Origin of the sequence: Allobosea sp. TND4EK4 (genome assembly GCF_900156025.1) — a bacterium.
GTDB lineage: Bacteria > Pseudomonadota > Alphaproteobacteria > Rhizobiales > Beijerinckiaceae > Allobosea.
Genome location: NZ_FTMO01000007.1, coordinates 113110 through 168502, shown reverse-complemented (window position 1 = coordinate 168502; position 55393 = coordinate 113110). Strand labels below are relative to the sequence as shown.

The window sequence follows — 55393 nt, the reverse complement described above, 5'->3', positions numbered from 1 at the left end:
GCTGCTGGGGCTGGGCCGGGAGGCGGACATCATCCTGAGCCGCGTGCTGACCGACTACGCCAAGGGCGATCTCGACGTCGCGGCGCTCGCAGCCTACCGGCTGGCGATCGACCAGGTCGGCCGCGCCGTGGCCGAAAGGCAGCGGGTGCTGGCCGAGGACTGAGGGGGCGTTCACCTTTCGGCACGGGCTGCGGTTGCCGAAACGCCCTCCAGCGTTTATGTGCAGCGCAACGAATTCCAGATTCACGTGAAACAGGCTGCGCCGGCGGGGCTTCGCCCCTGACCGGCCCGTGGCCTTGAAGACAAGGCCCTACCTGCATGTCCATGCGCAACATCGCGATCATCGCGCACGTCGACCACGGCAAGACGACGCTCGTCGACAAGCTCCTGCAGCAGTCCGGCACCTACCGCGACAACCAGCGCGTGATCGAGCGGGTGATGGACTCCAACGACCTGGAAAAGGAGCGTGGCATCACCATCCTGGCCAAGGCGACCTCGGTCGTCTGGAAGGACACGCGCATCAACATCGTCGATACGCCCGGCCACGCCGATTTCGGCGGCGAGGTCGAGCGCATCCTGAACATGGTCGACTCGGCCATCGTGCTGGTCGATGCGGCCGAGGGCCCGATGCCGCAGACCAAGTTCGTGGTCTCCAAGGCGCTGAAGCTGGGCTTGAAGCCCATCGTCGCGATCAACAAGGTCGACAAGCCTGACGCCCGCACCACCGAAGTCATCAACGAGGTCTTCGACCTCTTTGCCGCCCTCGACGCCACCGACGAGCAGCTCGATTTTCCGATCCTCTATGGTTCGGGCAAGCAGGGCTGGATGGCGCATGATCCTGCCGGCCCGCAGGACCAGGGCCTGGCGCCGATGTACGACCTCATCCTCTCCCATGTGCCCGAGCCGCGCATCGAGGAAGGCCCGTTCCGCATGATCGGCACGCTGCTGGAGGCCAACCCCTATCTCGGCCGCATCATCACCGGCCGCGTCGTTTCCGGTTCCGCCAAGCCGAACCAGCAGATCAAGGTGCTCTCGGGCGACGGCTCCACCGTCGAGACCGGCCGTATCACCAAGATCCTCGCCTTCCGCGGCCTCGAGCGCACACCGATCGAGGAAGCGATCCCCGGCGACATCGTCTCGATCGCCGGCCTGGTGAAGGGCTCGGTCGCCGACACCTTCTGCGACCCCTCCGTCACCGAGCCGATCGAGGCCCAGCCGATCGATCCGCCGACCGTCTCGATGACCTTCATGGTCAACGACTCGCCGTTGGCCGGCACCGAGGGCGACAAGGTCACCACCCGCGTCATCCGCGACCGCCTGCTGAAGGAAGCCGAGGGCAATGTCGCGCTCAAGATCGAGGAGGCTACCGACAAGGACAGCTACATCGTCTCGGGCCGCGGCGAACTCCAGCTCGCCATCCTGATCGAGACCATGCGCCGCGAGGGCTTCGAGCTCGGCGTCTCGCGTCCGCGCGTGGTGCTGAAGCGCGACGAGAGCGGCCAGCTGCTCGAGCCGATCGAGGAGGTCATCATCGACGTCGACGAGGAGCATTCCGGCGTCGTCGTGCAGAAGATGTCGGAGCGAAAGGCCGACATGCTGGAGATGCGCCCCTCCGGCGGCAACCGTCTGCGCCTGGCCTTCCATGCCCCGACGCGCGGCCTGATCGGCTACCAGGGCGAGCTCCTGACCGACACCCGCGGCACCGCGATCATGAACCGCCTGTTCCATGACTACATGCCCTATAAGGGCGAGATCGGCGGCCGCCGCAACGGCGTGCTGATCGCCATGGAGACCGGCGAGGCCGTGGCCTATGCGCTGTGGAACCTCGAGGATCGCGGCCCGATGATGATCGAGCCGGGCTGGAAGGTCTATCAGGGCATGATCGTCGGCGAGCACACCCGCGAGAACGATCTCGAGGTGAACGTGCTCAAGGGCAAGAAGCTCACCAACATCCGCACCACCTCGAAGGACGAGGCCGTGCGCCTGACCCCGCCGATCCGCATGACGCTGGAGCGTTCGCTGGCCTGGATCGACGACGACGAGCTGGTCGAGGTGACGCCGAAGTCGATCCGCCTGCGCAAGGCGGTCCTCGACCCCAACGAGCGCAAGCGCTCGCAGAAGCAGAAGGCCGAAGTGGCCTGATACCGATGCCCGGGCGCGACGCCCGGGCATTTTTGTTTCGGGTCTGCCGCGGGCCTGCGCTGGGTGCAGCCCTTGACTGACGGCTGCGGCGATTGCCCTGCCGCTCCCGCTCTGGTCCTGTGCGCGCCTGTTCAGGGAAGGACCATCGCCATGCAGTTCCGCAATCTCGGCCGCTCGGGCCTGCGCGTCTCGCTCGTCGGCCTCGGCTGCAACAATTTCGGCGGGCGCATCGACCTGGACGCGACGCGCAAGGTCGTCGATGCCGCGATCGAGCACGGCATCACCCTGTTCGATACCGCCGACATCTATGGCGAGAAGGGCGGCTCGGAGACGGCGCTGGGCCAGGTCCTGGGTGCGCGGCGCAAGGACATCGTGCTGGCCTCGAAGTTCGGCATGAAGATGTTCCATGGCGGGCAGGGCGGCTCGCGCCGCTACATCATGAGCGCCGTCGAGGAATCGCTGACGCGCCTGAAGACCGATTGGCTCGACCTCTACCAGTTCCACACGCCCGATCCGCTGACGCCGATCGACGAGACGCTGCGAGCGCTGGAAGACCTCGTGACTCAGGGCAAGGTCCGCTATGTCGGCTGCTCCAACATGGTCGCCTGGCAGGTTGCCGACGCGCAGTGGACGGCGCGCGAGCTCGGGCTCCCGGGGTTTGCCTCGGCGCAGGACGAGTACAGCCTGCTGAAGCGCGCCGCCGAGAAGGACCTGATCCCGGCGATCTCCCATTACGGCATGGGCCTGCTGCCCTATTTCCCGCTCGCCAACGGCGCGCTCACCGGCAAGTACAAGCGCGGCGCGGCGATGCCGGAGGGGGCGCGCCTGACCAAGCTGCCCGAACGGGCCGGCCAGATCTTCAGCGAGGACAACTGGCGCAGGATCGAGGGGCTCGCTGCCTTCGCCGAGCAGCGCGGTCATAGCCTCGTCGAACTGGCCTTCTCATGGCTCGCGGCCCAGCCCGTGGTCTCCAGCGTCATCGCTGGCGCGACGAAGCCGGAGCAGATCGCCGCCAATGTCAAGGCCGCCGACTGGGCGCTGACGGTGGAGGACCTGGCCGAGATCGACAGGATCACGCAGTAACGAAGGGCATCGTTCTCGGGCCGCGCTTTGCGCGGACCCGGGAATCTCTTGCCATCTGAGGCGCTGGAGGGTGCTTGTCCCCGGATGCACGGGGCGAGCCCGAGCAGGACGGGCCAATCCTGACAGCTTCGGGCCTCGGCACGCGCAGAGCCCATGGACCGCGCCCTTGGCCCCGCCTATGGTCCGCGCCATGAGCGAGAAAGCCTCCCCCGCGCCTGCGCTGAAGCCCGGTGACCATCTTTTCCTGGTCGACGGCTCGAACTTCATCTTCCGCGCCTATTTCCAGTCGATCAATCAGGACCGGAAATACAATGCCCGCTCGGACGGGCTGCCCTCCGGCGCGGTGCGGCTCTTCGCGACCAAGCTCTTCCAGTTCGTGCGCGAGGGCGTGTTGGGTGTCCGGCCGACGCATTTGGCCATCGTCTTCGACAAGTCCGAGAACTCGTTCCGCAAGGCGATCTACCCGGCCTACAAGGGCAACCGTTCGGAGCCGCCGGCCGATCTCATCCCGCAATTTCCGCTCATGCGCGAGGCGGTGCGCGCCTTTGGCCTCATCCCCGTCGAGCAGGACGTCTATGAGGCGGACGACCTGATCGCGACCTATGCGAAACAGGCCAGAGCGGCCGGCGCCGATGTGCTGATCGTCTCCGCCGACAAGGACCTGATGCAGCTCGTGCGGCCGGGCGTCGCCATGTACGACCCCGCCTCCGGCGACCAGAAGAAGGGTGCCGGCTTCCGGGCCGAACGCCGCATCGGCGAGCCCGAAGTCGTCGAGTATTTCGGCGTGACGCCCGACAAGGTGACCGCCGTGCAGGCGCTGGCCGGCGACGCCACGGATAACGTTCCCGGCGCGCCGGGTATCGGCATCAAGACGGCCGCCCAGCTCATCGGCGAATATGGCGATCTCGAGACGCTGCTGGCCCGCGCCGGCGAGATCAAGCAGCCCAAGCGCCGCGAGACCCTGACCAATCCCGAGGTGATCGAGAAGGTCCGAATCTCGCACAAGCTCGTCACGCTCGTCGACGATGTCGAGGTCGAAACGCCGCTGGAAACCCTGACGCTCGACCAGCCGGACCCCGCCAAACTCATCGCCTTCCTCAAGGCGATGGAATTCACCACCATCACCAAGCGCGTCGCCGAGGCCTATGAGGCCGATGTCGGCGCGATCGATGCCGATCCCGCACTGGCGCCGGGCGGCACGCGCGCGGCGGAACTCAAGGCGCTCCATGCCGGCGCCGACGCGATCGAGGATGCCGTCTCCGGCATCACGCCGGCGGCGCCGACGGCCGGTGCGACGCTGGCGGAAGCCTCCGGGGGCGAAGCGGGCTGGCTGAAGCCGGCTGATCTCGCCGCTGCCCGCAAGAACGAGGCGCTCGCGATCATGGTCGACCGCTCGCGCTATGAATGCCTGCGCACGCTGGCCGATCTCGAACGCTGGGTCGGTTGGGCCTACGAGACCGGCCATGTCGCGCTCGACACGGAGACCAATTCGCTGGACGCGATGCAGGCGGACCTCGTCGGCCTGTCGCTGGCGGTTGCGCCCAACCGCGCCTGCTACGTTCCGCTGCAGCATCGCGCGGGGGATGGCGGGCTCTTCGATGAGGGCCTGCTGCCGGACCAGATCCCGCTCGCCCAGGCCGTCGCGGCGCTGAAGGCCCTCTTCGCCGATCCGGGCGTGCTCAAGATCGGCCAGAACCTGAAGTTCGACCTGCTCGTGCTGGAGCGGCACGGCCTGACCGTCCGCGGCATCGAGGACACGATGCTGATCTCCTATGCGCTCGATGCCGGCGCCACCAGCCATGGGATGGACCGGCTCTCGCAGCTTCATCTCGGCCACGAGACGATTCCCTATGCGCAGGTTGCCGGCACCGGAAAATCGCAGATCACCTTCGACAGGGTGCCGCTCGACAAGGCGACCGAGTATGCGGCGGAGGATGCGGACGTCACGCTGAGGCTCTGGCTCGCCCTGAAGCCGCGCCTCGTCGCCGAGAAGAAGACGTCGGTCTACGAGTTGCTGGAACGGCCGATGGTCGCCGTGCTCGCCGACATGGAAAAGCGCGGCATCGCCATCGACCGGCAGATCCTCTCGCGCCTCTCTGGCGAGTTCGCCCAGAGCCTGGCGCGGCTGGAGGACGAGATCTACGAACTCGCCGGTGAGAAATTCACCATCGGCAGCCCGAAACAGCTCGGCGACATCCTGTTCGGCAAGATGGGTCTGGCCGGCGCCAAGAAGACCGCGACGGGCCAATGGGCGACGGGGGCCGGCGTGCTGGAGGAGCTGGCCGAGCAGGGCCATCCGCTGCCGTCGAAGATCCTCGAATGGCGCCAGCTCGCCAAGCTCAAATCGACCTATACCGACTCGCTGCCGGCCTATGTGAACCCGCAGACCCACCGCGTGCACACTTCCTTCGCGCTGGCTGCGACCACCACCGGCCGGCTCTCCTCCTCCGAGCCCAACCTTCAGAACATCCCGATCCGCACCGAGGCCGGCCGCAAGATCCGCACGGCCTTCGTGCCGGAGAAGGGCTTCAAGCTGGTCTCCGCCGACTATAGCCAGATCGAACTGCGCCTGCTTGCCCATATCGCCGAGATCCCGCAGCTCCGGCAGGCCTTCGCCGACGGCATCGACATCCACGCGATGACGGCGTCGGAAATGTTCGGCGTACCCGTGCAGGGCATGCCGAGCGAGGTGAGGCGCCGCGCCAAGGCGATCAATTTCGGCATCATCTATGGCATCTCCGCCTTCGGCCTCGCCAACCAGCTCGGCATCGGCCGGGAGGAGGCCGGCGCCTATATCCGGAAATATTTCGAGCGCTTCCCCGGCATCCGCGACTACATGGACCAGACCAAGACCTATGTGCGGACGCATGCGAAGGTCACCACGCTCTTCGGCCGCGTCTGCCATTTCCCGGCCGTCGCGTCCAAGAACCCGTCCGAGCGCGCCTTCGTCGAGCGCCAGGCGATCAACGCGCCGATCCAGGGCTCGGCGGCCGACATCATCCGCCGCGCCATGATCCGGATGGATGCGGCTCTCGAGGCCGAGCGGCTGAACGCCCGCATGCTGCTGCAGGTCCATGACGAGCTGGTCTTCGAGGTGCCCGAGGACGAGGTCGAGAAGACCTTGCCGGTGATCGAGCGTGTGATGATCGAGGCCCCGCACCCCGCCGTGCAGCTGCGCGTGCCGCTGGCCGTCGAGGCGCGCGCGGCCGGCAATTGGGACGAGGCGCACTGAGGGGGCCGCCGGAACCGGCGCATCCGGCCGCGCGTTCACTGTCGGACGCGCCGAGTGCGCGGGGTGCGCGTCAGGACCACGAAACATGCTCAACTCCTCGGCCTGGAGGCCGTTTCCTCGCTACATGGTGGAGCAGGGCAGCTCCGAGGAGCCGGACGCCGACGTCACGCCCTATGAGCACGACCTCATCCTCCGCTATGCGATCGTCGGCATCTTCGTCATCCTCTTCACCGGCACGCTCTATCTGATGAGGGTGATCGCTGTTCCCGTGACGGCGGGCGTGATCTTCGGCCTCGTGTTGGGCCCTCTCGTCGACTGGATGGTGAGGCACCGCGTTCCGCAGCATCTCGCGGCGGCGCTCGTCGTCCTGCTGTTCGTGGCGTTGCTGGCGATGGCGATCGGCGTACTCGCCGTGCCGATGGCGGCCTGGAGCGATCAGGGCCCCGCGATGATGGCGGCGCTTAAAACCAAGCTCAACGGAATGTTTACCGTCATGGACGACTTCAAGCGCGGCCTGACGGGGCTGACCGGCCATGGCGGCGATATCAGCGTCTCCCAGGGCAATCCGCTGATGGACATCGCCATGTCGTCCTCCGCGGCAGCAGGCGGGTTGCTGCTCTTCGTCGCGACGATCTATTTCTGGCTGGCGACGCGCCGCCACCTCAAGGCGCGCATCCTGCGGCTGTGCCTTGGCCGAAGCGCCCGCAAATCCGCCGGCTCCTTTTTCGAGGAGATCGAGGAGCGGGTGGCGCGCTATTTCGCGCTGGTCACCGTGATCAATCTTGGCATGGGCCTGCTGACGATGGCGATCGCCTGGCTCGCGGGCCTGCCCTTCCCGATTTTCTGGGGCGCGCTCGCCTTCCTGCTCAACTACCTTGCCTTCATCGGCCCGGTCATCGTGGCCGTGGCGCTGTTCGCGGGCGCTCTGATCGATGCGCCTTCAGTGCTGGCCGCGGCTTGGCCGGCCGCTGCCTATTACGGGCTGCATCTTGTCGAGGGCAATGCGGTGACGCCGGTATTCGTCGGCTCGCGGCTGACGATCTCGCCCTTCCTCGTCTTCATCGGCTTCATCTTCTGGCTCTGGCTCTGGGGTCCGGTCGGTGCGGTGCTGGCGACGCCGATCATCATCGTCGCCATGGTCGCGCAGGAGGAGTTTGCGCGCTACCGTCTGGAGAAGGTGAAGGAGGACGAGGCACAGGCCGAGCCCGCCGCCGGCTGACGAGGGAACAGAACCGCATGTCCGGCGTTGGCTGAAAGTCGCGCAGTGCCCTTGCGGTGTGGGCATTGTCTCGACACGATCACCTTTATCGAAACCACAAGGAAGCGATCCTCATGGCCACCACTGAATCCGCGAAGCGTCAGGCAGGCGCCGCTGCCAAGCGCGTCAAGGCGCAGATCGAGGCCGGAGCGGAAGACGTCGCGGCCGAGGCCCGCCGCACCGGAGAGCGGGCCAAGCGCCAGGCCGGCGCTCTCGAGGACACGCTCGCCCGTGGCGCCGAGGATATCGCGGCCACCGTCAGCGAGCGGCTGCGCGCGGTGGGCGTCGATGCCGACCGCATGGTCGATGTTGCGAAGGAACAGGCTTCCGAGCTGCAGCAGCTGATCGAGGACGAGATCCGCGAGCGGCCGTTGCGCGCCCTCGGCGTTGCGGCGATGGTCGGCCTGTTCGTCGGCTACCTTTCGGCGCGCTAGGCCATGTTCGGGGGGCTCGGATCCTACATCGCCTCGGAAGTGTCGGGGTCGGTCAGGCGCAACGTCGCAATTTACGGCCTGTTCGGCTTGACCGGGCTGCTGTTGGTCTGCGCGGCGGGCTACGCCCTCAGCGCGCTCCACACGGTGTTGAGCCTGAGCTACGGCCCTGTGGCCGCCAGCTTGTGGATCGCTGGCGGCCTCGCTCTGGCGGCAGTGCTCGCGCTCTGTACGGCTCTGTACATCAAGAACCGAAAGCGGCCTTCCCGGCCAATTCCGGCGGCCGCCGCTTTCGCGGCCGCTCCGCTGGCCGCCAGGCTGATGACTTCCCGAACCGGCTGGCGGGTGGTCGCTCTGGGTGGAATCGCGGTCCTTGGGACGATCATCGGCCGTCAACTCTTCACCGGCGGCGCCGATGAGGATGACCTCGACGTGTAAGGTTCTGCGGAGGTGGCCGCCCGTCCCTCCTCGTCATTTTGCATTGGGAATCGGGCAGGCTCTGTTTAACACGGTGGCATGACGGATCAGGCGAGGTCTCGCAGACGGTTCCGGGCCGTGGCCCTTCCGGTGCTGGGAGCGAGAATTCGATCGGCGACGGTGACGATCATTGCGATCGGCGTTGTCGCGCTCGCGATCATCCTGGCGGCATGGATCAATCGGGAGGCTCGGCAGGCCGCCGATTCGGTGTCGCACGCCATCGAGATTCGCGAGCGGGCCGAGCGGTTCCTCGGGCGGCTGCGTGATGCGGAAACCGGCCAGCGCGGCTATCTGCTCACTGGCAAGGCCGCCTATCTCCAGCCGTTCACCGAAGGCAGCGCCGAAGCCGGCCCCGAGCTGGTGGTTCTGGACGCGCTTGTCGATACCGATCCCGGGCAGAAGGCGCGGGTCGAGATCCTTCGCGTGGCCATGCGGATCAAGCTCGAGGAGCTTACCCGGACCATCGAGCTGGAACGCTCGGGCCGCCGGGAGGAGGCTGTGGCCCTCGTCAGGGACGGGCCCGGCATCGCCGCGATGAGCCGGATTCGCGATACCGTCCAGGAGATCCAGCGAACCGAGAACGCCCGTCTCCTGTCGCTCTACCGCAGCGAGGAGCGCCGCCGGCTCTGGGGCAGCACCGGCATCGTCGTGGCCCTCGCGGGGCTTGCCTTCGCGGCGTGGCAGCAGTTGCGCAGCCGCCAGCGCCGCAGCGCGGCGCTGGCGCTGAGCAATGCCGAACTTGAGCAGATCGTCAGCGACCGCACCCGCCAGCTCGAAAGCGAACGCCTGCGCATCGAAGCGCTTCTGCGCGACGTCAACCACCGTGTCGGCAACAATCTCGCCATGGTCTCGGCCCTGCTCAACGTTCAGAGCCGGCAGAGCCCGGAGCCTGCGGTCAAGATGGCCCTGATGCAGGCGCAGACGCGCATCCAGGCGATCGCCGCCGGACAGCGCCGCCTGAGGCTCGATATCGACACGGACGAGGTCGATGCGCGGCCCTATATGGAGGACCTGCTGGCGGAGATCGGCAAGTCGGCCGAGGGCAGGCCGATCGCCATCGATCTCGACATGGATGCGATCCGCCTGCCCGGGCGCGACGCGGTGTCCTTCGTGGTGATCGTGAACGAGCTCGTCACCAACGCGATCAAGCATGCCTTCGCCGACGGCGCTTCCGGGCGCATTGCGGTTCGGCTGGAGCAGGTCGAGTTCGAGGGCGCCCCGGCGCTGTGCATGTCCATCGAGGATGACGGTGTCGGCATGCCGGAGGAGAATCACGGCAGCGGCCTCGGACAGACGGTGATCGCAAGCCTCCTGCGCAGCATGCGCGCGACCATGACGACCGAGCCGCTCCGCCCGGGCCAGCCGCGCCCCGGCACCTGCGTGAAAGTGACGTTCCCGAAGCGCGAGGCCTGACGGCTAAAGGCGGCGGACGCTCGTGATCGCGCCGAAGCTCTTATCGCGGATGCGGTCGCGGGCCTCCCGCAGAGGCTCGCGATGGACATCCATGGTATAGCCGTTCGCGTGCAGCAGCGTGTCTGGGTCGGTCAGAATGCCGACATGGCCTTTCCAGAACACGAGATCGCCGCGCCTCAAGCCATCCAGCGCCTCGTCAAACCGCACGGGCTGTCCGACCAAAGCCTCCAGCTGATCGGAATCGCGCGGTGCCGCGATGCCGGCGGCGGCGAGCGCGAGCTGCGTCAGACCCGAGCAGTCGAGCCCGAGGCTGGTCTTCCCGCCCCACAGATAGGGCACGCCGAGGAAGCGCTCCGCGACCGCGACGAAATCGGGCTCGAGCCGGTCGAGGGGGGCGAGATGGCGCAGGAAGATATGGCCCCCGTCGGCCAGCACGGCGAAATCGCCCGTCTGCGCGACCACGGTCACGCTTGCGCCGAGCGAGAGGGCCGCAAGGGGCGCCAGCTTGATCGAGGGCCCCGGATACAGAAAAGTCCGCAGCGCGGCGACCCGGTGGGTCGGCGCACTCGCCTCGGCCCTGAGCGCGTCGTCGGGCAGGTAGCCGACATAGCCGTCGCCGGCGAGCTGCGCCCAGGCCCAGCCCTCATGGCGCTCATAGACCTGAACCAGCTCGCCGCGGAGTGCCTCGGTATCGAGCGGCGCATCGGGCCGCGGCTCGCGCCTGACCGGGGCGGAGGATGCGACGACCCGCATCGGCTGCGGCTCGGCGAAGGCGCCGGCCTCCACCTGCCCGCGCAGATGGCTCGCCGCAAGGTCGGAGCGGAAAACGGTGATGCGCCTGTCGAGAATCGTGCTCATGGCGACAACCTAACGCTTCGCTCGCATCGGCGGGAAGGGTTTAGCCGCCGCCGGCTTCCCTGGCGCGCTCGGTGACGAGATCGGCCAGCCGCTCGACCGCGAGCGCGCCGGCGACCGTGCGCTGAATCACCACGTTGCGGCGGTCCTGCTCGTCGCGCTTGCGCGTCAGCAGGCCGAGCTTGCCGAGCGTGTCCAGGGCGCGGGTGATGACGGGTTTGGTGACGCCGAGCTGCTGGGCAAGCCCGCGCACCGTATGAGGCGGCAGTTCCAGATAGACCGTCAGGAGGATCGCCGTCTGGCGGGCCGACAGGTCCGCCTGTCCGTCGCGAACGAGGTCAAGATGGACCTGTCGCCAGAGCCGCAGCGCCTGCGAGGGTTTGATCTCCAGAGGCATGCCTGTCCGGGTCCGATCGTTACGGACCCGTATCATTAGCCTGCAGCCGGCGACAGGCAACTGTCTTGCTCGATCAGGCTTAACCGGCCGGGTAGCGCTCACTGGCGAGCGCGTAGATGAGCCGTCCCGCCTGGCACTCGCCGCCTTCGGGCCGCCCGGGCCTGGCCGAGGGGGTCCAGGCATAGATGTCGAAATGGGCGTAGGACGCCGTGCGTTCGACGAAGCGGTTCAGGAACAGCGCCGCTGTCACCGAACCCGCCATCGGGCCGCCGACATGGTTGATCCGGGCCACCTTGGACTCCAGCATGGTTTCATAGGGAGCCCATAGCGGCAGCCGCCAGACGGGATCGTTCACGGCCAGCCCGATCCGCGCGATGTCGGCGGCGAGGGCCTCGTCATGAGTATAGAAGGGCGGGAGCTCCGGCCCGAGCGCGGTGCGCGCCGCTCCCGTCAGCGTCGCGAAATCGACCAGCAGTGCGGGCTCCTCCTCATCGGCCAGCGCCAGCGCGTCGGCCAGGATGAGGCGCCCCTCGGCATCGGTGTTGCCGATCTCGACGCTGATGCCCTTCCGGCTCGGCAGGATGTCGCCGGGGCGGAACGCCGAACCCGAGATCGCATTCTCGACGGCCGGCACCAGAAGCCGCAGCCGCACCGGCAGCTTTGCCAGCATGATCATCCGCGCAGCCGCGATGGCGGCGGCCGCGCCGCCCATGTCCTTCTTCATCAGCAGCATCGACGACGCCGGCTTGATATCGAGGCCGCCCGTGTCGAAGGCCACACCCTTTCCGACCAATGTGACCTTGGGATGGGCCGGATCGCCCCAGCTGAGATCGATCAGGCGCGGCGCCCTTGCCGAGGCCCGGCCGACCGCATGGATCATCGGAAAGTTCCGGGCCAGCAGCGCGTCGCCGACGATGCTGTCCACCGTCGCGCCGGTCTCCGCCGCGACGGCGCGGATCGCCGCCTCGATCTCCTCCGGCCCCATATCGTTCGCGGGCGTGTTGACGAGGTCGCGCGCCAGAGCCACCGATCCGGCGATTCGCATGATGTCCTCGGGATCGATGCCCTGCGGCGCCGCCAGCCGCGCCTTGCTCGCACCGGCGTCGCGATAGCGGCCGAAGCGATAGCCCTGCAGCAGCCAGCCAAGCGCGGCCGAGGCCGGGTCGTCGAGCGGTCCGCATAGCCGATATTGGCCTTCCGGAAGCTGCGCCGCCAGCCGGGCCGGTGCGAAAGGGTCGCTGCGCCGGCCCGGCGCCCCCATGCCCAGCAGGACGGCGGCGATGGCGCCGTCGGCATCGGGCAGGAGGCAATGCTGGTTGGCACGACCCTCAAAGCCCTGTGCGATGGCGAAACTCGCTTGTGCGGCCGGCAATCCGTCCTGCAGCGCGGGCCAGTCGGAGGGCGAGACGATGTGGATTGGCGTTGCGTCGACGGATGTCGGGAGGAGCGCGTTCACGACGGGCAGTCCGGAAGCAGGAGGGAGGGGGCCGTTTAAGGAAGCGTTAGGGTTAACGACTTATCACCGGCTCTACCAGACGCAGTCCATGCAGCCGCACTCTCGCAGGCGATCGGTCCATGTGCCCAGCCCCCTTCGCATCTCCGCACCCCTCCCGAAGCCGGCATCGTCATGTCGCCCTGTCGCTTGCGATCGGGATGGCGGCGCTCGGCCTCGCCGGCTGCCAGAGCCGGGCGGGCCTCGGCGACGTCACCGGGTCGATCGGCCGCAGCGCGCCCGCCCAGCCGCGCACGGCGGCAGGCTGGCAGGCTGAGAGCGAGAGCTGGGGCAAGCGCTACGATGCCGACCGCAAGGACCGGAACGCGGCCTTCTTCTATGCGCGTGCCCTGCGCGCGCTCGACCAGAACGCCCAAGCGCTGGCCGTGCTGCAGAGCGCGGTCCTGATCCATCAGGACGATCGCGAGCTGCTCGGCGCCTATGGCCGCTCGCTTGCCGATAACGGCCGCCTGCGCGAAGCCGACGAGGTGCTCTCCCGAGCCCATACGCCAGAGCGTCCCGATTGGCGCATCCTGTCGGCGCAGGGCACCGTCGCCGACCAGCTCGGCGAGCACGAGCGCGCCCAGCAGCTCTACCAGACGGCGCTGAAGCTCGCGCCGAACGAGCCGACGATCATGTCCAATCTCGGCCTCTCGCTGGCGCTCTCGCGCAAGCTGCCGGAGGCCGAGCGCGTCCTTCACGAGGCGGCGGCCGCCCCCGGCGCCGATGCACGGGTGCGCCAGAATCTCGTGCTCGTGCTCGGGCTGCAGGGGCGTTTCGCGGAAGCGGAGACCGTTGCGCGCCGGGACCAGAGCCCGGCCGAGGCGGCGGCGACCGTCGCTTATCTCAAGCGCAGCGTCAGCCAGCAGAACAGCTGGGATCTGCTCAAGGGCGGCAAGCCGAAGGCGCAGCAGCCGGCGGCGCGGGCCCGGACCGCCGAAGCTCAGCCGGGCTGAAGAACCGGCCGCCCTTGGCACTGGCTCAACCCCGCGCTCGACAGAGCCGGTGAATCAGAAAGGCCGGCACCCGGACGGGTGAACCGGCCTTTTGTTTACGCGGCTGCTACCGCTCACGGGCTCACTGCCACTTGAACACCTGCGTCAGCGCCGGGACCATGATGATGACGAACAGCACCGGCAGGAAGAACACGATCATCGGCACCGTAAGCTTGGGCGGCAGCGAGGCCGCCTTCTTTTCCGCCATGTTCATGCGCTGGTCGCGGCTCTCCTGCGCCAGCGTCCGCAGGGCTGTACCCACCGGCGTGCCGTAGCGCTCGGCCTGGATCAGCGCGGTCGAGACGGACTTCACGCTCTCGAGCCCGGTGCGCATCGTCAGGTTCTCATAGGCGATGCGCCGGTCGGTCAGATAGGAAAGCTCTGCCGTGCAGAGGGCGAATTCTTCCGCCAGCGCGACGGATTGTCCGCCGATTTCGGTCGACACCTTCCGGAAGGCATGCTCGATCGACATGCCGGCCTCGACGCAGATCAGCAGGAGGTCGAGCGCGTCTGGGAAGGCCTGTCGCATCGAGGCCTGTCGCTTGCTGATCTGGTTCGAGAGGAAGATCTCCGGCGCCTTGATGCCGAGATAGGCGGCGGCGATGATGACACCGATCTTCATCATCGGCGCCAGGCCGAAATCGTTCACGACGAAGATGTAGAAGGCCGCGAAGAGGAACAGCCCGATCGGGCTCGCCATCCGAAAGAACAGGAAGGCGACTTCCGCCTGGGGGCCGCGATAGCCGGCCATGGCGAGCTGCTTCTTGGCCGTTTCCGTTCCCAGCCAGTCGCCCAGTTTGAACTGCTCGACGATACGGCGCATATAGGCCTTCGGCTCCTGCCTCAGGCTGACCTTGTCGCTTTGCCGATTGAGCCTTTCGCGCTCGCGGGCCCTGATCCTGTCGCGTTCGGAAGCGACGTTCTTCATCCGCTTCTGCAGGCTCTGGCCTTCCGTCAGCGGGATCGCGATGGTGAGCACGGTGGCGGCGGCGGCCACGGCCACCAGCAGCGCCAGCATGAACTGGGGATTGGTGATCCGGTCGACGATGAGGGAAATCATGGTGGCCCCTCAGATCTCGAAATTGATCATCTTGCGCATCACCAGAACGCCGATCAGCATCCAGATGGCGCTGCCGATCATGGCGAACTTGCCGACCTGCGTCAGCCACAGCAGTTCGATGTATTTCGGGGTGGTCAGATAGACGAGGACACCGACGATGATCGGCAACGAGCCGATGATCGAGGCGGAAGCCTTGGCCTCCATCGACACGGCCTGGATCTTGTCGCGCATCTTGCGCCGGTCGCGCAGCACGCGCGACAGGTTGGCGAGCGTCTCGGCCAGATTGCCGCCGGTCTTCTGCTGGATGGCGATGACGATCCCGAAGAAATTCGCCTCGGCGCAGGGCATCCGCTCGTTGAGCTTGACCACGGCGTCGGACAGCGGAAGGCCCAGCGCCTGGCCCTCGATGATCTGCCTGAATTCGCCGCGGACGGGCTCGTTGGCTTCGCTGGCGATGATCCGCAGGCAGTCGTTGACAGGCAGGCCGGACTTGATGCCGCGGACGATGACGTCGAGCGCGTTCGGGAACTCGATCCCGAACTGCTTAAGCCGCTTGGTCTTGCAGCGCTTGAGAAACCAGACCGGCAGCCCGAAACCACCGATGAACAGGGCTGTCATCGCGAGAATCGCGTTGCCACTGAGGACAAACACCAACAGCGCCAGGGCAACTGCGGTCACCGCCGAGACGATGTAATATTTGCGGCGCGTCCAGCTCAGACCGGCCTGTGCGATCCGCGTTTCGAGAGAGACCTTGTTTCGCGCGCTCTCGCGATTCTCGATCTCCTTGAGACTTTGGGCGACCTGGCCGCGCTTGGCACGCGCCTGCTGCTCGCGATCGACGCCGCGAATGGCGACCGGCCCGGCAAGGTCCTGGCGCCGCTTCTGCGCGCGCTTTTCCCCGCTGAGGGCCGGGTAGAGCAGCGCATAGGCGACGCCGCCGACGGCGAGCATCGCCAGGAGCGCGACCGCGAGCGTGCTCATGTCCATCTCGGCCCCGCACGATCAGACATGGGCAGCGCCGTCCTGGTCGAGCTGGTCGATCGCGTTCGCCAGCCTTTGCTCCTCGCCATAATAGCGCGCCCGCTCCCAGAAGCGGGGGCGGCCGATGCCGGTGGAGCGGTGGCGGCCGAGCAGCTTGCCCTGGGCGTCCTCGCCCAAAATCTCGTAGGTCAGCAGATCCTGCGTGATGATGACCTCGCCTTCCATGCCCATCACCTCCGTGACGTGCGTGATCCGTCGCGAACCGTCGCGCAGGCGCTGCGCCTGGATGATCACGTCGACCGAGGAGCAGATCATCTCGCGCAGGGTCTTCGAGGGCAGCGAGAAGCCGCCCATCGTGATCATCGATTCGATACGGCTCAGGCATTCGCGCGGCGTGTTGGCGTGGAGCGTGCCCATCGAGCCGTCATGGCCCGTATTCATCGCTTGCAGCAGGTCGAAGGCCTCGGGCCCGCGCACCTCGCCGACGATGATGCGCTCGGGCCGCATGCGCAGGCAGTTCTTGACGAGGTCGCGCATCGTCACCGCGCCGGTGCCCTCGAGATTGGGCGGGCGCGTCTCGAGGCGCACGACATGCGGCTGCTGCAGTTGAAGTTCCGCCGCGTCCTCGCAGGTGATGACGCGCTCGTCCTCGTCGATATAGTTGGTCAGGCAGTTCAGCAGCGTCGTCTTGCCCGAGCCCGTGCCGCCGGAGATGACGATGTTGCAGCGGACGCGGCCGATGATCTTCAGGATCTCGGCGCCCGGCGGCGAAATCGCCCCGAACCTGACGAGCTGGTCGAGCGTCAGCTTGTCCTTCTTGAATTTGCGGATGGTGAGCGCGGGCCCGTCGATCGCCAGCGGCGGCGCGATCACGTTGACGCGCGAGCCGTCGGCGAGGCGCGCGTCGCAGATCGGCGAGCTTTCGTCGACGCGCCGGCCGACCTGGCTGACGATGCGCTGGCAGATATTCATCAGCTGCGCATTGTCGCGGAAGCGGATGTTGGTGAGGGTGATCTTGCCGCCGGTTTCGATGAAGGTGCGGCTGGCGCCGTTGACCATGATATCGGCGATGTCGTCGCGCGCGAGCAGGGGCTCCAGCGGCCCGTAGCCGAGCACGTCGTTGCAGATGTCCTCGAGCAGTTCTTCCTGCTCGGCGATGGAGAGCACGACGTTCTTCAGCGAGATGATCTCGTTGATGATGTCGCGGATTTCCTCGCGTGCCGATTCGGAGTCGAGCTTCGCCAGCTGCGACAGATCGATGGCCTCGATCAGCGCCCCGAAGATCATGCTCTTCATCTGGTAGTAGTCTTCGGAGCGCGCCGTTTCCGGCGCTGTCTTGCGCTCCTCGACGACGACGGTCGGCTCCGCGCGGCGCGCAGCCGCCGGCTGCGGAGCCGAATTCCGGGCTACCGGGTTCAGCGCCGGCGCGGTGCCGGCGGATCGCTTGCCGAACATCTCGATTACTCCGGCCGCGGTCGAGGCGCCGCGGGCCAGTGGGCGGGACGATGGGAACGGGGGCTCAAGCCGGTGCTCATGAGGCCTTGCGACGCTTCAGTTTCGAAACGAGCGGCTCGAACAGGCCGCGCTTGCCGCGCTTGGCCTCGCCCCGGCCGGTCAGCAGGCTGGCGATCTGCGTGAAGGCCTCGTTCGCCTTGCTGCCCGCCTGGACCTCCGCGATCATCTGGCCGTTATTGGCGGCGGTGCCGAAGAGCTGCGCGTCGAAGGGGATCGAGCAGGTGACCTCGACGCCGAGCGCCTTGGCGAACTCCGCCGCGCCGATCTCCGGCCGCTTCGGCATGCCGACCTGGTTCAGCACCAGGCGCGCATGCGCATCGTTGGGCCGGCCGGCGCGGACAAGGTCGAGCAGGTTCTTGGCGTTGCGCAGGGATGCCAGCTCCGGCTCGGCCACGATGAGGATCTCGTCGGCGCCCAGGAGGGTGCGCTTCGTCAACGCGGTCCATTGATGCGGCACATCGAGCACGATGCAGGGGATGCTGGCGCGCAGCAGCTCGAGCAACTGGTCCAGCGCGCCTTCGTCGAGGTCGATCGTGCGATCGAGCATTGCCGGCGCCGCCAGCAGCGCGAGATTGTAGCTGCAGCGCGACAGCAGGCGGTCGAGAAAGTTCGAGTCGAGCCGCTCGGGCGCGAACAGAGCCTCGGCGATCCCCTGAGGCGGGTCCTGGTTGAAGTTGAGCCCAGCCGTGCCGAAGGCGACGTCCAGATCGACGATCACGGTCGAGGCATCGAGATTGCGGGCGATCGCCCAGCTGACATTGTGCGCGATCGTCGAGGAGCCGACACCGCCCTTCGCGCCCATCACCGCGACGGTGCGGCCGAGATGGCGCGCCTCCGGCGTCGTATAAAGCTCGGAGAGGGTGCGCAGGATGTCGAGGGTATCGAGCGGCGCCACCAGATATTCGCTGACGCCGCGTCGCATCAGGTCGCGATAGAGCTGAACGTCGTTGACGTGCCCGATCACGACGACCTTGGTGCCGGGGTCGCAACTCTCAGAGAGGGATTCGAGGTGGCCGATCAGCGCGGCCGGCTCCGAAACGGTCTCCAGCACGATGATGTTGGGCGTCGGAGCGGCGCGGAACGCCTCCACCGCTGCGGCAGGGCCGCCCATCTGGATGCGCGCATGCGCCTTGTCCATGCGCCGGTCGGCGACAGCCGCCTGCATCGCGGCCGCGACCGGGGCGGTTTCGCAGAATGCCTGCAGGGTGATCCGCGGCAGCGGGGCGATGACGCCTTCGCTCGAAGGGGCCCCGGCGTCTGCGGCGCCCGTCTCCGACACGCTCATGTCCCCCCTCCGACGGACGAGTTGATCTGCGGGGTTGTCGCGCGATATTGCGTCGAAGGATCCTGCCCCTGGCGGATCTTGGCGATGGCGTTCATGCGCTTGACGATGTCCGGCCGCCCTTCTTCGCGCGGGCGCACGAGATCGATCGGATCGGCGACCTGGGCGGCTAGCGTCGCCTGTTGGGAGCAGCCGAAGTTCCAGTACTGCTCGTTCGACGCGGAGAACTTGAAATCCGAGCTGCCGAGATCCTGTGGCCACTGCCCGCATTCATGCGGCAGCTGCGCCTGGAGCGAGGCGAAGGTCAGCCGGATCGGCGAAGCGAGCAGCGGATCCTGCACCGGATAGGTCCGGACCGACAGAAGGGCCGGCGAGACGCCTCCCTGGGCCAGCGCCGCGCGAATGCCGCCGAGGGTATCGTGGGTCGCGAGTTCACGCCGCGCTCCGGTCGGAACTTCCGCGACGAGTCCGCCACGGCCGCTGCGGCGAAATTCCTGGGCGAAGGCGATGACATCGCCCCTCTGCCGCGGGTCGAGCGCCTTGCCGGAGCGCCCGACGAAGACGTCGAGCGAGCGCGGCGCGTCGCGCAGGACGATCGGATGCCTTTCGCGCACGTCGATCGGGGCGGAGGCAACGGGCTCCGGGCCCTTGCTGGCGCAGCCGGCGGCCAGCAGGCCGGTGGCCGCCGCCATGAGGGCGAGTCGCCATGGCAGCGGGAAATGCGATCGGGCCGGTGCCGTCTTCATCGCTTGATCCTTCATGCGATCTCCCCCGCCTCAATCCGCGATGAAGCCGACGCGGCCCTTATAGGCCTGGGGAACCGGACCGCTGCCGCTGCCGTAGATCTTGTTGAGGCGGCCGAGCAGGATCGCCTGCGAATCATGCGATTCGACGAATCCGTCATCCGGGCGTTGCACCTGGCTCGGCGCCATCGGCTTGGCGATGTAGGGGGTCGCGGTGATCATCAATTCGGTTTCCTCGCGCTGATAGTCGCGCGAGCGGAACAGCGTGCCGATGATCGGCAGGTTCATCAGCCCGGGCAGGCCGTTGAGCGAGCTCTTCGAGACACGCTGGATCAGCCCCGCAGTTGCCAGCGTGCCGCCCGAGGGCAGTTCGACCGTCGTATCGGATTTGCGCACCCGGAAGGCGGGTGTGTTGAGGCCGGCCTGTGAGTTGTCGCTGAGGCGGAACTGGTTCTCGAAATCGAGTTCCGTCACCTCGGTCGCGATGCGCATGCTGATCTTGGCGTCGGACAGAACGATCGGGGTGAAATTCAGCGTCACGCCGATGGGCTTGTATTCGAGCTGGACCTGGCACGTCTGGCGCCCGAACGTGTCATAGGAGCAGGTCTGCCCCTTCGGAACCGGAATCTCGCCGCCTGCGGTGAACTTCGCCGTTTCGCCCGAGATCGCCGTCACGGTCGGCTCGGCGAGGACGCGCGCCAGGCCCGCCCGCTCGAGCGCGCGCAGCGTGAAGTTCTGGGAGTTGCCGATGCCGGCGCCGATCGCGGTGGCGGACAGGGCCTGCGGCTGCAGGGGCAGCGGATTGTCGATCGAGGGGGTGATCGAGAACTTGCCGAGCTTCCATTCGCCGGTCGAGTTGATGCCGAGCTGCTTGATCGCCTTGCGCTGAACCTCGGAGATGACGACCTTCACCATCACCTGGTCGCGGTCCCTGATCGTCAGGGAGTTGATCACCGAGCCCTTGGCGCTGGTCTTGTCGGAGACGCCGACGAAGGCATTGGCGATATCGACGGCCTGGGTCGCTTCCGAGGCGTTCGGCACGGTGCCGATCAGCAGGATCGACTCGCCCGCCGGCTTGATCTCGATCTGGGAGTTCGGCAGCGCCGTGCGCAGCGTCTGGCGCAGGACGTTCAGATCGCGCCCGACATTGATTTCGAGCGCGGTGATCTGGCGGCCTTCGGCGTCCATCACGAACATCGAGGTCGCGCCGTCGGCGATGCCGATGATGAAGAGCTTGCGCGCCGTGCGGACGACCGCGTTGGCGACCTTCGGGTTCGCGACGAAGACCTCCTTGGCGTCACGCGGCAGTTCGACCACCAGCGAACGCCCGATCGAAAGGTCGAGCTTGCGCGATATCGCATAGTCGCTGGTGCCGACGTTGAGCACCGGCGCAGGGCCGGCGGATTGCGCTTGGGCGGGGAGCGGGAGCAGCGGAAGGAGCGCCGCCGCTGCGAGGAGGATGCCGGATCTGCTCATGGCTTCACATTCTTGGTGGTGACGCCGTACCGCACGAGGGTCATGCCGTTTTCGACCGTGTTCTCCGGCGCGCTGACCTCGCCGCTATCCTTGAGGCTGCGGAGCGCGAGCGAGAGGGCGCCGGCCTTCTGCCCCTGCACCAGGACGGGGATCTGGGCGGCAGCGATCTCGAGCGTGGCGGTTTCCCCGATCACGACCTTCTCGCCGTTCCGTTCCTGGATGTTCTGACCGATGGCCAGCACACGGATGTTTCGCAGCAAGGTATCGCTGGCATAGGAATCGGCGCCGCCATTGCTGGCTTCGGTGCGGACCGTGCTGATGACGTCGACCCGGTCGTTGGGGAGGATGAAGCCGCCCGCCGTATTCGCGCCGCGGCTGTCGGTGCTGATGGCGACAGCGCGCATGCCGGATGGCAGGACGGCGGAGAGAAAGCCGGTGCCGTCGGTCTTGATGAGCTTCTCGCGGCGGATCGGCTCGGCGGCCAGGATCGCATAGCGCGCCACCTGCCCGATGATCTCTTTTTCAGCGTCGGGGGCTTCGTCCTTGCGCACGATGCCCGAAGGAACTCCCGCTAGAGGCCAGTCGATCCAGCGCAGATCGCCCGCGGAAACGGTGTTGCCCAGCGGGATGTCGGAAGCGGCGACCAGTACCGGAACGGTCGGCGCAGCTTCGACCTTGGCGACCGCAGGAGGAACCTCGGAAGGGCGCTGCACAAGCAGAGCGGCTCCCAGGCCTGCGGCCAGGGCGACCGCCAGAATGATGATGCGTGCTGGACTCATCGACGCCCGATCCTCAGCCGATCGCATTCGGCTCTTGCTCGGGATCGTCGGTCCGAAACGTCAACTTATGGTTAATCGGTCGTGTATTTTTTGAAAGGGAGCCGGGGTCGCCTTGGCTACAGAGCCATCGCCGCGCGCCAGATGGCCGTCTCCGGCAGGATCAAGAGCGCTGCCATCGCCAGTGCGATCCCGTACGGCACGCCGGTCGTCGCACCGTGCAGGCGCCGGGCCCATTCCCAATCTTTCGCGACCTGTGGCAGCGGATACTCCCGCAGCCGGATGATGGCGACCGTCAGCAGCCCGCCGATCGCGCCCGAGATCATGAGATAGGCCGAGAGCTGATCGAAGCCGAACCACAGGGCGGTTGCGGCGGCCAGCTTTGCGTCCCCGCCGCCGATCCATCCGGCGGCGAAGAAGCCGAAGGTGACCGCGAGCACGAGGGCGCCCGCCGCGACATGCCATGCCAGTTCGACTGCCGAAAGGCCGATCACGGCCGCACAAAGCCCGAATGTCGCGATCAGGATCAGGCAGAGCCTGTTCGAAATGGTCATCCAGACGAGATCGCTCGACGCCGCGAACGCCATGATGGCCGGAAAGATACCGAGAAAGATGATTTGCGAGAGCACCGACATGGCTTCACCCGACCCAGGCTCGAACGGCCTAACCAAAACGAAACGGGGCGCTCGGATGATCCGGGCGCCCCGCCGCTAGCTGCCGAGAGGCAGCTAGATCACTTGCCCTTGAGCTGGGTCGAGATGTCCGTGAACTGCGCCTGCAGCTTGCCGCCGAGGGCGGTCATGCCGCCGATCGCGGCAACGGCGACCAGGGCGGCGATCAGGCCGTACTCGATGGCGGTGGCGCCGGACTCGTTCTTGATGAAGCGGGCGAAAAGATTGGTCATGATGAAACTCCTTGCCACGGTTTGACGGCTGCCTTCGCTCTGGATCGGCTTCGGTCAGCGACAGGAACGAACTTAGCGAGCGCCTCTTGCTGAACCGTTAAACGATGAGAAGAATTCGCGGAATCTCGAAGCGCTTTCGTCTGTGGTTAACGCGGGATTGATATGTATTTATCCGATATAATTCCTCGATATCTAGTAAATACTGCGAATTGATTGGTTAAAATTGCAGGAATAGTTTCGGAGAATTTCAGAGAACCGGCAGCGATCAGGCGAGTTGGTCAATCATAGCCCTGATGTCTTCCGTTACGAGATCATCCGCCGGGTCCTTTCAGGTCCTGAGTCCGGGCCGGTTTAGCGTTTGATTCATCATTTTGCGCTTGGATCGCCGGGTCACAAGCTTCGAGGCGCCGCCATGGACACTGTCCGGACCGCAGAAGGGTCCCGTCCAGCCAGATCCTACCTGTCTGCCGCCATCGTTTCCGTGCTGCTCGCGGCTGGTCCGGCTGTCGCCGCGCCGCTCGAGAGCGTCGTCGTGCTTGTGGATCATGCCAAGGTCATCCGCCTGCCGGCGCAGGCACAGACCGTCGTGGTCGGCAACCCGGCTATCGCCGATGTGACGGTGCAGCGCAACGGCGTGATGATCGTGACGGGCAAGAGCTACGGCGTGACCAACTTGATCGCGCTCGACGCCACCGGAACCCTTCTGGCGGAATCGCTCGTGCGCGTGAGTCCCGACGGCGATGCGGTGCTGACCGTCCAGCGGGGCATGGAACGCGAAAGCTATTCCTGCACGCCCCAGTGCCAGCCTTCGGTCCAGCTCGGCGACTCGCAGAAATATTTCAGCGAGGCCGGGGCGCAGGCCTCCAGCCGCAATGCCATGGCCAGCGGGGCAGCGCCTCGCTAGGTCGCGCTTCGACGGCGCGGCTGACCGAATGGCTCGGCCGCACCCGCCGGGGCGGGCGCATGGTGAAGATCGGGTTCACGCCGGGTCGCGACCGCTGCTGGATAGGCATAACCGATCGGAAATTCTTTTCCCGTAGATGTTTCTTGCGCGGCGCAAAGGCGCTGCCCTCGAACAGATTGCGGATCCGATGGGCCTCTCTTCTCATCCCGATGGCGGCGCTCATCCGCCCCGTGCTCCCAAGGCCGGCTTGCTTCGGCGCTTTCGACGGTCCGAGCGAGGTGTCGCCGCCGTCGAATTCGGCCTGGTCGCCGTGCCGTTCTTTGCGTTGATGTTCGCGATCTTCGAGACCGCCCTGATGTTCTGGGCGAACGAGATCCTCGAGGAGTCGCTGTCCCAGGCTTCGCGGCGCCTCCTGACAGGAGAGGCCGTCAGCCGTTATACCTCCAACAATCCGGCCGCCAATGCGCAGGCCTTTCGTGACGACATCTGCGCGCTCGCGCCGACGGGACTGATCGACTGCTCCAAGCTCTATGTCGATGTGAAGCTTTATTCGAGTTTCGCCAATGCCAGCGCCGGCACCGGGGCGGTGACAGCGGGCGGCGCGCTGAACACCAATGGCTTTACCTATAACCAGCCACAGCCCGGCCAGATCATCGTGGCGCGCGCGGTGCTCGACTATCAGCTGTTCCTGACATCCTGGGCTTCGGCGGCGCTCGCCAATATCGGGCCCGGGCGCACGGCGCTGATCGCGACGACCACGTTCCGAGCGGAACCATTCGTCGGCTCGTGAGGAGGGGCTCCATCATGCTGTCCACCAGGCTGAAACAGCACCTCCTTGCGTTCCGGGAGGACCGCAAGGGCGTGGCGCTTGTCGAGTTTGCCGTCGCCCTTCCCGTCATGCTCGTCGCCTATCTCGGAACCGTCGACGTTACGCAGATGGTGATGGCCAGCCGCAAGGTCACGCAGCTGACATCGGCCCTCGCCGACCTCACGGCCCGCGCGCAGATCGTTGCGCCCGCCGACGTCAACAACATCTTCGACGCGGCCCAGATGATCCTGGCGCCCTTCTCCTCGACACCGGCGAAGATGGTGATCTCCAATGTCATCATCGACTCGACCGGCACGGCGCGGGTCTGCTGGAGCAGCCAGCGCAACAGCGCCGCGCTTGCACGCGGTACGACGGTCACGCTCCCGACGGCCCTTCGGGTGCCGAACACATCGGTTATCATGGCCCGGGCGAGCTATGATTACACCCCGATCACTGGTTACGTGATCACGGGAGCTGTGACGCTCGGAAACGATCCGATCTATACGCGCCCACGTGGTGCCCAGGCCGCCGGCTCCGCAAGCATCGAGCAGGTGATCCGCACCGACGCCAACCCCTGTCCGAGCTTCAGCTGACGCCTTCCGCGCCCGAGCGCTGCGGCCGGTCTCAGCCCCGCAGGACCATACGGCCGGTCTGGACCTCGTAGCCCGTCAGCTTGCCGAGGAACGAGTTCCCAAGCAGGCTGATCGACAGGGCGCCTGGCGGCAGCACCACCGCATCCACGTTCCTGACGACGATCTCTCCGAGGCGGATCTCTTTCAGCACCGCACGGAAGCCGCTCACGCTGCCATTGGCCGTGCTCAGCATCATCCGGCGCGGGTTGCTGCCGGCGGTGATGCCGAGGGCTCGCGCATCCTCGGCCGTCAGGGCCACGAGGCTGGCGCCGCTGTCGACCATCATCCGGACGCGAAAGTTGTCGATCGTCGGGTGGACGAGGTAATGCCCGCGATAATCGGCGGCAACCGCGAGGGTGGCGGGCTTGCGTGGGCCGGGCGCTTGGGTGGCGCGCGTCGCGGTGGCGGCCTGCGCCGGTTCCGCCACGACCTTCGGCGCAAGCCATTGCGTGTAGGCCAGTGCGGTGAGAGCGGCTGCGCCGGCGCAGCCCAAGGCCCAGCTCGTGGCATTCGACATGGCGGGACGCTCCTTGCAGAGCATCAGCATCCGGCATGCTGCCCTGACGAAGCGTGAACAGGGCTCGGCGGATTGTGTCGAAAGCGGCTTTGGCCGGGACGTGATCGCGCGAAGATGAATCGCAGGTTGCCGTTACGGGCGTGGCGGCTCCGTTGGCGCGTTCTGCCCGCCTGCTTGAGACCGAGCGATCATTCCGCAATGCCGGCGGCAAGGGTGCGCACGCCGGCGACGAAGGCCGCTTCGGGCGACGTCACCGTGGCGGTGATTCCAGCCGCGGCGAGCGCCTCGCCATAGCTTTCGGCCAGCGCGCCATCGGCAACCAGGTAAACCTCATCGGTCCGGCCGAACAGGGCCTGGGCGCCGGCTATCTCCTGGCCGACGAGCAGGGCCGAGAGGAAGGGGCCGACCTCGCCTCCAGCCATGCGGCCGGCCAGCACCTCGGTGCGAGCCGAGAACGCGGTGTTCAGCAGACCTCCCGGCCTTTCGGCCGCAGCCCGCCCGCGTGCCGCGCCGCTGGCGGCATCGTCGCCCTCCGGCGCCTGGGCCAGACGCGCCAGGATCGAGTCGTTGCGCAGCAGTCCGTAAACCTCGCCGGTCATGAAACTGGCGAACCGCATGACGCGCCCGCCGCGGATCTCGGCCCATTTGGAATGCGTGCCCGGAAGGCAGGCCAGGCCGTCCTCGACGCCGAGACCGAAGAGCAGCGTTTCCTCGCCGCGCATCACGTCGAAGGCACCCTCGTCACAGCACAGGCCGGGCAGGATGGTCGCGGCGGTGTTCTCCGCGAGGTTTACCGTGATCGCGGCAGCGGCAACCGCTTCGGCCGAGGCGGGGCAGGCGACATAGGCGGCCTCGACCCAGCCATTCCGGCTGCCGACCATCCCGGCAAGCACGATCGCCGCATCGGGAGCGGCACGCTGGAAGTCGCCGGCCAGCGCCTCGAAGGCTTCAGGATAGCCGCCGGCTGGCACCGCCTGGATGCCCTGATCGGCCACGCGCCGCTCCAGCACCTCACCGGTCGGGGAGATCAGGAAGGCGCGCGCTCGGGTGGTTCCCCAGTCGAGCGCGATCAAAGGTTTCGGCATGGCAGGCTCCGGCAGCGGTCGCACTGTTCCCATAGCGACACGTCCGGTCAAGGAGGCGGCGAGGCGCAAGGCTTGTCTCGCAGGACGACCCGGCCGAAGCTGCCGCCGCACCGATTCCCTGGACGCGCCATGCTCGAACTCGAAGCTGACGGCCTCAAGGCCAGCATCCTGCCGGCGGTTGGCGGTATCGTCGCACGGCTGGACTGGCGGGGGCCGGACGGGCGCATCCACCCCGTTCTCAGGCCGCCCGGCGCGCAGGCTCCCTCGACGGCGGAACCCAGTCACTGCGGGACCTGGGCGATGCTGCCCTTCGCCAACCGCGCCTTCGGCGGGCTGGTCGATGACGGCACGCAGCGATTCTCCGTCCCGGTCAACGATCCCGGCGGCGCCATCCACGGCTTCGGCTGGCAGTCGCCCTGGGAGGTTCTGCGGGAGGACCGCAGCCATACTGTGATCGAGCATCGCCGCGCCGAGGGGCCGGACCCCTATCGCTACCGCGCGCGCCAGGAGATCACGCTGGAAACGGGCGGTATGACCATCGGCTTTTCAGTCACCAACGCGGCTGACCGGGCACTACCCTTCGGGATCGGCCATCACCCATGGTTTCCCTGTGCTGCCGATACCCGGTTGCAGATGCGGGCGGCCGGAGCGCTCACCTTCGCCGGTGCCTTCCGCGCGACCGGCCGGCAGGACCTTGCCGATGGCGGACCCTATGCGGATGGAGCCCTGTTCCGCAGCGATGCGGTCACCGCCTGGAGCTTCCTCGGCTGGGACGGGCAAGCGCGCATCGAGACACCTTCGACCGGGCTCGCCATCGACATCACGGCGAGTGCCAATCTCCATTGCCCGGTCGTATGGGCACCGGCCGGCGCGGATTTTCTCTGCGTCGAGCCGCAGAGCCATGCGATCGGCGCGCCGAGCGAGCCGGCCGCCCGGGCAGCCACACCGTTGACGAGGCTGGAGCCGGGCGAGACGCTCGCAGGCTGGATGAGGATCGCGCCTTCCGCGCTGTGACCCGCCGTGCGGCCTCAGCGCCAGCCCGACCCGTAGCCGTACCCGGCCGGGTAATAGGGCTGGTAGCCATAGGCGCCCGCCGGCAGGGCCGGGCGAAGCATGATCTGGCCGCGCGCCGCTTCCCAGCCCGCCCCGCGCTGCTGCTGGGCGGCGCCAAGCGCGTGATGCCGCTGCGTCTTGGCTTTGGCGAGCTTGGCTTTGCTGACCTTCGCAACGCCCAGCCGAGGCTCGCCGCGGGTCGCGACCGCCACCGTCGCCTTGCTCCGGAGCTTGGCGAGCTTCGCCTTGCCGGCAGGGGTTGCCTTGGCGAAGCGCGAATGGTTGTCCGGCGCGGAGCCGTTGAGCGCGATCCGGGTCTGGGCGGCGCCATGCTTCTTCACCAGCGCGAAGAGCTTGGCGGCATTGGCCGGGTGCAGGCGGATGCAGCCATGTGAGGCGGGGCGCCCGAGTGCGCCGACCGCGCCGGTGCCATGGATCGCATAGCCACCCCGGAAGAACACGGCATGGGGCATGGCCCCGCCATATTTGCGCGAATACCAGTTCTTCTCCAGCCGTGTCGGCCGGTAGACGCCGTTCGGCGAGCGGAAGCCCTGGCGTCCTGATGAGATCGCCCAGTTGTAGACTTCGCCGTCGCTGGTGGTGACGCTCATCCGCTGCGCGGCGATGTCCACCTTCACATCGACGCCGGCCTTCGCCGCCGTGATGGCGCCGAAGGAAAGGAACAGGACGGCCAGAAGGCCCAGGACACGACGCATCGCCCGCAACTCCGAAATGACGCAACTGTTTTGGGGCTTGATCGTGGCTCTGGCGGCCGGCGCCCTGACTCTAGGAAAGCCCGGCGGCGGCGGCCTGTAAAGCGGCGAAGCGGATCGTGGTTTCCGCTCCTCAGATCATCGGCAGCGAAGACGGCTTGCGTCCGCGCGGAAAGGCGGCGTCAATCCGGGCGATATCGGCCTCCGTCAGCGACACTGTCAGCGCCCCGGCATTGTCCTCGACATGGGTCAGGCTCGCCGCTTTCGGGATCGCGAAGACAGCCGGATCGCGCGTCAGGAAGGCGAGTGCGACCTGCCGTGGTGTCGCGCCATGGGCGCTCGCGATCTCGGCGAGGACCCGCCCCTGCGCGCTTCCGGGCTCCGGAAAATCATGATGGCCGAAGGGGCTGTAGGCCGTCACGGCGACGCCGTGCCGCTGGCACCACGGGATGACGGCGTGCTCGATCGCGCGTTCGCGCAGATGGTAGAGGACCTGGTTGCAGGCGATTTTCCCGTCGCCGGCGACCTCGAGCGCCTCGTCGAGATCGTCCTCGTCGAAATTGCTGACGCCCCAGGACAGGATCTTGCCCTCCTGCTTCAGCGCCTCGAAGGCGGCGAAGGTCTCTTCCAGCGGATGCGGCCCGCGCCAATGCAGCAGGTATCCATCCAGCCGGTCGGTCTTCAGATGCTTCAGCGTGCGTTCGCAGGCCGCGCGTATGCCGGCACGGGAGGCATTGTGCGGCAGCACCTTGGACACGAGGAAGACCGCGTCGCGGCGCCCGGCGATCGCCTCTCCGATGATCGCCTCGGAGGCGCCATCGCCATACATCTCCGCCGTGTCGATATGGGTCAGGCCGAGATCGACCCCGTGGCGCAGCGCGGCGATGGCCTCGGCCTTGTCCCCTCGCTCGATGTACCAGCTGCCCTGGCCGATGGCGGGGACGCGCTTGCGGGTCCAGATCGTCATGCGGCGTCCTCCGTGACGTTGCATTCGGCCGGCAGCTGCGGCCTGTACTCGGTTCAGGTCGGCGGCGTGCCGTTGGCGGAAAGCACCTCGCCTGCCAGATAGAGCGAGCCGCAGATCAGGATGCGCGGTGGCGCGGGCCAGCTCAGGCTCGCAATGGTCCGCAGCGCCTGTTCGACCGATCCCGAAACCTCCGCCGTGAGCCCCGCCTCTCTGGCGGCCTCGGCGACCTCCCCGGCCGGCCGGGCCGCAAGCGAATTCTGGATCGGCACGGCATAAAGCATCTGCGCCAGGCCCTTGAAATGGCGCAGCGTGGCCCCGGCGTCCTTGGTCGAAAGCAGTCCCGCGATCATCACCAGAGGCGCGGGGTTGCGGTCGGCAAGGTCGGCCATGGCCTGCGCCAGCACGCGCCCGCCATCGGGATTATGCCCCCCGTCGAGCCAGAGCTCGGCCCGCTCGGGGATGAGGCCGACGAGTTGCCCGCGTGCCAGCCGCTGCAGCCGCGCCGGCCAGTCGGCGTTGCGCATGCCCGCTTCGAACGCCTGTGCCGGAAGGCCGCCATAGCCGGCGGCCCTCAGCGCCGCGATCGCGGTGCCGGCATTGATGTGCTGGTGCCGGCCGGAGAGGCGCGGCAGCGGCAGGTCGAGCAAACCGTCCAGGTCCTCATAGACCAATCGGCCCCCGGCCTCGTGGACGTTGAAATCCTGTGCCCCGACCAGGATCTTGGAGGCGCCGGCCCGCTCGGCGGCGGCTTCCAGCACGGCGGTCGGCTCCGGCTCCTGCGGCGCGATCACGGCAGGCGCACCGCGCTTGAAGATGCCGGCCTTCTCGCCCGCGATCTTGGTCACGGTGTCGCCGAGATATTCCGAATGGTCGAGCGAGACGGGCGTGACCACCGTGCAGGCCGGGTGCGCGACGATGTTGGTCGCGTCGTAGCGCCCGCCAAGTCCGACTTCGAGCAGCAGCACATCGGCCTTGTTCTCGGCAAACAGCAGCATGGCAGCCGCCGTTGTCATCTCGAAGAAGGTGATCGGATCGCCGGCATTGGCGGCCTCGCAGCGCTCCAGCGCCGCGACGAGCTTCTCTTCCTCGACGAAGCGCCCGCCGCCGGGTGCCCCCAGGCGGATGCGCTCATGGAAGCGCACCAGATGCGGGGAGATATAGACATGCACCGAAAGCCCGGCCGCCTCCAGGATCGCCCGCATGAAGGCGATGGTGGAGCCCTTGCCGTTGGTCCCGGCGACATGGATCACCGGGGGCAGACGCGTCTGCGGATCGCCCAGCCGCTCGAGCAGCGTCAGGATGCGGCCGAGCGAAAGATCGATCAGCTTGGGGTGCAGCGCCATGAAGCGCGCGAGCAGCGTGTCGGACGAGCCCATGCGCGCCTCCGGGACCGGTCGATCAGACCGTCTCAGTGACGGGCTGCGGCGGGGCGGCGGGAGCCGTGACCTCGGCTGGCAGGGCCGGCTGCTTCGTCAGCAGGCGGCCGAGGCGCGCCAGCGTTTCCGGGATGTCGCGGCGATGCACGACCATGTCGACCATGCCGTGATCCTTGAGGTACTCCGCCCGCTGGAAGCCGTCGGGCAGCTTCTCGCGGATCGTCTGCTCGATCACGCGCGGGCCGGCGAAGCCGATCAGCGCGCCGGGCTCGGCGATATGGATGTCGCCCAGCATGGCGTAGGAGGCGGTGACGCCGCCGGTCGTCGGATTGGTCAGGACCACGAAATAGGGCAGGCCGGCTGCTCGCAGGCGCCGCACGGCGACAGTGGTGCGCGGCAGCTGCATCAGCGAGAGGATGCCCTCCTGCATGCGGGCACCGCCCGAGGCGGCGAAGACGACATAGGGCGTCTTCTTTTCCAACGCGGTCTCGGCACCCTTGATGAAGGCCTCACCGGCCGCCATGCCGAGCGAGCCGCCCATGAAGTGGAAATCCTGCGCGGCGACGGTCATGGCGAGGCCCTTGACCCGGCCATAGCCGACCTTGAAGGCGTCCTGCGCGCCGGTCTTGGCGCGGGCGTCCTTCAGCCGGTCGAGATAGCGCTTCTCGTCGCGGAACTTCAGCGGATCGACCGGCGCCTCGGGCAGCGCGACATCCACCCATTTGCCCTCGTCGAAGGTCAGGCGCAGCCGCTCCGGCGCGGTGACGCGCATATGGTGCTCGGAGCCGGGGATGACATAGGCATTGGCCTCGACGTCCTTGTGGAAGACCATCTGCCCGGAATCCGGGCACTTGATCCAGAGATTCTCCGGGCTCTCGCGCTTGAACAGCGTCTTGATGCGCGGGCGGACGACTTCGGAAATCCAGTTCATCGGGTCTGATGTCCCTGACGGTTGCGGCGCCGTTCGGCGCCGTCATGCAGGAGATGGGCCGTGCCGCCGCCTTTAGCCAGGCGGCGCGGTCCCGTGGGAAGCTTCAGGCGGCCTTGCGGCCCTGGCGAACGCCGCCCGCCAGTTCCTCGACCAGCGAGGTGACAGCCGAAACGGTCTTTTCCGTGGCCTTGCCCTCGGCATCGAGCGAAAGCCGCACGCGCTCGACCAGCGCCGAGCCGACGACGACGCCGTCCGCGCTCTTGGCGATGGTCGCGGCGTCGGCCGCCGTCTTGACGCCGAAGCCGACCGCGACCGGCAGTTCGGTGTGGCGCTTGATCCGGGTCACGGCCTCGCCGACCGCGCCGTAATCGGCGATGGCGCCGCCGGTCACGCCGGTGACCGAGACGTAATAGACGAAGCCGGAGGTGTTCTGCAGCACCTTGGGCAGGCGCTTGTCATCGGTGGTCGGCGTCGCCAGCCGGATGAAGCTGATGCCGGCTTCCAGCGCCGGGATGCAGAGTTCGGCATCCTCTTCCGGCGGCAGGTCGACGACGATGAGACCGTCCACCCCGCAGCGGCGCGCATCCTTCAGGAAGCGTTCGACGCCATAGACATAGATCGGGTTGTAGTAGCCCATCAGCACGATCGGCGTGTCGTGGCCGGCCTTGCGGAAGTCATCGACCATGGCGAGCGTCTTCTTCAGCGTCTGGCCGGCCTTCAACGCCCGCTGACCGGCGAGCTGCACCGGGATGCCGTCCGCCATCGGATCGGTGAAGGGCACGCCGAGCTCGATCAGGTCGGCGCCGGCGCCGGGCAGGGCGGCGAGGATCGCGCTCGATGTCGCCAGATCGGGATCGCCCGCCGTGACGAAGGTCACCAGCGCGGCGCGGCCCTCGCGGGCACAGGCCTCGAAGCGGCTGCGGATGCGGCTCTGGCCGGTCTCGGTGGTGTGGTCTGTCATGCGCCTGCGGTTAGCATGGCGCGCGCGAACTTGCGAGAGGCTAGCTGGCGCGGCACTGGTCGGCGCCTGGCGTGCGCGGGAGCGGCTTGCGATGTGCCGCCGCCTGCGCCACATCGCCAGGCGATGCGCGCTTTCGACACGCCCCTTCCGATCGATGCCGTGCTCGGCGAGCTGGCGGCGAGCCTGCGCGCCCGGCCGAACGCCGTCCTGGTTGCTCCGCCCGGCGCAGGCAAGACGACGCGCGTGCCTCTGGCTCTGCTGGACGAGCCTTGGGTTCAAGCCGGCAAGCTGATCGTGCTGGAGCCGCGCCGGCTCGCGGCGCGCGGCGCGGCCGCCCGGATGGCGCAGACGCTCGGTGAACGCGTTGGAGAGACGGTCGGCCTGCGCGTGCGGCTCGGCTCGAAGATCGGGCCGCGGACGCGCATCGAGGTCGTGACCGAGGGCGTCTTCGCGAGGATGATCCTCGACGATCCTTCGCTCGAAGGCGTCGCGGCCGTGCTCTTCGACGAGTTCCATGAGCGCTCGCTCGATGCCGATTTCGGGCTCGCGCTGGCTCTCGACGCGCAGGGCGGCCTGCGCGAGGATCTGCGGATCCTCGTGATGTCGGCAACGCTGGACGGGGCGCGCATCGCCACGTTGCTCGGCGAGGCGCCGGTCATCCAGAGCGAAGGCCGCGCCTTCCCGATCGAGACGCGCCATCGCGGCCGCGACCCGCTGAAGCGGATCGAGGATCAGGTCGTCGAGACGATCCTGCTGGCGCTGAACGAACAGCCCGGCTCGCAGCTCGTCTTTCTGCCCGGACAGGGCGAGATCCGCCGCGTCGAGGAGCGTCTGCGCGAGAAACTGCGCGATCCGTCGGTCGAGATCGCCCCGCTCTATGGCGCGCTCGACCAGCGCGATCAGGACCGCGCCGTACTCCCGGCACCGGCCGGGCAACGCAAGGTCGTGCTCGCCTCCGCCATCGCCGAGACCTCGCTGACCATCGAGGGCGTGCGGGTGGTGATCGATTCGGGGCTGGCCCGCGTGCCCGTCTATGAGCCCGATATCGGCATCACCCGGCTGGAGACCCGCCGCGTCAGCCGTGCTGCCGCCGACCAGCGCCGTGGTCGCGCCGGCCGGACCGAACCGGGCATCTGCTACCGCCTGTGGGAGGAGGCTGCCACCGGCGCGCTGGAGGCCTTCGCCCGGCCGGAAATCCTCTCGGCCGATCTCGCGCCCCTGCTGCTCGACTGTGCGGTCTGGGGCGTCGCCGACCCGGCAAGCCTCGCCTTCCTCGACCCGCCGCCGGCGCCCGCCCTCAAGGAAGCGCGCTCTTTGCTCGCCGCCATCGGAGCCCTTGGCGAGGATGGTCGCATCACCCCGCAAGGCAGAGCGCTGCAGGCCCTGCCCCTGCCGCCACGGCTGGCGCGGATGGTCCTGGCCGCGGCCCGCTTCGGGCAAGCCGGAGTCGCGGCCGATCTTGCCGCCTTGCTCGTCGAGCGGGGGCTGGGCGGCGATGCCATCGATCTCGCCGAGCGGCTGGACCGTTTCGGGCGGGAGCGTGGCGGCCGGGCCGGTGACATGCGCCGCCTTGCCGAAGGCTGGGCCAGCACGGCCGGGCGGCGGGCGAAAGCTGAGCCGGGCGCCGCGGCAGGCGTGCCGTCCGTCGGTTTGTTGCTGGCCTGCGCCTATCCCGACCGCGTCGCCAAAGCCCGGACGCCGGGCTCCGGCCAGTACCTTCTCGCCAATGGCCGCGGCGCGGTGCTGGAGGCGGCGGAGCGTCTGGCGCGCGAGCCCTATATCGTCGTCGCCGAGATGACCGGCTCCGCCCAGCAGGCCCGGATCGTGGCGGCTGCCGCGATCGCCGAATCGGAGATCGCGGCACTCGTCGCGGCGGGTCTGGCGCCTTTCGCCATCTCCGAGCGTGAGGAGGCGAGCTTCGACCGGCAGGCGCGCGCGCTGCGCGTGCGCGCCGTGCGCCGTTACGGCGCGCTGTCCCTGGCCGAACGGCCTTTGCCCGTCTCGGCCACGCAGGAGAATGCCGACGCTCTGGCGAGGGGCATCGCCGCTCTTGGCATCGGGCTCCTTCCCTGGACGAAAGGTCAGGACCAGCTGCGCGAGCGCGTCGTCTTCCTGCGCAGGGCCGAGCCGGAGGCCGGCTGGCCCGACCTGACGGATGAAGGACTGGCCGCAGAGCCCGAATTGTGGCTGGCGCCGCATATCCCGGGCCGCGCCTCGCTGGCTGCGATTCAGCCGGGCGATCTCGATTCGGCGCTGGCCGCCCTTCTGCCCTGGGACATGAAGCGCAGGCTCGATGCCGAGGCTCCGACGCATTTCACCGCCCCGACCGGCTCCTCGCTGGCCGTGGATTACGCGGCCGAGGCCGGCCCGACCATCTCGATTCGTGTGCAGGAGCTCTATGGGTTGGCGACCCATCCCGCGCTGGCGGGTGGTCGCGTGCCGCTGGTGCTGGAGCTGCTCTCGCCGGGACACAAGCCCGTCCAGATCACCCGCGACCTGCCGGGCTTCTGGCGCGGTTCCTGGGCGGCGGTGAAATCCGAGATGAAGGGCCGCTACCCCCGCCACCTGTGGCCGGATGATCCGGCGGCGGCCGTGCCGACGACGCGGGCAAAGCCGCGGGGGACGTAGTTCGGAGGCGTCATTCTCGGGCGGAGCGCAGCGCAGAACCGAGAATCTCAGGATCATGGGCTCTGGTTTCCGTCATGCCCGGGTCAAGCCCGGGCATGACGGCTGGTCCCGCCGCAGCGTTCAATTCCCCATCCGCTCGCGCCATTGCCGCTCGCCGGCGAGGCAGCTCGCGGGCGTGCCGGCCTGCGCCTTCTGCACCATCGCTTCGGGAGGCGCCTCTGCGATCTCGCGCACCAGCTTGGTCCGCGTCGCATCGACGAACTGGTTCTTCTCGCGGATCGGGATGACGAAGGCGCCGATGCCCGTCACCACGCAGTCCTTGTAGTAGATGTCGAGATTCTCGATGTCGAAATAGCCGGCCTGCTTCAGCATCACCGGCAGCCCGTTGATGGCGATGCCCTTCGCGCCCGCCTCGTCGCGCGCGGCGGTGACCGGCCGCCCGTCATTGTTGGCGCCGTCGCCGGAGATGTCGATGACGCGCCTTGCAGCCGTGACGTTGGCCTCGTCCAGCAGCTTCACTCCGAGATCGATCGCGGCCGAAATCGAGGTGCGCCGGCCGCGCCGGGTCGGCGCCTCGCCCAGCTCCTCGGCGAAAGCGTTGGCTGCGGCGGGGCCGTCGATGATCTTCCAGGGTCGCACGATGTATTGAAAGCCGCCGCCCGCCCATTCGACATAGGTGACAGCGATCTTGCCGAGCGCGCCCTTGCCGATCGCATCCTGAAGTTCCTTCGAGCGGAAGGCCTCGATATAGCCGTTGCGCTGCAAGGCGAGCTCGTCGAGATCCATCGAATAGGAGATGTCGACGGCCAGGACCAGCGCGACATCGACCTCCTCGGGCGGCCCTGCCGTCTGGGCCAAAGCGGCGGGGGCGCTCCACAGCGCTGCAGCCGCCAGACATGAGAGACCGAACAGCCGCCGCCGCATCGCCACCTCCGCATCCCCTGCGGAAGCGAGTGTGCGCCGGCTCTGCAGCGTCGCCAAGCATCAAAAGCCGGCTTTGCATGCCTTCCCGGATCGCAATTGCGCGAGCACCCGGATGTCGGCCGCTCAGGCGGCGCGCCGGCTCTCGACGATGCGGATCGCAGCTGCCAGCACCTCGTCGATCCCGAGCGCCGAGGTGTCGAGCAGGATGGCATCCTCGGCCGCCTTGAGCGGGGCATCGCTGCGGCCGGAATCGCGGGCATCGCGCCTGCGGATATCCGCAAGGATGGCGTCCTGGGTCACGGCTTCGCCGCGCCCCGTCAGTTCCTTGTAGCGCCGCGCCGCGCGCACTTCCGGCGTTGCCGTGACGAAGAGCTTGGCGGTGGCGTCGGGGCAGATCACCGTGCCGATGTCGCGCCCGTCCAGCACCGCGCCGCCCGGCTGGGCGGCGAAGCGCCTCTGACGCTCGAGCAGCCCTGCCCTCACCGCCGGCATCGCGGCGACGACGGAGGCCGCCTCGCCGATCTCGCGCCCCCGCAGGCGCTCCTCCGGAAAGGCGTCCTGGTCGAAGCTGGCGACGATCCCGGTTGCGGCCTGCGCATCATCGATGTCGTGGCCCGCATCCAGCATCGCCCGCGCCACCATGCGGTAGAGCAGCCCCGTGTCGAGGCAGGGCAGGCCGTAATGCGCCGCGAGCCGGCGCGCGAGCGTGCCCTTGCCGGAGGCGGCCGGGCCGTCGACGGCGATGACGAGGGCGCCTCGCGCCGCGCCGCCGCTCATCCGATGCGGCCTCCGAGCCCGTTCATCAGTGCAACGAAGCTCGGGAAGCTGGTGGCGATCATGGCGCCGTCATCGACCACGACCGGATTCTGCGTCGCGAGCCCCATTACGAGGAAGCTCATCGCGATGCGATGGTCGAGATGTGTCGCGATCGGTCCACCGCCGCGGACCGGGCCCCCGCCCGATCCTTCCACGATCAGGTCGTCGCCATCGATCGCGCAGGTGACGCCGGCCGCGCGCAGGCCCGCCTCGACGGCTGCCAGGCGATCGGATTCCTTGACTCGCAGCTCCTGCAGGCCGCGCATCCGGGTCGTTCCGGTGGCGAAGGAGGCCGCCACCGCCAGCACCGGATATTCGTCGATCATCGAGGGCGCCCGCTCGGGCGGCACCGTCACCCCCTTGAGCCGGGAGCCGCGCACGCGCAAGTCTGCGACCGTCTCGCCGCCCTCGTTCGCCTCGCGCTCGATGGTGATGTCCGCGCCCATCTCGATCAGCGTGGTCAGCAGGCCCGACCGCAGCGGATTGGTCATCACGCTTTCGAGCAGGATGTCCGAACCCGGAACGATCGCGCCCGCGACCAGGGGAAATGCGGCCGAGGACGGATCGGCCGGTACCACGATCGGCGCTGCCACCAGTTCCGGCTGGCCCCTGAGCACGATCTTGCGGCCATGCGTGCCCTCCGGCGTCACCGTCACCTCGGCGCCGAAATGCGTCAGCATCTTCTCGGTGTGGTCGCGCGTCGCTTCCGCCTCGATCACCGTCGTCTCGCCCGGTGCGGCAAGGCCCGCGAGCAGCACCGCGGACTTGATCTGCGCGGAGGCGACCGGCGGGCGATAGACGATCGGCACGGCCTCCTTCGGCCCGCGCAGGGTGATCGGCACGCGGCCGCCTTCCTGCTGCGAGACGACCACCGTGCCCATCTGCTCCAGCGGATCGAGGATGCGCCGCATCGGCCGCTTGCGCAGCGAGGCGTCGCCATCGAAGGTGGTGGTGATCGGATGCGAGCCGCAGACGCCCATCATCAGGCGCGAACCGGTGCCGGCATTGCCGAAGTCCAGCACACCGGAAGGCTCGCGCAAGCCCCCGACGCCGACGCCCTGCACCCGCCAGGCGCCCGGCCCGTCATGATGCACGATCGCGCCGAGCTGCCGCGCGGCCTGCGCCGTGCGCATCACATCCTCGCCCTCCAGCAGTCCGGTGACCGTCGTCTCGCCGATGGCCAGCAGCCCGAAGATCATCGCCCGGTGCGAGATCGACTTGTCGCCGGGCACGCGCACGCGGCCGGTCAGGGGGCCACCGGCGCGCGCCGTGACGGGAATGGGATCGTGATCGTGGGACATCGGCCGTGCTGCGCTCTGGGAGGCTCGTCGATAAGGAAGGGGACCGGCGCTGCCGGAGCAAGGAGCCGGATCGCCACCCCGCGCCCCGCAGGACGCGCGGCGATCTAGCATGCCCGTGCGTGGCCTGCCAAATGGGCCTGAACCATGTCGCCCCTTGCGGTGTGCGCCGCGCCGTCGCAAATGAGGATTTGACAGCGCCGTCCGCCACGACTAACGGACGCGCCTGCTTTTCAGATACATGATGGTTGAAGGGTCCGACGCAGTGGCGAAACCGGAACTCGGAACGAAGCGCGTTTGCCCGGTCACGGGTCGCAAGTTCTATGATTTGAACAAAGACCCCGTGGTCTCGCCCTATACGGGCCAGTCCTATCCTCTCTCGATGTTCGAGCCGCAGGCCAAGGCCGCTGCCGTGGCCGCGCCCAAGGCGACTGAGGAAGAGGATGAGGTCGAGGTCGCCGATGAGGCCGTCGAGCTCGTCTCGCTTGAGGATGCGGATGCCGAGGCGACCGAGAAGGAAGCCGTCGTCACCAGCGAGGACGACATCGAGGTCGAGGACGAGATCGACGCCGAGGACGACGACACCTTCCTGGAAGAGGACGAGGAAGGTGACGATGACGTCTCCGACCTGATCGACGGCGAGATCGAGGGCGACGAGGACAACTGATCCTCGCCTTCCGAAAAAAAGATGACGGCGAGGCGACAATAGCCGCTTGTGTCTTCATCCCGGGCCGCCTATAGAGCGCTGCGTCGCCGAGAGGCGGCCCGGACTTCAACCGCCGAGGCGGTCGATACGGATCAACGATCGAATCCCAACCGATCGTTGCGCGTGGGGCCATAGCTCAGTTGGGAGAGCGCTTGAATGGCATTCAAGAGGTCGGCGGTTCGATTCCGCCTGGCTCCACCAAATTTCTCTTCCATGACACGGACTGCGGGTGTTCGGAGTGCTGCCGCTGAGCGGCGCCGACTGCCACCGCAGCAGCGCTCGCGGCACTGCTTCAGTGAGCCGCGCCAAAAAAGTCACGCCGCGCCACAGCCGATACCGGCGGCTGAAGGCTGCCTTTCGAGCAGGACTTCGCAGACAGGAAGCTGCAATGGCTAAACGCACGAAATCCAAGCCACTCGATACTGATTTTACGATGTTCGATGTCGTCTACGAGGACGGGTCGAGGACGTCGAATCGCAGGGTACCAACGTCGTTGCTCGGTGGGTTGGATGGTGACGAGCCGGCACGCGATGCCATCTCCGAGCAGGACCGGCTGATTTCGGAAAGGTCTGGCAAGCCGCCGCTCGCGATCGCCACGCTCCGTCGGTCGACCAAGTCCGCGTCGGAGCCTGCCAATGACGAGAAGAAGAAGCGGAACTCGAAATAACGCTTTCAGCCAGTGGATGAAGCGTAAGCGCCATGGCGGCTGTCTTCGCGGGCGCAAGGAGTTGACCAGCATCAATCCGTTCCGGCGGAAAGTCTCTAGCGTTGCATCGAGACAAGCCCACGGACGAGCTGGCGATGATCGATCATATCGGGATCCATCCTTCCTCCATGGAGACCTCGCGCAGGTTCTATGGTGCCGCCCTCAAGGCTCTGGCGATCGTCGAGGTGATGGAAGTCAGGCCCGAAGAGACCGGCGGCTATCATGGGATCGGCTATGGCGCCGGCAGCAAGCCGTTCTTCTGGCTCTCCAGCGACAGCCGGAGCGCGAGGCCGGACGTTTCAGGCAGCGCAGGTCTCCACATCGCCTTTGCGGCCGAAAGCCGGACTGCGGTCGACGCCTTCTACGCCGCTGCCATTGCCCAAGGCGGCCGCGATAACGGGCCGCCCGGGCTGAGGCCGCATTATCATCCGGCCTATTACGCGGCCTTCGTGCTCGACCCGGACGGCGTCAATGTCGAGGCGGTCTGCCACAAGCCGGACTGAGGCGAGCGCCCGGCAGCCTTGCCGATGGCGCCTCGCCTTCAGCGACGGAATTCGGCGGCGCTGCCTCGCCGTCCTTGGGATCGAAATCGCTTTTCGTGGGTTGATGCTGCAGCGCCGCAGAGGCGCAAGGAGTGAAGCCATGCTGAATTTCAAGCAAATCTCATTGTCCCTCGCCGCCGTCGCCATGCTCTCGACCCCGGCCCTCGCGCAGCCCAAGACGCTCGGCCCCTCGACCGGCACGGTGCGGATCGAGCAGGTGCAGGCGGGCTTCATCGCCTCCGGCGAGGCCGGCGGCGGCACGCTGCGCTACCGCGGCAAGGCCTATCCGATCACGGTCGGCGGCCTCGGCTTCGGCACCATAGGCGCGTCGCGAACCGTCGCATCGGGCACGGTTTACGGGCTTCGTCGGGTATCCGATTTTGCCGGCCCCTATGTGCAGCTCAAGGAAGGTTGGGCTGTCGGCCGGGCCGGGCGCGGCTCGGTCTGGCTCCAGAACGACAAGGGCGTGACCCTGCGTCTCACCACCCGCCGTCAGGGCCTGCAGCTCTCGCTCGGCGCCGACGGCGTCCTGATCGGCTTCAGGCAGTAAGCCACCGCCGAGGGAAGGGCGATAGGCTCTAGGATTTTCGGCCGTGCGCAGTATGGTGCGGCCCATCTTGACCGACGCCATCCTTCCCCTCGCCATTGCTGTCGCCGCCGCATTCGCGGCGGCGATGCTCTGCGTGCTGCTCCGCCCGCTGCTGCTGCGCTATGCGCTGGCACGACCGAATGCGCGCTCGAGCCACAAGACCCCGACGCCGCAGGGTGGCGGCATCGCCGTTCTTGCAGGCGCCTTCCTCGCTCTTTTGTCGGCGCTCCTGCTCGATCCGCTCGAAGCCGAGGCGATGCGGGCCTTGCTCGTCGTCGCGGCGGGCGCTGCGGCCCTGGCCGTTGTCGGCGCCTGGGATGACATCCGCCCCTTGCCGGCGAGCCTGCGGCTCCTGCTCCAGGCCGCCTGCGTCGGCTTTGTCCTGACGCAGGCCGCGCCGCAGCTGAGGCTGTTCCCTGAAATCCTGCCGCTTCCTGCCGAGCGCGGGCTGGCGCTGTTGGCCGGCATCTGGTTCGTCAACCTCGTCAACTTCATCGACGGGCTCGACTGGATCACGGTGGCGGCCTTCGTGCCGTTCTCCGGCCTGCTGGCGCTATGCGGAGCAACCGGCATCGTCGATCCGGCAACAGGCTGGCTCGCGGCCGCCCTGCTGGGCGGGCTTGTCGGCTTCGCTCCCTTCAACAAGCCGGTGGCCCGGCTCTTCCTCGGCGATGTCGGCTCGCTGCCGCTGGGCCTGCTCGGCGCCTATCTTTTGTATCGCCTCGCGGGAACCGGGGCGTTCGCCGCGGCGGTCATCCTGCCGCTCTACTCGATCGCCGATGCGACGCTCACGCTGCTGCGGCGCCTGCTGCGCGGCGAGAAGGTCTGGGAGGCGCATCGCTCGCATTTTTACCAGCAGGCGACGGTGAACGGATTTAGCGTTCCCGGCGTCGTCGGGCGGGTCGCGGCGCTGAATCTCGTCCTCGCCGGGCTTGCCGCCGTCACGATCGCGAATCCCGAGGCTCCGGTGCAGCTGGCCTGCCTGATTCTTGCCGTTCTGCTGACCGGCCTGCTTCTCCGCCACTTCGCAACGCCCCGGAAGGCCGATGGCTGAACCGCGCATCCTGGTGACGGGCGCGACGGGCTTCGTCGGTCCGCATGTCGTGACCGCGCTGACGCAATCCGGCTATCGGCTGAGGCTGGCGCTGCGTCGGCCCGGCCCGGCGCGGGCCGATGTCGAGACGGTGGTCGTCGGCGACATGGCGGGCCCAATCGACTGGGCGCCGGCGCTGCTTGATGTCGATCATGTCGTGCATATGGCTGGGCTTGCTCATGCCGGGCCCGGGCTCGACGAGGCGCTCTATCGCCGCATCAACACGGATGCGACGCGCGAACTCGCTCGAGCGGCGCAGGAGGCGGGCATCCGCCGTTTCGTCTATCTGTCCTCGGTCAAGGCCTTGACCGGCGCCTTCGACGGCCCGCCTCTCGCCGAGGACGCGGTTCCCGCGCCGGACGACGCCTACGGCCGCTCCAAGCTCGCGGCGGAGCAGGGGCTCGCGGCGCTCGATCTCGACTGGGTGGCATTGCGGCCGGTCCTGATCTACGGGCCGGGCGTGAAGGCCAACATGGCCGCGTTGCTGCGGCTGGCGCGCCTGCCGCTGCCGCTGCCGTTCGGCGGGCTGCAGGCGCCGCGCTCGCTGCTGGCGGTCGAGAACCTCGCCAGCGCCATCCTCTTTGCTCTGGGCGAGGACTGCCCGCCCCGACGATGCTGCCTCGTTGCCGATCCCGAGCCGATCAGCGTCGCCGGGATGATCGCGGCGCTGCGTGCCGGGCTCGGCCGTGGTCCCGGCCTCATGCCGGTGCCGGCCCATTGGCTGCGGGGGCTGGCCCGGCGGGCGGGCCGTGAGGAGACCTTCGTCAAACTGGCGGGCAGCCTCGTTGCCCGGCCGCAGCGGCTGCTCAGCGCAGGCTGGCGACCGCCGGTGGAGACCGAAGCTGCGCTGGCGCGTCTGGCGGCGTCTGCTCGCGCCGGCTGAAATCCGGAATCGCCTCGACCAGCACAACGTCCGCGGCCGCGCGGTCGCCGCGATGCAGCGCCACTTCAAGCCGGGAAAGCCAGCTCTGAATCCGTGGGCGATCGGCGAAGCTCGGCTTGGCGGCCATCACGCCGTCGAGCCCGGTTTCCGCCATCGGCTCGTCGCGCGCGAACAGGATTTCGTTGAGGCGCTCGCCGGGCCTGACGCCCGTGACGACGATCTCGATATCCTCTCCGGGTTCGTAGCCGGCGAGCCGGATCATCCGCTCCGCCAGGTCCATGATCTTCACGGGCTGGCCCATCTTGAGGACGTAGACGGCGGCGCGTTCGGCATCGGGGCCCAGCGTCTGCGTGTGGGAGGCTGCGGTCAGCACGAGGTCGCAGGCCTCGCGGATCGTCATGAAATAACGGATCATCTCGGGGCTGGTCACGGTGATCGGCCCGCCGCGCGCGATCTGCGCCTTGAACTTCGGCACGACCGAGCCTGCCGAGCCCAGCACGTTCCCGAACCGCACGGCCACCAGGCGCATGGCCGAGGCCGAGCCGACGAACTCCGCGTCGCGCGACTGTGCGTAGATTTCGGCGAAGCGCTTTGTCGCCCCCAGCATCGAGACCGGCTCGATCGCCTTGTCGGTCGAGATCAGCACGAAGGTCCTGGCGCCGGCGGCGACGGCGGCGTCGGTGACGTTCACCGAGCCGAAGATATTGGTCTTGATGCCTTCGCTCCAGTCCGCTTCCAGATAGGGGACATGCTTCAGCGCGGCGGCGTGGATGACGATGTCGGGGCGGAACCCGGCGAAGAGCGGCATGATCCGGTCGCGGTCGCGGACATCGGCAAGCGCGCCTGACACCACGGTCCCGTCCGCCACGACGGAGAGCTGCTCGGTGATCTGGAACAGAGCAGGTTCGGAGCTTTCGACGACCAAAATCTCGCTGGCACCGAACGCGGCGCAACGCAGGCAGATCTCCGAGCCGATCGAGCCGCCGCCGCCCGTGACGATCACGCGCTTGCCTTTCAGGAAGCTGCCGAGCCGCTGCCGATCGATCGTCACCGTCGAGCGCACGAGCAGATCCTCGATCTCCAGCGGCGCGACATCGGTGTCGCGGGTGCCTTCGCCAGGCGATTCGATGCGCGAGATCGGCAGCGCGAGCTTCCGGGTCTGCTTCAGCCATTTGTCCGGCTGTGCCTCCGGCAGCAGCGCCGACGGCGTCGCGACGATGCGGCGATAGTCCTCGCCGCGGATGGCCGCCTCGCCGGCGACGCGCTCGATGTCCGAGAGCAGGCCGAGCACCGGAACGCCCCGGATCGACTGGCCGAGATCGTCGGCGCGGGGAGACAGGATGCCGGCCGGGCGCAGCCGGCGCATGGTGCCGGCCTCCATGGCGCGGATCACCATCTCGACCTCGACGCTGCGGCCGAGCAGAAGGGCAGGCAGCGCCGCGCCGCGCTCCGCCTGGTTCCGCGAGCGAGCGTATTTGAAGTAGCGATAAGCCAGGCGCGGGCCGCCGAGCAGCGCGATCTGGACGAGCCAGTACAGCGCGATCGAGATCTTGCCGAAGTAGAAATTGCCGTAGAGTTCAGGGGAAACCAGCACATAGTCGATGGCCAGCAGGCTGATGGTCAGGACCGAGACCGCCTTGACGATGTTGGAGAGGTCGGGAAGCGACGCAAAGCGCCATTTCGACCGGTAGAGCGAGAAGAACCAGTACACCAGCCCGGCATAGACCACGAAGAAGGGCAGGAAGCGGGGCAGATAGCGCAGATGCTCGTCGAGCAGCCGGCCCTCGAACCGGATCACGAAGACGAGCCAGATCGCGAGCGCCGTCACCACGAGATCGTGGAGGATGACGAGGAGCTTCTTCAGGTTTTGTTTGGGCAGGACGGCCATGTCAGGCGGGGTATCCCGCTCCCTCGATGCCTTGTCAACGCGCGGGCCGGCCGGCCGTTCATGCTCAGGCCGGCTGCGACTGCAGCGCGCTGAGCACGAAAGTGATCATCTCGTCCGAGGAAGGGCCGGGGAAGCACTCGCACTGGCTGATCAGGAGCGGATGCATGAAGCGGATCATCGCGACGCGGATACAACCGGTCGCATGGGCCGGATCGATCTCCCGGAACTCGCCGCGGGCGATGCCGTCGGCCACGACGCGGCGCAGCACGGTGTCGAAGCGCTCGATATGGGCGATGATCGCATCCCAGCTCTCCTCCATCGCGGCGCAGACCATCTCCTGCATCTTGGCATGGCCGGCGAAGCGGGCGGCGTTGAGGCGAAAACAGGTCGCCAGCATCTCGCGCAGGCGCTCGGCGGCGGGCCGGTCCTGCTCGGCGATCGCGATGAGCGCCTCTTCCTGCTCGCGCTTGTAGCGGTCCAGAACGGCCTCGTTGATCGACTTCTTGGAATCGAAGAAGCGGTAGACGTTGGCAGGGCTCATCCGCAGCGACTTGGCGATATCCGCCACGGTCGTCTTCTGATAGCCGATGTCGCGGAAAAAGCGCTCTGCGGTATCGACGATGGTCTGCCGGGTGTCGCGTTCGATCTGGCTCACGATAGGCCGCTGCTCTGCCTGCTAACGAGGGGTGAAGAAATCGGTATGACGAATTTCATCATTCGTCAACATTATGGCAGATCAAAGGATTTTGCCACGGAAAGAAACAATCCAATCTCCCAATGGTCGCCGCTGCAGGGGGCAGCCCGCAAAGTCGGCTCAAGGCGATGACCGGATTTGCGCCAGAGCAAGCAGCGCGTCGATATCGAGATGTTCGGCCAGATGGGCGGCCAGCGCATCCAGGGTTTCTTCGACGCTCTCTTCATAACGGGCGCCGCTGCCTTCCCGGCCGTTCAGTCTCCGCAACCACGCCGCGCGGATCGCATCCGAGGCCAGCACCCCGTGGAGATAGCTCCCTGCGACGCGTCCGTCGCGGCTCGCCGCCCCTTCCGGGCGTCCGCCGACGGTAAAGGGGGCTCGTTCGGTATCCGGGCCTTCGGTGCGGCCGAGATGAATCTCATAGGCGCGGCCGCGGCTTGCGCTCGCGGGATGGCCGACCTCGACCTCGCGCACCGTTTTGTCGCGGTCGAGCACGGTCTCGACGTCGAGCAGGCCGAGTCCCTCCGCCTCTCCCGGGGGGCCTTCGAGACCCAGCGGATCGCGCACCGCCCGCCCCAGCATCTGGTAGCCGCCGCAAAGGCCGAGAACATGGCCGCCGCGGCGGCGATGGGCGAGGATGTCGATGTCCCAGCCCTCATGGCGCAGCGCGGCGAGGCTGCGCAGCGTCGTCTTCGAGCCCGGCAGGATGACGAGGTCGGCGTCGCCCGGAAGCGCCTTCCCGCTCTCGGCCAGAACGAGATCCACGTCGGGCTCCAGCTTCAGCGGATCGAGATCGTCGAAATTGGCGATTCCCGGCAGGACCGGCACGGCGATCTTGAGGCGCGCTCCCGGCTTGCGCTCACAGCGCATGTCGAGCCCGTCCTCCGCCGGGAGCCGGCTTGCGCCGGGAAACCAGGGGACGATGCCGAGGCAGGGCCAACCGGTGGCGGCCGAGATCGTCTCGACCCCCGGCCGGAACAGCTCAACCGCCCCTCTGAAGCGGTTGACGGCGAAGCCGCGGATCATCGCGCGATCCTCCGCGTCGAGCACGGCATGTGTGCCGACGAGGCTGGCGATCACCCCGCCGCGGTCGATGTCGCCGATCAGCACGGCCGGCACGCCGGCCGCGCAGGCGAAGCCGAGATTGGCGATGTCTCGCGCCCGCAGATTGGTCTCGGCCGGCGAGCCGGCGCCTTCAACGAGCACGAGATCAGCATCGCGCCCGAGCCGCTCGAAGCTCTCCAGCACCGCCGGCAGCCAGTCGCCGCGGCGGCCAAAATCGCGCGAGCCGAGCCGCCCGGCGACGCGGCCCTGCAGGATGACCTGGCTGCCCTGCTCGCCCTCGGGTTTCAGCAGGACGGGGTTCATGTCGGGATGCGGCGTGATTCGGGCCGCCCGCGCCTGCAGCGCCTGGGCGCGCCCGATCTCGCCCTGCGCCGTCGCCGCGGCATTGTTCGACATGTTCTGCGGCTTGAACGGCCTGACCTTCAGCCCGCGATCGGCGAAGAGGCGGCAAAGCCCGGCGACGATCAGCGACTTGCCGACATTCGAGCCGGTGCCGAGGATCATCAGGGCAGGAGGTGCGGGGCGGGACATCGGCCCTGCTTAGGACATCGTTCTCGAAAGAGGAATGCGCTGTCCCACCAGCCGTGAGCGGGAGGTTCTTCTTCAGGCAGGGCGGCTGGGAGGAGTGCGCTGGGGGCGCTTGGCAGACCCCTGACATGGTTTGCCGGCCCACCGCGACAACCTGCTGCGCCAAAGGGGCGAAGTCGCATCAGGTCGTCGCCGAGGACCGGCAAACCGAATAGATACTGACCTCTGACGAATGTCAACATTCATCATTCGGCATTTTGCGGAGCTGCCCGGCAAGCCGATGGGGATGCCAAGCGGAGACGCGGCATGCTAAAGCCGGCTCCCTGAACCGCCCGCTTGCGACACCGTGATGAACCCGATCTTCTCCGCTCTTCCAACCAGCGTCTTCGAGGTCATGTCCCAGCTCGCGCGCGAGACCGGCGCGATCAATCTCGGCCAGGGCTTTCCGGACGATCCCGGCCCCGAGGATGTCCGGCGCAAGGCGGCCGATGCGGTCATCAACGGGTGGAACCAGTATCCTCCGATGATGGGTCTGCCCGAGCTGCGCCAGGCTGTGGCGAGCCACTACAAGCGCTGGCAGGGGCTCGATCTGGACGCCGACCGCGAGATCATGATCACCTCGGGCGCGACGGAGGCCATCGCGGGCGCGCTGATGGCGCTTGTCGCGCCCGGCGACGAGGTCGTGCTGTTCGAACCGATGTACGACGCCTATGTGCCGCTGGTGCGGCGTGCCGGCGGTATTCCGAAATTCGTCACGCTGACGCCGCCGCATTTCGGCCTGACGGAGGAGGCGCTCGCGAAGGCCTTCTCGCCGAAGACGCGCGTGGTGCTGTTCAACAATCCGCTGAACCCGACCGCGACCGTCTTCAGTGCCGCCGATCTCGACCTGCTCGCGGATTTCTGCGTGCGCCATGACGCTATCGCGGTCTGCGACGAGGTCTGGGAGCATGTCGTCTTCGACGGGCATCGCCATGTGCCGGTGCTCGGCCGGCCGGACATGCGCGAGCGCACGGTGAAGATCTCCTCGGCCGGAAAGATCTTCTCGCTGACGGGCTGGAAAGTCGGCTTCGTGATGGCCGCGCCCGCGATCATGCGCGTCCTGGCCAAGGCGCATCAGTACATCACCTTCACCACGCCGCCGAACCTCCAGTCCGCCGTCGCCTATGGGCTCGGCAAGGATGACGGCTATTTCGACGGCATGCGCGCCGATTTCCAGCGCTCGCGCGACCGTTTCACCGCCGGGTTGCAGAATCTCGGCTTCTCCGTCCTGCCCTCGGCCGGCACCTATTTCCTCAATGTCGACATTGCCGGATTGGGGGAGGCCGACGATGTCGACTTCTGCCGGCGCCTCGTAATCGAAAACGGCGTCGCGGCCATTCCGGTCAGCGCCTTCTATGCCGAGGGGGCGGTCAAGACGGTGGTCCGCTTCTGCTTTGCCAAGCGCGACGAGACGCTGGATGGGGCGCTGGAACGGCTGGCAGCGCGCAAGCCCCGCTGAGGCGCACCGCGCCCCTGCTGCGCCATCAGCCGTCGACCAGCCGCTGCGCGATCGCTCCGGCCTCTGCGAGCCGAGCCTGGAAATCCGCCGTCACGCGCGGATCGACCTGGCGGGCGGCCTCCGCCGCCTCGACAAGCTGGCTCAACGCCCGTTGCGCCAGGTCCCGGTTCTTCGTCCGCCGTGCGAGCTGCAGCATCGCATCCGCCTGATTGGCGCGGCTGCGCGCCCAGTCCAGCGGAACGCGATCGCGCCGGCGCTCCTCCAGGGCCTGGGAAAAAGCGGTGATCGCCTCCTCCAGCACGACGGGTTCGCTGTAGCGGTCCCCCATCGAGGCGAGCACGCCGCCCATCTGGTCTTGCAACTCCGCCCAGCGCAGTGGTTCGCGGCTGCGGTCGATCGCATTTGAGACGCGGTTGAGGCCGTTGAAGGCGCGTTCCAGCAGTGCCAGGTCGATCCGCCGCTTGCCCAGCGTGGCGCGCGCGCGCGAGATCATGTGCTCGGCCTCGAGCCAGCGCGGCTCATCATCCTGCCGCTGCCAGCTGGAGAGCAGGCCGGCATAGCTCGCGATCGCCTCCTCGAGCAGGTTGTCGTCCTTCTGCACGATCCCCAGCGTGGCGGCGAGCCGCCCGAAGCGCAGTTTCAAGGTGCGCCACAGAGCCGGAACCTCCTCCGGCCGAAGGTATTCCAGCCCTGCCCGGCTATGCTGCAGGGCCTGCTCGCGCAGCTTGCCTTCGCCCGTGAGCTTGAAAAGGCCTTCGAGCGCTGCGGCGACCGCGTCCTGCGCGGTGGCATAGGCCACGGTGTCTGAAAGGGAGCTGAGCTGCTCCAGAAGGCGGCGCAATGCGGCGACGGCCCCGTCATAGCCCTCCCGGCCGCCGAAATCCTCGCTGATGCGGGCGAGCGACCGGGCCTGATCGAAGGCAGCCGCCCGGCTGCGCTGGGTGTCCACCCGCCCGATCAGGGCCGAGGCCTCGCCATAGCGTGCGGCGGCTTCCTGGTAGGCCTCGGGTCTGGTGCGCAGGAAGCTGAGCGCCGCGCGGTCTGCCCTGTTCTCGGCGATGAGCAGGCGTCGCTCCGGAGGCAGCACCGAAAGATCGGTCGCGCCGTCGATGGCGCGCAGTTCGGCATGGGCGAGCGCCTTGTCGGCTTCGGCGAGTCGACCGGCGGCGAGTGCGGCCGCCGCCGCGTTCCGGAACTGCAGGATTTCGGCCGGCTCGACGGGCAGCGACAAGCGCGCGACGAGGCCCGAGAAATCCGCGCATTTGCGCTCGAGCAGGGGCTCGGTCAGCCCCTGGGGCCCGGCCTCGCGGATCCGATCCGCCATCATGGCGGCGAGCGCGACCGGCGGCACGTCGCAGCGGCCGGCGACGCGGGCGAGCAGCGGTACGATATCCACCGGCTGGCTGATCGAAACCTCCCGCTCTGGGACCGAGCGACGGGACCGAGATGCAGGGCTCGGCCGGGGGCGGTGCCCCGGCCTGCCCGTATCGGGGGCCGGGCGTTACTTCGCCGCTATGACGGCGATCTCGACGGTGAACTGCGGCGCGGCCAGCTTGGCCTCGACCGTGGCCCGGCCCGGCGTGGCGCCGGCGACGACCCACTTGTCCCAGACCGCGTTCATCTCGGCGAAGGTCGACATGTCGGCAAGCCAGATATTGACCATCAGGAGCTTCGACTTGTCGGTGCCGGCCTCGGCCAGCAGCCCGTCGATGATGGTCAGGATGTCCTGCGTCTGCTCGCCGACGCTCTTGCCCGCGGCCTTGTCCGCGACCTGGCCGGCCAGATAGACCGTGTCGCCGTGGACGACAGCCTTCGACATGCGCGGGCCGGGCTGGATACGCTGAATGCTCATCTCGAATCTCCTTGCAGGACGCTCCGCTGGTACCGCGCTGCGGACGGGCGCGCAAACGTTAATCGCGTCAGCCCACCGTCGCCCAGCCCGCCCAGAGTGCGCCGTAGCGCGCCGCCTTGCCGATCAGCACCAGGAGGGCGAAGGGCAGGAGCGGAAAGCGCAGCGTCCCGGCCACGAAGGTCAGCGGATCGCCGACGATCGGCACCCAGGCGAAGAGCAGCGAAGGCCAGCCGAAGCGGGTGAAGAGCGCCTGTGCACGGGCGAATTGCGCAGGGTCCGGCCTGATGCGCCGAGGAAGCCGCTCGACACCGTGGCGCGCGATCAGCAGGCCGAGCCACCAGTTCAGGATCGAGCCGGCCGCGTTGGCGAGGCTGGCGACGAGAAACAGCGCGACGGGATCGGCGATGCGGGCTGCCAGCAGGCCGACGAAGACCGCTTCGGACTGCGCCGGAAGCAGCGTCGCCGCGACGAACGCGGCTGTGGCCATCAGGCCGAGGGAGGACAGCCCGTCCATCGTCCTGCGGCGCTAGAGCCGCCGCAACGCGACCTGCTGGATGCGGTGGCTCGCGCCCTTGGTCAGGATCAGGCTGGCGCGCTGGCGCGTCGGCAGGATGTTTTCCTGCAGATTGGGCAGGTTGATGCCGGTCCAGAGCTTTTCCGCGATGCCGAGCGCATCGTCCTCCGCGATCTCGGCATATTTGCGGAAGAACGAGCGCGGGTCGCGGAAGGCCGTCTGGCGCAGCGTCATGAAGCGGTTGACGTACCAGCGATGCAGGTCGTTCTCGTCGGCGTCGAGGTAGACCGAGAAGTCGAAGTAATCCGAGACGAAGGGGATGACGGTGCCGTCCTTCGGCATCCGGCTTGGCTGGAGAACGTTGAGCCCTTCCAAGATGAGGATGTCGGGCCGCTCGACGGTCACCGTCTCGCCCGGCACGACGTCGTAGACGAGGTGGGAATAGACCGGCGCGCTGACCTGTGGCTTGCCGGCCTTGATGTCGGAGAGAAAGCGCAGGATCGCCGAGCCGTCATAGCTCTCGGGGAAGCCCTTGCGCTGCATCAGGCCGCGCTTCTCGAGTTCGGCATTGGGCATGAGGAAGCCGTCCGTGGTGACGAGTTCCACCTTCGGCGTGTTCGGCCAGCGCGAGAGCAGCGCCTTCAGCACGCGCGCGGTGGTCGATTTGCCGACTGCGACCGAGCCCGCGACGCCGATGATATAGGGAACCTTGACCTCGGATTCCGCGATCAGGAAGCGCTGTGTCGCCTTGAACAGCCCCTGCGTCGCCGCGACGTAGAGCGAGAGCAGGCGCGACAGCGGCAGATAGATCGCGACGATCTCGTCGAGCGAGATCGGATCGTTGATCGATTGCAGCTTCGTGAGATCTTCCGCGGACAGGGTGAGCGGCTGATCGGCGCGCAAATGCGCCCATTCGTCCCGCGAAAAGATCCGATAGGGCGAGATCAGGTCGCGCTCCGGCGGCGTCGAGATCGGGCGCGGGTCCGGGATCATGCCATGGTCCGAGTGTGTGCCTTGGTCCATGACGCGGCCCGCCATCCAGGATTCGAGATTCAAGGGGGAACCGTCCTCGGGGCTTCGACGCGCCTCAGCCGGGCCTGGAGGCTTTTTCGGCCAGACCTGACCTCATGGTGCGGCCCTCAAGCTGGCTCATCACGTCCTGCAATGCAACATTGCGGGCCCTGAGCATGACCAAAAGATGATAGAGCACGTCCGCGCTCTCGGCGATCAGCTCGGCCCGGTCGCCCTTCACCGCTGCGATCACGGCCTCGACCGCCTCCTCCCCGAATTTCTTGGCGGCCCGCTCGGGGCCGGCCGCCAGCAGCTTGGCGGTCCAGGATTCCTCGGGCGAGGCGGCGGCCCGCTCCGCGACGCGTGCTTCGAGATCGGCGAGGGTGAAGGTCATCACGCCAGCCTCATCCGGAGGCCCGCTTCCGCCATATGCGCCTTGGCCTGGGCGATCGTGTAGGTGCCGAAATGGAAGATCGAGGCAGCCAGCACGGCCGAGGCATGGCCCTGCGCCACGCCTGCAACCAGATCGTCGAGGTCGCCCACGCCGCCCGAGGCAATCACCGGCACGGACACCGCGTCCGCGATCGCCCGCGTCAGGCCGAGGTCGTAGCCGGACTTGGTGCCGTCCTTGTCCATCGAGGTGACCAGCAATTCGCCCGCGCCCAGGGAGACGACCTCGCGTGCGAAGGCGGTAGCCTCGAGGCCGGTCGCATTGCGCCCGCCATGGGTGAAGATCTCCCAGCGGCCGGTCGTCACCTGCTTGGCGTCGATGGCGACGGTGATGCACTGCGCGCCGAATTTCTCGGCCGCTTCCTTGACGAACTGGCGGTTGGTCACGGCGGCGGTGTTGATCGAGACCTTGTCGGCGCCCGCAAGCAGGAGCGCGCGGATATCCTCGACCTTGCGCACGCCGCCGCCGACGGTGAGCGGCATGAAACAGGCTTCGGCTGTGCGTGTCACCACGTCGAGCAGGATGCCGCGATCCTCGTGGCTGGCCGTGATGTCGAGGAAGCAGAGCTCGTCCGCCCCAGCCGCGTCATAGGCCTTGGCGGCCTCCACCGGGTCGCCGGCATCGACGAGATCGAGGAACTTGACGCCTTTGACGACGCGGCCGTCCTTGACGTCGAGGCAGGGGATGATGCGAGTCTTCAGGGTCATGGCGGCTCGGCCGTGCGAGGGATCGGGCAAGCCTATGCCGCATTTCGCCTCGTCCGTCATCTTCGTCCGTCATGCTGGGCCGCGTTCCGCCTCCGCTGCGCGGCGCCCGGTCTCGCCCACCCCGCGCCAGAACAGCCTGAACCAGGCTTCGCTTTCGGCGAGGAAGCGAGGCGACAGCAGCACGCGCCCGCCGGCCCGGTCCTGCCGCAGCAGGCCTTGCGCCTCGGCGCGGTTGACGATGTTGCGGATATGCGAGTGGGAGATGCCGAGCTGGTCGGCCATCCGACGTGCGGCAAGTGGGAACCAGCGCGCCTCGCGTTGATCGGGTAGCGCGAAATGCACCTGCAGCAGCATCAGCGCGATACGGTCGCCGCAATCGAAGGCGTCGAACCAGGCCCAGGCGCCATCACCGGCCATGGCGGCGCGGGTATCGGCGAGCAGGCCCCGAGCATGGGCGAGGTAGAGCTGCAGCCAGGTATCGTCCGCCTCCAGCCGCGCCGCCAGCCCCGGAGCCGCCAGCCCCATGGTCTCGGCACAGCGCGCGTGGTGCGAGAGCCACTGCCGCAATCCGGAAAAAAGCGGCGCCGCCGGCATGAGCCAAGCCGAGCGCCGATCGCCCGGGACCGGCTCCCGCACGACATAGCCCGCCAGCCGCAGCAGGCCGAAGAAGGCGGCGATCGTGCGCGGACTGCCCATCTCGCGCTGGACCGCCGCGAGTGTCGGCCGGGGTCCGAGCCCATGCAGCGCCTCGCAATGCATCACCAGCGTGAGCCCGGCCGCGTGCGACTGGAGCGCGCGGCCGAAGACCTTGTTCACGAGTTTCTCGGTGACATGCATGCGCAGGATGGAGCTGGCGCAGAGGGCGATGGCGTGGCGATAGGCGTCGTCGCCGGCTCCTGCCCTGTCGGAGCTCGGGACATCATCCCGTTCCGCCAAATGCAGCGGCTGCGCTTCACTCACGATTCACGCCTTTTCGCTTCTGGAGCAATCGATGCAGCCTTTGGACTTGGCCCCGCATCGGCCGAGCCTAGCATCGGCCCGGTAACTTCCCTGTGAAGGCCCAAGGGCCGGCACGCTGCAGGACATCAGCCATGTGCGAACTCTGCCTTTCCGGCGCGCATCGAACCGGCGCCCCTCATTCGACCACCCGTCGCTCGCTGCTGAAGGCCGGCGCCGGGCTCGCCTTCTCCGGAGGCCTGCTTGCCGCCGGGGCGGCCGCGGCCCAGCCGGCGCCCGCCCCGGCCGCCATCGGCGGCGACGAGGCGTTGCAGCGGCTGCTCGCCGGTAATGCGCGCTACGTCGCCAACGCGCCGAACGAGCGCGATCTCTCGGCCGGGCGCGTCGCCCGCACCATCTCGCAGCATCCCTTCGCATCCATCGTCAGCTGCGCCGATTCCCGCGTGGCTCCGGAGCTGGCCTTCGACCAGGGGCCGGGCGATCTCTTCGTCGTCCGCGTGGCCGGCAATTTCGTCAACGAGGACGGGCTGGCGAGCCTGGAATATGGTGCGGCGGTGTTGCAGTCCCCGCTCATCCTGGTCCTCGGCCACACGCGCTGCGGCGCGGTCTCCTCGACCATCGACGTGGTGCGCAACGGCACCCAGCTGCCGGGCCATATTCCGTCCCTGATCGAGGCGATCCGCCCCGCCGTGATCGCGGCGCAGAAGGAAAACGCGTCCGACCTGCTCGATGCGGCCACGAAGGCGAATGTCAGGCTGAACGTCGAGCGGCTGAGAACGGCGACGCCGATCCTGTCGCAGCGCGTCGCGGAGAAGAAGCTCACCGTCGCCGGCGGCCTCTACGAGCTCGCCACCGGCAAGGTGACGCTGCTCTGACGGACGGAGCGGCCCGGCGGCTCAGGCCGCCAGACGCTTCAGCGCCGCGGAGGGGTCGAGGCGCCCGTCATACAGTGCCCGTCCGGTGATGGCGCCTTCGAGGATCGCGGCATCGGGCGCGCAAAGCCGCTCGATGTCGTCCATCGAGGCGAGCCCCCCCGAGGCGATGACCGGGATCGAGACGGCCTTCGCCAGCGCGATGGTGCCCTCCCAGTTGATGCCCTGGAGCATGCCGTCGCGGGCGATGTCGGTGTAGATGATCGCGGCCACCCCGGCATCCTCGAAGCGCCGGCCAAGATCGGCGGCTGCGAGCGAGGAGGTTTCCGCCCAGCCCTCGACCGCGACATGGCCGTCGCGGGCGTCGATGCCGACCGCGACCTGTCCCGGAAAGGCCTTCGCCGCCTCGCGCACGAAGTCCGGGTCCCGCACGGCTGCCGTGCCGATGATGACGCGCCGGATGCCCTTCTTGAGCCAGCCGGCGACGGTCTTCATGTCGCGGATGCCGCCGCCGAGCTGCACCGGAAACGCGACTTGGCTCAGGATCGCTTCGACGGCCACCGCATTCATCGGCTTGCCGGCGAAGGCGCCGTCGAGATCGACGACATGGAGCCACTCGAAGCCCTGGGCCTCGAAGGCGGCGGCCTGCGCCGCGGGGTCGTCGTTGAAGACGGTCGCCTGGTCCATATCGCCCTGTTTCAGGCGCACGCAC

The 55393-nt window shown here is 67.9% G+C and carries 55 protein-coding genes and 1 tRNA gene (2 of these 56 running past the window's edge); 23 read left to right on the top strand and 33 right to left on the bottom strand.

Annotation, left to right across the window (positions count from 1 at the left end; genetic code table 11):
• From BW981_RS14110 to BW981_RS14075, 8 genes are all read left to right on the top strand, one after another.
• Positions 1–163 carry the final stretch of a TAXI family TRAP transporter solute-binding subunit gene (locus BW981_RS14110; RefSeq protein ID WP_076440223.1) on the top strand. It extends 1124 nt beyond the left edge of the window, so only the last 163 of its 1287 coding nucleotides appear in the window; the start codon falls outside the window, past its left edge; the stop codon is at positions 161–163.
• Positions 164–318: 155 nt separating this feature from the next.
• Positions 319–2142, top strand: a complete 1824-nt coding sequence (typA, locus tag BW981_RS14105; protein WP_076440220.1) for a translational GTPase TypA — start codon at positions 319–321, stop codon at positions 2140–2142.
• Positions 2143–2292: 150 nt separating this feature from the next.
• The gene (locus BW981_RS14100) at positions 2293–3225 is read left to right on the top strand and encodes an aldo/keto reductase (protein ID WP_076440217.1); all 933 of its coding nucleotides are present in this window, start codon (positions 2293–2295) and stop codon (positions 3223–3225) included.
• Positions 3226–3415: 190 nt separating this feature from the next.
• The gene (polA, locus tag BW981_RS14095; protein WP_076440335.1) at positions 3416–6457 is read left to right on the top strand and encodes a DNA polymerase I; all 3042 of its coding nucleotides are present in this window, start codon (positions 3416–3418) and stop codon (positions 6455–6457) included.
• Between the two features lie 85 nt (positions 6458–6542).
• Positions 6543–7676, top strand: coding sequence for an AI-2E family transporter (locus BW981_RS14090; protein ID WP_076440215.1), 1134 nt, complete (start codon positions 6543–6545; stop codon positions 7674–7676).
• A gap of 113 nt (positions 7677–7789) precedes the next feature.
• Positions 7790–8149 (top strand): glycine zipper domain-containing protein, encoded by a 360-nt coding sequence (locus tag BW981_RS14085; RefSeq protein ID WP_076440213.1) that lies wholly within the window; start codon positions 7790–7792, stop codon positions 8147–8149.
• A gap of 3 nt (positions 8150–8152) precedes the next feature.
• On the top strand, positions 8153–8584 hold the full coding sequence (locus BW981_RS14080; RefSeq protein ID WP_076440211.1) for a hypothetical protein: 432 nt from the start codon (positions 8153–8155) through the stop codon (positions 8582–8584).
• Between the two features lie 159 nt (positions 8585–8743).
• Positions 8744–10036 (top strand): sensor histidine kinase, encoded by a 1293-nt coding sequence (locus BW981_RS14075; RefSeq protein WP_076440209.1) that lies wholly within the window; start codon positions 8744–8746, stop codon positions 10034–10036.
• Between the two features lie 3 nt (positions 10037–10039).
• On the opposite strand, the gene BW981_RS14070 is transcribed toward BW981_RS14075, so the two are convergent.
• From BW981_RS14070 to BW981_RS14060, 3 genes are all read right to left on the bottom strand, one after another.
• Positions 10040–10894 carry a C40 family peptidase gene (locus BW981_RS14070; RefSeq protein WP_076440207.1) on the bottom strand — a complete coding sequence of 285 codons (855 nt, stop codon included), beginning with the start codon at positions 10892–10894 and terminating at the stop codon, positions 10040–10042.
• A 40-nt stretch (positions 10895–10934) separates the two neighbouring features.
• Positions 10935–11288 carry a MarR family transcriptional regulator gene (locus tag BW981_RS14065; protein WP_076440205.1) on the bottom strand — a complete coding sequence of 118 codons (354 nt, stop codon included), beginning with the start codon at positions 11286–11288 and terminating at the stop codon, positions 10935–10937.
• A gap of 79 nt (positions 11289–11367) precedes the next feature.
• Entirely contained in the window at positions 11368–12744 is a 1377-nt protein-coding gene (locus BW981_RS14060; protein WP_083712355.1) for a leucyl aminopeptidase family protein, read from the bottom strand.
• A 119-nt stretch (positions 12745–12863) separates the two neighbouring features.
• On the opposite strand from BW981_RS14060, the gene BW981_RS14055 reads away from it, so the two are divergent.
• Positions 12864–13736: a tetratricopeptide repeat protein gene (locus BW981_RS14055; RefSeq protein ID WP_083712354.1), complete on the top strand. Its 873-nt coding sequence runs from the start codon at positions 12864–12866 to the stop codon at positions 13734–13736.
• Positions 13737–13857: 121 nt separating this feature from the next.
• Here BW981_RS14055 and BW981_RS14050 read toward each other — a convergent pair whose 3' ends face one another.
• From BW981_RS14050 to BW981_RS14010, 9 genes are all read right to left on the bottom strand, one after another.
• Positions 13858–14835 carry a type II secretion system F family protein gene (locus tag BW981_RS14050; protein WP_076440198.1) on the bottom strand — a complete coding sequence of 326 codons (978 nt, stop codon included), beginning with the start codon at positions 14833–14835 and terminating at the stop codon, positions 13858–13860.
• Between the two features lie 9 nt (positions 14836–14844).
• The gene (locus BW981_RS14045) at positions 14845–15822 is read right to left on the bottom strand and encodes a type II secretion system F family protein (RefSeq protein ID WP_076440195.1); all 978 of its coding nucleotides are present in this window, start codon (positions 15820–15822) and stop codon (positions 14845–14847) included.
• Positions 15823–15837: 15 nt separating this feature from the next.
• The gene (locus tag BW981_RS14040) at positions 15838–17271 is read right to left on the bottom strand and encodes a CpaF family protein (protein ID WP_076440193.1); all 1434 of its coding nucleotides are present in this window, start codon (positions 17269–17271) and stop codon (positions 15838–15840) included.
• Positions 17272–17347: 76 nt separating this feature from the next.
• Positions 17348–18616 carry a CpaE/TadZ family protein gene (locus BW981_RS14035; RefSeq protein WP_076440190.1) on the bottom strand — a complete coding sequence of 423 codons (1269 nt, stop codon included), beginning with the start codon at positions 18614–18616 and terminating at the stop codon, positions 17348–17350.
• Positions 18613–19359, bottom strand: coding sequence for a CpaD family pilus assembly protein (locus BW981_RS14030; RefSeq protein ID WP_076440333.1), 747 nt, complete (start codon positions 19357–19359; stop codon positions 18613–18615). The genes BW981_RS14035 and BW981_RS14030 overlap by 4 nt, the downstream gene beginning before the upstream one ends.
• 30 nt (positions 19360–19389) lie before the next feature.
• Complete coding sequence (locus BW981_RS14025) at positions 19390–20832, bottom strand: type II and III secretion system protein family protein (protein ID WP_076440188.1); 1443 nt, start codon at positions 20830–20832, stop codon at positions 19390–19392.
• The gene (gene cpaB, locus BW981_RS14020) at positions 20829–21611 is read right to left on the bottom strand and encodes a Flp pilus assembly protein CpaB (RefSeq protein ID WP_076440185.1); all 783 of its coding nucleotides are present in this window, start codon (positions 21609–21611) and stop codon (positions 20829–20831) included. Before cpaB ends, BW981_RS14025 begins: the two co-directional genes overlap by 4 nt.
• A gap of 116 nt (positions 21612–21727) precedes the next feature.
• Positions 21728–22243 carry an A24 family peptidase gene (locus BW981_RS14015; RefSeq protein ID WP_175624131.1) on the bottom strand — a complete coding sequence of 172 codons (516 nt, stop codon included), beginning with the start codon at positions 22241–22243 and terminating at the stop codon, positions 21728–21730.
• A gap of 98 nt (positions 22244–22341) precedes the next feature.
• A complete protein-coding gene (locus BW981_RS14010; protein ID WP_076440183.1) occupies positions 22342–22512 on the bottom strand; it encodes a Flp family type IVb pilin in 171 nt (56 codons plus the stop codon).
• Between the two features lie 412 nt (positions 22513–22924).
• Between BW981_RS14010 and BW981_RS14005 the strand changes: the two genes are divergently transcribed.
• The 3 genes from BW981_RS14005 (at position 22925) to BW981_RS13995 (ending at position 24817) form a co-directional block, all read left to right on the top strand.
• Positions 22925–23416 (top strand): pilus assembly protein N-terminal domain-containing protein, encoded by a 492-nt coding sequence (locus BW981_RS14005; protein WP_076440180.1) that lies wholly within the window; start codon positions 22925–22927, stop codon positions 23414–23416.
• Between the two features lie 187 nt (positions 23417–23603).
• Complete coding sequence (locus BW981_RS14000; protein ID WP_076440329.1) at positions 23604–24206, top strand: TadE/TadG family type IV pilus assembly protein; 603 nt, start codon at positions 23604–23606, stop codon at positions 24204–24206.
• Positions 24207–24220: 14 nt separating this feature from the next.
• On the top strand, positions 24221–24817 hold the full coding sequence (locus BW981_RS13995) for a TadE/TadG family type IV pilus assembly protein (RefSeq protein ID WP_076440178.1): 597 nt from the start codon (positions 24221–24223) through the stop codon (positions 24815–24817).
• Positions 24818–24848: 31 nt separating this feature from the next.
• Here the strand turns inward: BW981_RS13995 and BW981_RS13990 are convergent, their stop codons facing one another.
• Entirely contained in the window at positions 24849–25373 is a 525-nt protein-coding gene (locus BW981_RS13990) for a retropepsin-like aspartic protease family protein (protein ID WP_175624130.1), read from the bottom strand.
• A gap of 188 nt (positions 25374–25561) precedes the next feature.
• The gene (locus BW981_RS13985; RefSeq protein ID WP_076440175.1) at positions 25562–26458 is read right to left on the bottom strand and encodes a 2-dehydro-3-deoxygalactonokinase; all 897 of its coding nucleotides are present in this window, start codon (positions 26456–26458) and stop codon (positions 25562–25564) included.
• Between the two features lie 129 nt (positions 26459–26587).
• Here BW981_RS13985 and BW981_RS13980 point away from each other — a divergent pair, with 129 nt between their 5' ends.
• Positions 26588–27472 (top strand): aldose epimerase family protein, encoded by an 885-nt coding sequence (locus tag BW981_RS13980; protein WP_076440172.1) that lies wholly within the window; start codon positions 26588–26590, stop codon positions 27470–27472.
• 14 nt (positions 27473–27486) lie between these two features.
• Here BW981_RS13980 and BW981_RS13975 read toward each other — a convergent pair whose 3' ends face one another.
• From BW981_RS13975 to trpA, 5 genes are all read right to left on the bottom strand, one after another.
• Positions 27487–28227 (bottom strand): L,D-transpeptidase, encoded by a 741-nt coding sequence (locus tag BW981_RS13975; protein ID WP_083712365.1) that lies wholly within the window; start codon positions 28225–28227, stop codon positions 27487–27489.
• Between the two features lie 130 nt (positions 28228–28357).
• Positions 28358–29191, bottom strand: a complete 834-nt coding sequence (locus BW981_RS13970; protein ID WP_210188669.1) for an aldo/keto reductase — start codon at positions 29189–29191, stop codon at positions 28358–28360.
• A gap of 53 nt (positions 29192–29244) precedes the next feature.
• Positions 29245–30567 carry a bifunctional folylpolyglutamate synthase/dihydrofolate synthase gene (locus tag BW981_RS13965; RefSeq protein ID WP_076440165.1) on the bottom strand — a complete coding sequence of 441 codons (1323 nt, stop codon included), beginning with the start codon at positions 30565–30567 and terminating at the stop codon, positions 29245–29247.
• Positions 30568–30589: 22 nt separating this feature from the next.
• Positions 30590–31498: an acetyl-CoA carboxylase, carboxyltransferase subunit beta gene (gene accD / locus BW981_RS13960; protein WP_076440162.1), complete on the bottom strand. Its 909-nt coding sequence runs from the start codon at positions 31496–31498 to the stop codon at positions 30590–30592.
• Between the two features lie 103 nt (positions 31499–31601).
• Positions 31602–32459: a tryptophan synthase subunit alpha gene (trpA, locus tag BW981_RS13955; RefSeq protein ID WP_076440160.1), complete on the bottom strand. Its 858-nt coding sequence runs from the start codon at positions 32457–32459 to the stop codon at positions 31602–31604.
• A gap of 123 nt (positions 32460–32582) precedes the next feature.
• On the opposite strand from trpA, the gene hrpB reads away from it, so the two are divergent.
• Positions 32583–35087 (top strand): ATP-dependent helicase HrpB, encoded by a 2505-nt coding sequence (hrpB, locus tag BW981_RS13950; RefSeq protein WP_076440158.1) that lies wholly within the window; start codon positions 32583–32585, stop codon positions 35085–35087.
• Positions 35088–35207: 120 nt separating this feature from the next.
• Here the strand turns inward: hrpB and BW981_RS13945 are convergent, their stop codons facing one another.
• The 3 genes from BW981_RS13945 to aroA all read right to left on the bottom strand — a co-directional run bounded on the left by BW981_RS13945 (position 35208) and on the right by aroA (position 38128).
• Positions 35208–36011, bottom strand: a complete 804-nt coding sequence (locus tag BW981_RS13945; protein WP_076440156.1) for a DUF1194 domain-containing protein — start codon at positions 36009–36011, stop codon at positions 35208–35210.
• A 123-nt stretch (positions 36012–36134) separates the two neighbouring features.
• Positions 36135–36788, bottom strand: coding sequence for a (d)CMP kinase (gene cmk / locus BW981_RS13940; RefSeq protein WP_076440154.1), 654 nt, complete (start codon positions 36786–36788; stop codon positions 36135–36137).
• The gene (aroA, locus tag BW981_RS13935; protein WP_076440152.1) at positions 36785–38128 is read right to left on the bottom strand and encodes a 3-phosphoshikimate 1-carboxyvinyltransferase; all 1344 of its coding nucleotides are present in this window, start codon (positions 38126–38128) and stop codon (positions 36785–36787) included. Before aroA ends, cmk begins: the two co-directional genes overlap by 4 nt.
• A 262-nt stretch (positions 38129–38390) precedes the next feature.
• Here aroA and BW981_RS13930 point away from each other — a divergent pair, with 262 nt between their 5' ends.
• From BW981_RS13930 to BW981_RS13900, 7 genes are all read left to right on the top strand, one after another.
• Positions 38391–38792, top strand: a complete 402-nt coding sequence (locus tag BW981_RS13930; protein ID WP_076440325.1) for a TIGR02300 family protein — start codon at positions 38391–38393, stop codon at positions 38790–38792.
• Positions 38793–38956: 164 nt separating this feature from the next.
• Positions 38957–39032: transfer RNA gene (locus BW981_RS13925), tRNA-Ala, on the top strand.
• Positions 39033–39219: 187 nt separating this feature from the next.
• Positions 39220–39498, top strand: coding sequence for a hypothetical protein (locus tag BW981_RS13920; protein ID WP_076440150.1), 279 nt, complete (start codon positions 39220–39222; stop codon positions 39496–39498).
• A 134-nt stretch (positions 39499–39632) separates the two neighbouring features.
• Positions 39633–40040 carry a VOC family protein gene (locus BW981_RS13915; RefSeq protein WP_076440323.1) on the top strand — a complete coding sequence of 136 codons (408 nt, stop codon included), beginning with the start codon at positions 39633–39635 and terminating at the stop codon, positions 40038–40040.
• 139 nt (positions 40041–40179) lie between these two features.
• Positions 40180–40629 carry a hypothetical protein gene (locus BW981_RS13910; RefSeq protein WP_076440148.1) on the top strand — a complete coding sequence of 150 codons (450 nt, stop codon included), beginning with the start codon at positions 40180–40182 and terminating at the stop codon, positions 40627–40629.
• A gap of 124 nt (positions 40630–40753) precedes the next feature.
• Complete coding sequence (locus BW981_RS13905; RefSeq protein ID WP_244560331.1) at positions 40754–41722, top strand: MraY family glycosyltransferase; 969 nt, start codon at positions 40754–40756, stop codon at positions 41720–41722.
• Complete coding sequence (locus tag BW981_RS13900; RefSeq protein WP_076440144.1) at positions 41715–42644, top strand: NAD-dependent epimerase/dehydratase family protein; 930 nt, start codon at positions 41715–41717, stop codon at positions 42642–42644. Before BW981_RS13905 ends, BW981_RS13900 begins: the two co-directional genes overlap by 8 nt.
• Here BW981_RS13900 and BW981_RS13895 read toward each other — a convergent pair.
• The 3 genes from BW981_RS13895 to BW981_RS13885 form a co-directional block, all read right to left on the bottom strand.
• Positions 42568–44532 (bottom strand): nucleoside-diphosphate sugar epimerase/dehydratase, encoded by a 1965-nt coding sequence (locus BW981_RS13895; RefSeq protein WP_139333761.1) that lies wholly within the window; start codon positions 44530–44532, stop codon positions 42568–42570. The two genes, BW981_RS13900 and BW981_RS13895, sit on opposite strands and share 77 nt — an antisense overlap.
• 64 nt (positions 44533–44596) lie before the next feature.
• Complete coding sequence (locus tag BW981_RS13890; RefSeq protein WP_076440142.1) at positions 44597–45190, bottom strand: TetR/AcrR family transcriptional regulator; 594 nt, start codon at positions 45188–45190, stop codon at positions 44597–44599.
• 156 nt (positions 45191–45346) lie between these two features.
• Entirely contained in the window at positions 45347–46822 is a 1476-nt protein-coding gene (locus BW981_RS13885) for a cobyric acid synthase (RefSeq protein ID WP_076440140.1), read from the bottom strand.
• A 346-nt stretch (positions 46823–47168) separates the two neighbouring features.
• Between BW981_RS13885 and BW981_RS13880 the strand changes: the two genes are divergently transcribed.
• Positions 47169–48317: an aminotransferase gene (locus tag BW981_RS13880; RefSeq protein WP_076440138.1), complete on the top strand. Its 1149-nt coding sequence runs from the start codon at positions 47169–47171 to the stop codon at positions 48315–48317.
• A gap of 25 nt (positions 48318–48342) precedes the next feature.
• Here the strand turns inward: BW981_RS13880 and BW981_RS13875 are convergent, their stop codons facing one another.
• The 7 genes from BW981_RS13875 to BW981_RS13845 form a co-directional block, all read right to left on the bottom strand.
• On the bottom strand, positions 48343–49713 hold the full coding sequence (locus tag BW981_RS13875; protein WP_076440135.1) for a hypothetical protein: 1371 nt from the start codon (positions 49711–49713) through the stop codon (positions 48343–48345).
• A 105-nt stretch (positions 49714–49818) separates the two neighbouring features.
• Positions 49819–50169, bottom strand: coding sequence for a RidA family protein (locus BW981_RS13870; RefSeq protein ID WP_076440133.1), 351 nt, complete (start codon positions 50167–50169; stop codon positions 49819–49821).
• Between the two features lie 67 nt (positions 50170–50236).
• Positions 50237–50656 (bottom strand): YqaA family protein, encoded by a 420-nt coding sequence (locus BW981_RS13865; RefSeq protein ID WP_244560325.1) that lies wholly within the window; start codon positions 50654–50656, stop codon positions 50237–50239.
• Between the two features lie 39 nt (positions 50657–50695).
• The gene (gene coaA / locus BW981_RS13860) at positions 50696–51676 is read right to left on the bottom strand and encodes a type I pantothenate kinase (RefSeq protein ID WP_076440319.1); all 981 of its coding nucleotides are present in this window, start codon (positions 51674–51676) and stop codon (positions 50696–50698) included.
• 94 nt (positions 51677–51770) lie between these two features.
• Positions 51771–52091 (bottom strand): phosphoribosyl-ATP diphosphatase, encoded by a 321-nt coding sequence (locus tag BW981_RS13855; RefSeq protein ID WP_175624129.1) that lies wholly within the window; start codon positions 52089–52091, stop codon positions 51771–51773.
• The gene (hisF, locus tag BW981_RS13850) at positions 52088–52852 is read right to left on the bottom strand and encodes an imidazole glycerol phosphate synthase subunit HisF (protein ID WP_076440127.1); all 765 of its coding nucleotides are present in this window, start codon (positions 52850–52852) and stop codon (positions 52088–52090) included. The genes BW981_RS13855 and hisF overlap by 4 nt, the downstream gene beginning before the upstream one ends.
• A gap of 69 nt (positions 52853–52921) precedes the next feature.
• Complete coding sequence (locus BW981_RS13845) at positions 52922–53812, bottom strand: hypothetical protein (protein WP_076440125.1); 891 nt, start codon at positions 53810–53812, stop codon at positions 52922–52924.
• Positions 53813–53943: 131 nt separating this feature from the next.
• On the opposite strand from BW981_RS13845, the gene BW981_RS13840 reads away from it, so the two are divergent.
• On the top strand, positions 53944–54684 hold the full coding sequence (locus tag BW981_RS13840; RefSeq protein ID WP_076440123.1) for a carbonic anhydrase: 741 nt from the start codon (positions 53944–53946) through the stop codon (positions 54682–54684).
• A 21-nt stretch (positions 54685–54705) separates the two neighbouring features.
• Here BW981_RS13840 and hisA read toward each other — a convergent pair whose 3' ends face one another.
• A protein-coding gene (gene hisA, locus BW981_RS13835) for a 1-(5-phosphoribosyl)-5-[(5-phosphoribosylamino)methylideneamino]imidazole-4-carboxamide isomerase (RefSeq protein WP_139333767.1) crosses the window boundary here: on the bottom strand, positions 54706–55393 show its 3' portion. 47 nt of this gene lie beyond the right edge of the window; 688 of the gene's 735 nt are visible here — the last part of the coding sequence; its start codon lies off the right edge, out of view — the gene reads right to left on this strand; its stop codon occupies positions 54706–54708.

Bases quoted from the DNA above. Each gene is read 5' to 3' on its own strand.
- typA (WP_076440220.1), top strand. From the start codon at position 319: ATGTCCATGCGCAACATCGCGATCATCGCGCACGTCGACCACGGCAAG.
- BW981_RS14100 (WP_076440217.1), top strand. From the start codon at position 2,293: ATGCAGTTCCGCAATCTCGGCCGCTCGGGCCTGCGCGTCTCGCTCGTC.
- polA (WP_076440335.1), top strand. From the start codon at position 3,416: ATGAGCGAGAAAGCCTCCCCCGCGCCTGCGCTGAAGCCCGGTGACCAT.
- BW981_RS14090 (WP_076440215.1), top strand. From the start codon at position 6,543: ATGCTCAACTCCTCGGCCTGGAGGCCGTTTCCTCGCTACATGGTGGAG.
- BW981_RS14085 (WP_076440213.1), top strand. From the start codon at position 7,790: ATGGCCACCACTGAATCCGCGAAGCGTCAGGCAGGCGCCGCTGCCAAG.
- BW981_RS14080 (WP_076440211.1), top strand. From the start codon at position 8,153: ATGTTCGGGGGGCTCGGATCCTACATCGCCTCGGAAGTGTCGGGGTCG.
- BW981_RS14070 (WP_076440207.1), bottom strand. From the start codon at position 10,894: ATGAGCACGATTCTCGACAGGCGCATCACCGTTTTCCGCTCCGACCTT.
- BW981_RS14065 (WP_076440205.1), bottom strand. From the start codon at position 11,288: ATGCCTCTGGAGATCAAACCCTCGCAGGCGCTGCGGCTCTGGCGACAG.
- BW981_RS14055 (WP_083712354.1), top strand. From the start codon at position 12,864: ATGTGCCCAGCCCCCTTCGCATCTCCGCACCCCTCCCGAAGCCGGCAT.
- BW981_RS14050 (WP_076440198.1), bottom strand. From the start codon at position 14,835: ATGATTTCCCTCATCGTCGACCGGATCACCAATCCCCAGTTCATGCTG.
- BW981_RS14045 (WP_076440195.1), bottom strand. From the start codon at position 15,822: ATGGACATGAGCACGCTCGCGGTCGCGCTCCTGGCGATGCTCGCCGTC.
- BW981_RS14040 (WP_076440193.1), bottom strand. From the start codon at position 17,271: ATGTTCGGCAAGCGATCCGCCGGCACCGCGCCGGCGCTGAACCCGGTA.
- BW981_RS14035 (WP_076440190.1), bottom strand. From the start codon at position 18,616: ATGAGCGTGTCGGAGACGGGCGCCGCAGACGCCGGGGCCCCTTCGAGC.
- BW981_RS14030 (WP_076440333.1), bottom strand. From the start codon at position 19,359: ATGAAGACGGCACCGGCCCGATCGCATTTCCCGCTGCCATGGCGACTC.
- BW981_RS14025 (WP_076440188.1), bottom strand. From the start codon at position 20,832: ATGAGCAGATCCGGCATCCTCCTCGCAGCGGCGGCGCTCCTTCCGCTG.
- cpaB (WP_076440185.1), bottom strand. From the start codon at position 21,611: ATGAGTCCAGCACGCATCATCATTCTGGCGGTCGCCCTGGCCGCAGGC.
- BW981_RS14015 (WP_175624131.1), bottom strand. From the start codon at position 22,243: ATGTCGGTGCTCTCGCAAATCATCTTTCTCGGTATCTTTCCGGCCATC.
- BW981_RS14010 (WP_076440183.1), bottom strand. From the start codon at position 22,512: ATGACCAATCTTTTCGCCCGCTTCATCAAGAACGAGTCCGGCGCCACC.
- BW981_RS14005 (WP_076440180.1), top strand. From the start codon at position 22,925: ATGGACACTGTCCGGACCGCAGAAGGGTCCCGTCCAGCCAGATCCTAC.
- BW981_RS14000 (WP_076440329.1), top strand. From the start codon at position 23,604: ATGGGCCTCTCTTCTCATCCCGATGGCGGCGCTCATCCGCCCCGTGCT.
- BW981_RS13995 (WP_076440178.1), top strand. From the start codon at position 24,221: ATGCTGTCCACCAGGCTGAAACAGCACCTCCTTGCGTTCCGGGAGGAC.
- BW981_RS13990 (WP_175624130.1), bottom strand. From the start codon at position 25,373: ATGTCGAATGCCACGAGCTGGGCCTTGGGCTGCGCCGGCGCAGCCGCT.
- BW981_RS13985 (WP_076440175.1), bottom strand. From the start codon at position 26,458: ATGCCGAAACCTTTGATCGCGCTCGACTGGGGAACCACCCGAGCGCGC.
- BW981_RS13980 (WP_076440172.1), top strand. From the start codon at position 26,588: ATGCTCGAACTCGAAGCTGACGGCCTCAAGGCCAGCATCCTGCCGGCG.
- BW981_RS13975 (WP_083712365.1), bottom strand. From the start codon at position 28,227: ATGCGTCGTGTCCTGGGCCTTCTGGCCGTCCTGTTCCTTTCCTTCGGC.
- BW981_RS13970 (WP_210188669.1), bottom strand. From the start codon at position 29,191: ATGACGATCTGGACCCGCAAGCGCGTCCCCGCCATCGGCCAGGGCAGC.
- BW981_RS13965 (WP_076440165.1), bottom strand. From the start codon at position 30,567: ATGGGCTCGTCCGACACGCTGCTCGCGCGCTTCATGGCGCTGCACCCC.
- accD (WP_076440162.1), bottom strand. From the start codon at position 31,498: ATGAACTGGATTTCCGAAGTCGTCCGCCCGCGCATCAAGACGCTGTTC.
- trpA (WP_076440160.1), bottom strand. From the start codon at position 32,459: ATGACAGACCACACCACCGAGACCGGCCAGAGCCGCATCCGCAGCCGC.
- hrpB (WP_076440158.1), top strand. From the start codon at position 32,583: ATGCGCGCTTTCGACACGCCCCTTCCGATCGATGCCGTGCTCGGCGAG.
- BW981_RS13945 (WP_076440156.1), bottom strand. From the start codon at position 36,011: ATGCGGCGGCGGCTGTTCGGTCTCTCATGTCTGGCGGCTGCAGCGCTG.
- cmk (WP_076440154.1), bottom strand. From the start codon at position 36,788: ATGAGCGGCGGCGCGGCGCGAGGCGCCCTCGTCATCGCCGTCGACGGC.
- aroA (WP_076440152.1), bottom strand. From the start codon at position 38,128: ATGTCCCACGATCACGATCCCATTCCCGTCACGGCGCGCGCCGGTGGC.
- BW981_RS13920 (WP_076440150.1), top strand. From the start codon at position 39,220: ATGGCTAAACGCACGAAATCCAAGCCACTCGATACTGATTTTACGATG.
- BW981_RS13915 (WP_076440323.1), top strand. From the start codon at position 39,633: ATGATCGATCATATCGGGATCCATCCTTCCTCCATGGAGACCTCGCGC.
- BW981_RS13910 (WP_076440148.1), top strand. From the start codon at position 40,180: ATGCTGAATTTCAAGCAAATCTCATTGTCCCTCGCCGCCGTCGCCATG.
- BW981_RS13905 (WP_244560331.1), top strand. From the start codon at position 40,754: ATGCTCTGCGTGCTGCTCCGCCCGCTGCTGCTGCGCTATGCGCTGGCA.
- BW981_RS13900 (WP_076440144.1), top strand. From the start codon at position 41,715: ATGGCTGAACCGCGCATCCTGGTGACGGGCGCGACGGGCTTCGTCGGT.
- BW981_RS13895 (WP_139333761.1), bottom strand. From the start codon at position 44,532: ATGGCCGTCCTGCCCAAACAAAACCTGAAGAAGCTCCTCGTCATCCTC.
- BW981_RS13885 (WP_076440140.1), bottom strand. From the start codon at position 46,822: ATGTCCCGCCCCGCACCTCCTGCCCTGATGATCCTCGGCACCGGCTCG.
- BW981_RS13880 (WP_076440138.1), top strand. From the start codon at position 47,169: ATGAACCCGATCTTCTCCGCTCTTCCAACCAGCGTCTTCGAGGTCATG.
- BW981_RS13870 (WP_076440133.1), bottom strand. From the start codon at position 50,169: ATGAGCATTCAGCGTATCCAGCCCGGCCCGCGCATGTCGAAGGCTGTC.
- BW981_RS13865 (WP_244560325.1), bottom strand. From the start codon at position 50,656: ATGGCCACAGCCGCGTTCGTCGCGGCGACGCTGCTTCCGGCGCAGTCC.
- coaA (WP_076440319.1), bottom strand. From the start codon at position 51,676: ATGATCCCGGACCCGCGCCCGATCTCGACGCCGCCGGAGCGCGACCTG.
- hisF (WP_076440127.1), bottom strand. From the start codon at position 52,852: ATGACCCTGAAGACTCGCATCATCCCCTGCCTCGACGTCAAGGACGGC.
- BW981_RS13840 (WP_076440123.1), top strand. From the start codon at position 53,944: ATGTGCGAACTCTGCCTTTCCGGCGCGCATCGAACCGGCGCCCCTCAT.